Source organism: Streptomyces sp. NPDC014861 (assembly GCF_043081625.1).
Lineage (GTDB): Bacteria > Actinomycetota > Actinomycetes > Streptomycetales > Streptomycetaceae > Streptomyces.
Window position 1 is genome coordinate 1 of sequence record NZ_JBIBWV010000027.1, and the last position, 56,288, is coordinate 56,288.

The 56,288-nt window shown below is 74.1% G+C and carries 52 protein-coding genes and 1 rRNA gene (1 of these 53 running past the window's edge); 39 read left to right on the plus strand and 14 right to left on the minus strand.

All coding sequences use genetic code 11. The features are described from left to right. The 3 genes from rrf to ACF1BN_RS32860 all read left to right on the plus strand — a co-directional run. Positions 1 to 91 (plus strand): 5S ribosomal RNA (gene rrf / locus ACF1BN_RS32850); the annotation flags it as partial. Between the two features lie 220 nt (positions 92 to 311). Continuing rightward, positions 312 to 1,565 (plus strand): hypothetical protein, encoded by a 1,254-nt coding sequence (locus ACF1BN_RS32855; protein WP_392335237.1) that lies wholly within the window; start codon positions 312 to 314, stop codon positions 1,563 to 1,565. Continuing rightward, complete coding sequence (locus tag ACF1BN_RS32860) at positions 1,550 to 2,317, plus strand: hypothetical protein (RefSeq protein WP_392335238.1); 768 nt, start codon at positions 1,550 to 1,552, stop codon at positions 2,315 to 2,317. Before ACF1BN_RS32855 ends, ACF1BN_RS32860 begins: the two co-directional genes overlap by 16 nt. Positions 2,318 to 2,378: 61 nt before the next feature. On the opposite strand, the gene ACF1BN_RS32865 is transcribed toward ACF1BN_RS32860, so the two are convergent. Then, a complete protein-coding gene (locus ACF1BN_RS32865; RefSeq protein ID WP_392335239.1) occupies positions 2,379 to 3,671 on the minus strand; it encodes a DUF1015 family protein in 1,293 nt (430 codons plus the stop codon). A 75-nt stretch (positions 3,672 to 3,746) separates the two neighbouring features. On the opposite strand from ACF1BN_RS32865, the gene ACF1BN_RS32870 reads away from it, so the two are divergent. From ACF1BN_RS32870 to ACF1BN_RS32885, 4 genes are all read left to right on the plus strand, one after another. Further along, positions 3,747 to 4,811: an HAD hydrolase-like protein gene (locus ACF1BN_RS32870; RefSeq protein WP_392335240.1), complete on the plus strand. Its 1,065-nt coding sequence runs from the start codon at positions 3,747 to 3,749 to the stop codon at positions 4,809 to 4,811. 180 nt (positions 4,812 to 4,991) lie between these two features. Continuing rightward, positions 4,992 to 5,951, plus strand: a complete 960-nt coding sequence (locus tag ACF1BN_RS32875) for a FecCD family ABC transporter permease (protein ID WP_392335327.1) — start codon at positions 4,992 to 4,994, stop codon at positions 5,949 to 5,951. Beyond that, positions 5,948 to 6,982 (plus strand): FecCD family ABC transporter permease, encoded by a 1,035-nt coding sequence (locus ACF1BN_RS32880; protein WP_392335241.1) that lies wholly within the window; start codon positions 5,948 to 5,950, stop codon positions 6,980 to 6,982. The genes ACF1BN_RS32875 and ACF1BN_RS32880 overlap by 4 nt, the downstream gene beginning before the upstream one ends. Before the next feature lie 164 nt (positions 6,983 to 7,146). Further along, entirely contained in the window at positions 7,147 to 8,004 is an 858-nt protein-coding gene (locus tag ACF1BN_RS32885) for an ABC transporter ATP-binding protein (protein WP_392335242.1), read from the plus strand. On the opposite strand, the gene ACF1BN_RS32890 is transcribed toward ACF1BN_RS32885, so the two are convergent. Next, the gene (locus ACF1BN_RS32890) at positions 7,993 to 8,340 is read right to left on the minus strand and encodes an SCP2 sterol-binding domain-containing protein (protein ID WP_392335243.1); all 348 of its coding nucleotides are present in this window, start codon (positions 8,338 to 8,340) and stop codon (positions 7,993 to 7,995) included. The two genes, ACF1BN_RS32885 and ACF1BN_RS32890, sit on opposite strands and share 12 nt — an antisense overlap. 42 nt (positions 8,341 to 8,382) lie before the next feature. Here ACF1BN_RS32890 and ACF1BN_RS32895 point away from each other — a divergent pair, with 42 nt between their 5' ends. The 5 genes from ACF1BN_RS32895 to ACF1BN_RS32915 all read left to right on the plus strand — a co-directional run bounded on the left by ACF1BN_RS32895 (position 8,383) and on the right by ACF1BN_RS32915 (position 13,481). Continuing rightward, complete coding sequence (locus ACF1BN_RS32895) at positions 8,383 to 8,670, plus strand: hypothetical protein (protein WP_392335244.1); 288 nt, start codon at positions 8,383 to 8,385, stop codon at positions 8,668 to 8,670. 7 nt (positions 8,671 to 8,677) lie between these two features. Further along, complete coding sequence (locus ACF1BN_RS32900; protein WP_392335245.1) at positions 8,678 to 9,493, plus strand: TlyA family RNA methyltransferase; 816 nt, start codon at positions 8,678 to 8,680, stop codon at positions 9,491 to 9,493. Further along, a complete protein-coding gene (locus ACF1BN_RS32905) occupies positions 9,490 to 10,407 on the plus strand; it encodes an NAD kinase (protein WP_392335246.1) in 918 nt (305 codons plus the stop codon). Before ACF1BN_RS32900 ends, ACF1BN_RS32905 begins: the two co-directional genes overlap by 4 nt. A gap of 46 nt (positions 10,408 to 10,453) precedes the next feature. Continuing rightward, positions 10,454 to 12,205, plus strand: a complete 1,752-nt coding sequence (gene recN / locus ACF1BN_RS32910) for a DNA repair protein RecN (RefSeq protein WP_392335247.1) — start codon at positions 10,454 to 10,456, stop codon at positions 12,203 to 12,205. 187 nt (positions 12,206 to 12,392) lie between these two features. After that, positions 12,393 to 13,481: a glycosyltransferase family 4 protein gene (locus ACF1BN_RS32915; RefSeq protein WP_392335248.1), complete on the plus strand. Its 1,089-nt coding sequence runs from the start codon at positions 12,393 to 12,395 to the stop codon at positions 13,479 to 13,481. Between the two features lie 36 nt (positions 13,482 to 13,517). Here ACF1BN_RS32915 and ACF1BN_RS32920 read toward each other — a convergent pair whose 3' ends face one another. The 3 genes from ACF1BN_RS32920 to ACF1BN_RS32930 form a co-directional block, all read right to left on the minus strand. Continuing rightward, entirely contained in the window at positions 13,518 to 15,167 is a 1,650-nt protein-coding gene (locus ACF1BN_RS32920; RefSeq protein ID WP_392335249.1) for a PucR family transcriptional regulator, read from the minus strand. Between the two features lie 154 nt (positions 15,168 to 15,321). Beyond that, the gene (locus tag ACF1BN_RS32925; RefSeq protein WP_392335250.1) at positions 15,322 to 16,716 is read right to left on the minus strand and encodes an FAD-binding oxidoreductase; all 1,395 of its coding nucleotides are present in this window, start codon (positions 16,714 to 16,716) and stop codon (positions 15,322 to 15,324) included. A 75-nt stretch (positions 16,717 to 16,791) separates the two neighbouring features. Then, positions 16,792 to 18,594 carry a glycoside hydrolase family 15 protein gene (locus ACF1BN_RS32930; RefSeq protein WP_392335251.1) on the minus strand — a complete coding sequence of 601 codons (1,803 nt, stop codon included), beginning with the start codon at positions 18,592 to 18,594 and terminating at the stop codon, positions 16,792 to 16,794. Between the two features lie 757 nt (positions 18,595 to 19,351). Here ACF1BN_RS32930 and ACF1BN_RS32935 point away from each other — a divergent pair. From ACF1BN_RS32935 to ACF1BN_RS33000, 14 genes are all read left to right on the plus strand, one after another. Then, positions 19,352 to 21,001, plus strand: a complete 1,650-nt coding sequence (locus tag ACF1BN_RS32935; RefSeq protein ID WP_392335328.1) for a CTP synthase — start codon at positions 19,352 to 19,354, stop codon at positions 20,999 to 21,001. 80 nt (positions 21,002 to 21,081) lie between these two features. After that, entirely contained in the window at positions 21,082 to 21,708 is a 627-nt protein-coding gene (locus ACF1BN_RS32940) for an NUDIX domain-containing protein (protein WP_392335252.1), read from the plus strand. Positions 21,709 to 22,040: 332 nt separating this feature from the next. After that, complete coding sequence (locus ACF1BN_RS32945; RefSeq protein ID WP_392335253.1) at positions 22,041 to 24,026, plus strand: tetratricopeptide repeat protein; 1,986 nt, start codon at positions 22,041 to 22,043, stop codon at positions 24,024 to 24,026. A gap of 147 nt (positions 24,027 to 24,173) precedes the next feature. Then, a complete protein-coding gene (gene ald / locus ACF1BN_RS32950) occupies positions 24,174 to 25,289 on the plus strand; it encodes an alanine dehydrogenase (RefSeq protein WP_392335254.1) in 1,116 nt (371 codons plus the stop codon). Positions 25,290 to 25,741: 452 nt separating this feature from the next. Next, entirely contained in the window at positions 25,742 to 26,785 is a 1,044-nt protein-coding gene (locus ACF1BN_RS32955; RefSeq protein WP_226651714.1) for a ParA family protein, read from the plus strand. Further along, positions 26,782 to 27,285, plus strand: a complete 504-nt coding sequence (locus ACF1BN_RS32960) for a hypothetical protein (RefSeq protein ID WP_392335329.1) — start codon at positions 26,782 to 26,784, stop codon at positions 27,283 to 27,285. Before ACF1BN_RS32955 ends, ACF1BN_RS32960 begins: the two co-directional genes overlap by 4 nt. Before the next feature lie 48 nt (positions 27,286 to 27,333). After that, on the plus strand, positions 27,334 to 28,482 hold the full coding sequence (locus ACF1BN_RS32965) for a segregation and condensation protein A (protein WP_392335255.1): 1,149 nt from the start codon (positions 27,334 to 27,336) through the stop codon (positions 28,480 to 28,482). Beyond that, positions 28,479 to 29,081 (plus strand): SMC-Scp complex subunit ScpB, encoded by a 603-nt coding sequence (gene scpB / locus ACF1BN_RS32970; RefSeq protein ID WP_392335256.1) that lies wholly within the window; start codon positions 28,479 to 28,481, stop codon positions 29,079 to 29,081. Before ACF1BN_RS32965 ends, scpB begins: the two co-directional genes overlap by 4 nt. Beyond that, on the plus strand, positions 29,081 to 30,211 hold the full coding sequence (locus ACF1BN_RS32975; protein ID WP_392335257.1) for a pseudouridine synthase: 1,131 nt from the start codon (positions 29,081 to 29,083) through the stop codon (positions 30,209 to 30,211). Before scpB ends, ACF1BN_RS32975 begins: the two co-directional genes overlap by 1 nt. Positions 30,212 to 30,334: 123 nt before the next feature. Next, positions 30,335 to 30,988 (plus strand): nicotinamide riboside transporter PnuC, encoded by a 654-nt coding sequence (gene pnuC, locus ACF1BN_RS32980; protein ID WP_392335258.1) that lies wholly within the window; start codon positions 30,335 to 30,337, stop codon positions 30,986 to 30,988. Next, positions 30,985 to 32,067 (plus strand): AAA family ATPase, encoded by a 1,083-nt coding sequence (locus ACF1BN_RS32985; RefSeq protein WP_392335259.1) that lies wholly within the window; start codon positions 30,985 to 30,987, stop codon positions 32,065 to 32,067. The genes pnuC and ACF1BN_RS32985 overlap by 4 nt, the downstream gene beginning before the upstream one ends. Next, positions 32,064 to 32,792: an NUDIX domain-containing protein gene (locus tag ACF1BN_RS32990; RefSeq protein ID WP_392335260.1), complete on the plus strand. Its 729-nt coding sequence runs from the start codon at positions 32,064 to 32,066 to the stop codon at positions 32,790 to 32,792. The genes ACF1BN_RS32985 and ACF1BN_RS32990 overlap by 4 nt, the downstream gene beginning before the upstream one ends. Continuing rightward, a complete protein-coding gene (locus tag ACF1BN_RS32995) occupies positions 32,789 to 33,814 on the plus strand; it encodes an ADP-ribosylglycohydrolase family protein (RefSeq protein WP_392335261.1) in 1,026 nt (341 codons plus the stop codon). Before ACF1BN_RS32990 ends, ACF1BN_RS32995 begins: the two co-directional genes overlap by 4 nt. A gap of 25 nt (positions 33,815 to 33,839) precedes the next feature. Next, complete coding sequence (locus ACF1BN_RS33000) at positions 33,840 to 34,604, plus strand: DNA polymerase beta superfamily protein (RefSeq protein ID WP_392335262.1); 765 nt, start codon at positions 33,840 to 33,842, stop codon at positions 34,602 to 34,604. Here ACF1BN_RS33000 and ACF1BN_RS33005 read toward each other — a convergent pair. From ACF1BN_RS33005 to ACF1BN_RS33015, 3 genes are read right to left on the minus strand one after another with little or no spacing between them, the layout of a single operon-like run. Then, positions 34,601 to 35,290, minus strand: a complete 690-nt coding sequence (locus ACF1BN_RS33005) for a DNA polymerase beta superfamily protein (protein ID WP_392335330.1) — start codon at positions 35,288 to 35,290, stop codon at positions 34,601 to 34,603. The genes ACF1BN_RS33000 and ACF1BN_RS33005 overlap by 4 nt on opposite strands. 16 nt (positions 35,291 to 35,306) lie before the next feature. Continuing rightward, entirely contained in the window at positions 35,307 to 35,771 is a 465-nt protein-coding gene (locus ACF1BN_RS33010) for a Rieske (2Fe-2S) protein (RefSeq protein ID WP_392335263.1), read from the minus strand. A gap of 55 nt (positions 35,772 to 35,826) precedes the next feature. Further along, positions 35,827 to 36,171, minus strand: a complete 345-nt coding sequence (locus ACF1BN_RS33015) for a DUF952 domain-containing protein (RefSeq protein WP_392335264.1) — start codon at positions 36,169 to 36,171, stop codon at positions 35,827 to 35,829. 117 nt (positions 36,172 to 36,288) lie between these two features. Here ACF1BN_RS33015 and ACF1BN_RS33020 point away from each other — a divergent pair, with 117 nt between their 5' ends. From ACF1BN_RS33020 to der, 5 genes are all read left to right on the plus strand, one after another. Continuing rightward, positions 36,289 to 36,732, plus strand: coding sequence for a YidB family protein (locus ACF1BN_RS33020; RefSeq protein WP_392335265.1), 444 nt, complete (start codon positions 36,289 to 36,291; stop codon positions 36,730 to 36,732). A gap of 292 nt (positions 36,733 to 37,024) precedes the next feature. Next, positions 37,025 to 38,113, plus strand: a complete 1,089-nt coding sequence (locus ACF1BN_RS33025; RefSeq protein WP_392335266.1) for a prephenate dehydrogenase — start codon at positions 37,025 to 37,027, stop codon at positions 38,111 to 38,113. Between the two features lie 128 nt (positions 38,114 to 38,241). Then, on the plus strand, positions 38,242 to 38,916 hold the full coding sequence (gene cmk / locus ACF1BN_RS33030) for a (d)CMP kinase (protein ID WP_376604880.1): 675 nt from the start codon (positions 38,242 to 38,244) through the stop codon (positions 38,914 to 38,916). Between the two features lie 53 nt (positions 38,917 to 38,969). Then, entirely contained in the window at positions 38,970 to 39,557 is a 588-nt protein-coding gene (locus ACF1BN_RS33035) for a lysophospholipid acyltransferase family protein (protein WP_392335331.1), read from the plus strand. 76 nt (positions 39,558 to 39,633) lie between these two features. Next, complete coding sequence (der, locus tag ACF1BN_RS33040; protein ID WP_392335267.1) at positions 39,634 to 41,082, plus strand: ribosome biogenesis GTPase Der; 1,449 nt, start codon at positions 39,634 to 39,636, stop codon at positions 41,080 to 41,082. An 83-nt stretch (positions 41,083 to 41,165) separates the two neighbouring features. Here the strand turns inward: der and ACF1BN_RS33045 are convergent, their stop codons facing one another. Together ACF1BN_RS33045 and ACF1BN_RS33050 are read right to left on the minus strand one after the other, a co-directional pair. Next, the gene (locus ACF1BN_RS33045; RefSeq protein WP_392335268.1) at positions 41,166 to 41,453 is read right to left on the minus strand and encodes a hypothetical protein; all 288 of its coding nucleotides are present in this window, start codon (positions 41,451 to 41,453) and stop codon (positions 41,166 to 41,168) included. Between the two features lie 179 nt (positions 41,454 to 41,632). Next, the gene (locus tag ACF1BN_RS33050) at positions 41,633 to 42,415 is read right to left on the minus strand and encodes a hypothetical protein (RefSeq protein ID WP_392335269.1); all 783 of its coding nucleotides are present in this window, start codon (positions 42,413 to 42,415) and stop codon (positions 41,633 to 41,635) included. 234 nt (positions 42,416 to 42,649) lie between these two features. Here ACF1BN_RS33050 and ACF1BN_RS33055 point away from each other — a divergent pair, with 234 nt between their 5' ends. From ACF1BN_RS33055 to ACF1BN_RS33065, 3 genes are all read left to right on the plus strand, one after another. Further along, on the plus strand, positions 42,650 to 43,378 hold the full coding sequence (locus ACF1BN_RS33055) for a transglycosylase family protein (protein ID WP_392335270.1): 729 nt from the start codon (positions 42,650 to 42,652) through the stop codon (positions 43,376 to 43,378). A gap of 302 nt (positions 43,379 to 43,680) precedes the next feature. Further along, positions 43,681 to 44,964, plus strand: coding sequence for a glycosyltransferase (locus ACF1BN_RS33060; protein ID WP_392335271.1), 1,284 nt, complete (start codon positions 43,681 to 43,683; stop codon positions 44,962 to 44,964). Between the two features lie 528 nt (positions 44,965 to 45,492). Beyond that, positions 45,493 to 45,708, plus strand: a complete 216-nt coding sequence (locus ACF1BN_RS33065) for an I78 family peptidase inhibitor (RefSeq protein ID WP_392335272.1) — start codon at positions 45,493 to 45,495, stop codon at positions 45,706 to 45,708. A gap of 82 nt (positions 45,709 to 45,790) precedes the next feature. On the opposite strand, the gene ACF1BN_RS33070 is transcribed toward ACF1BN_RS33065, so the two are convergent. Beyond that, complete coding sequence (locus ACF1BN_RS33070) at positions 45,791 to 46,624, minus strand: phosphatase PAP2 family protein (RefSeq protein WP_392335273.1); 834 nt, start codon at positions 46,622 to 46,624, stop codon at positions 45,791 to 45,793. Positions 46,625 to 47,099: 475 nt separating this feature from the next. On the opposite strand from ACF1BN_RS33070, the gene ACF1BN_RS33075 reads away from it, so the two are divergent. Beyond that, positions 47,100 to 48,968, plus strand: coding sequence for an MFS transporter (locus ACF1BN_RS33075; protein WP_392335274.1), 1,869 nt, complete (start codon positions 47,100 to 47,102; stop codon positions 48,966 to 48,968). 166 nt (positions 48,969 to 49,134) lie between these two features. Here ACF1BN_RS33075 and ACF1BN_RS33080 read toward each other — a convergent pair whose 3' ends face one another. Further along, positions 49,135 to 49,569, minus strand: coding sequence for a cell division protein SepF (locus ACF1BN_RS33080; protein WP_392335275.1), 435 nt, complete (start codon positions 49,567 to 49,569; stop codon positions 49,135 to 49,137). Positions 49,570 to 49,892: 323 nt separating this feature from the next. Between ACF1BN_RS33080 and ACF1BN_RS33085 the strand changes: the two genes are divergently transcribed. Next, entirely contained in the window at positions 49,893 to 51,167 is a 1,275-nt protein-coding gene (locus tag ACF1BN_RS33085; RefSeq protein WP_392335276.1) for a DUF5685 family protein, read from the plus strand. A gap of 72 nt (positions 51,168 to 51,239) precedes the next feature. Here ACF1BN_RS33085 and ACF1BN_RS33090 read toward each other — a convergent pair whose 3' ends face one another. Next, entirely contained in the window at positions 51,240 to 52,193 is a 954-nt protein-coding gene (locus tag ACF1BN_RS33090) for an ABC transporter substrate-binding protein (protein ID WP_392335277.1), read from the minus strand. Continuing rightward, positions 52,190 to 52,687, minus strand: coding sequence for a GNAT family N-acetyltransferase (locus ACF1BN_RS33095; RefSeq protein ID WP_392335278.1), 498 nt, complete (start codon positions 52,685 to 52,687; stop codon positions 52,190 to 52,192). Before ACF1BN_RS33095 ends, ACF1BN_RS33090 begins: the two co-directional genes overlap by 4 nt. 503 nt (positions 52,688 to 53,190) lie before the next feature. Between ACF1BN_RS33095 and ACF1BN_RS33100 the strand changes: the two genes are divergently transcribed. The 3 genes in view from ACF1BN_RS33100 to ACF1BN_RS33110 are tightly spaced (each overlapping or abutting the next) and all read left to right on the plus strand, a layout consistent with a single transcriptional unit that may run on beyond the window. Then, the gene (locus ACF1BN_RS33100; RefSeq protein ID WP_392335279.1) at positions 53,191 to 54,069 is read left to right on the plus strand and encodes an amino acid ABC transporter permease; all 879 of its coding nucleotides are present in this window, start codon (positions 53,191 to 53,193) and stop codon (positions 54,067 to 54,069) included. Further along, complete coding sequence (locus ACF1BN_RS33105; protein ID WP_392335280.1) at positions 54,066 to 55,928, plus strand: FAD/NAD(P)-binding protein; 1,863 nt, start codon at positions 54,066 to 54,068, stop codon at positions 55,926 to 55,928. Before ACF1BN_RS33100 ends, ACF1BN_RS33105 begins: the two co-directional genes overlap by 4 nt. Next, a protein-coding gene (locus tag ACF1BN_RS33110) for an amino acid ABC transporter permease (protein ID WP_392335281.1) crosses the window boundary here: on the plus strand, positions 55,912 to 56,288 show its 5' end (the start). The gene runs 529 nt beyond the window's last position; 377 of the gene's 906 nt are visible here — the first part of the coding sequence; the start codon lies at positions 55,912 to 55,914; its stop codon lies beyond the right edge, outside the window. Before ACF1BN_RS33105 ends, ACF1BN_RS33110 begins: the two co-directional genes overlap by 17 nt.

The window sequence follows — 56,288 nt, forward strand, 5'->3', positions numbered from 1 at the left end:
GCCCGGTTACATTCCGAACCCGGAAGCTAAGCCTTTCAGCGCCGATGGTACTGCAGGGGGGACCCTGTGGGAGAGTAGGACACCGCCGAACAATTCTTCAGGACCCCTGGTCCCAGCGTTCACGCTGGGACCAGGGGTCCTTTTGTTTTTTGCTCGACTTTTTCCGAAGCGCGGCCGGGTGCCGGCTGCGCGAGAATGACTGCAGTACCCGAAGACAGGAGTCACACCGATGTCCACCAACTCTCCCGACGACCGTCCGGAGCGCGAGCCGCGTCGCCGGGACGGTGCCGGTGGCGACCGGGGCGGCTTCCGTGGGCCCCGTCGCGACGACAACCGTGGTGGCGGCTTCCGTCGCGACGACAACCGCGGCGGTGGCGCCGGCGGTTACCGCCGCGACGACCGCGGTGGCGACCAGCGCGGTGGCGGTGGTGGCGGTGGGTTCCGTCGTGACGACCGTGGTGGAGACCAGCGCGGTGGCGGCTTCCGCCGCGACGACCGGCGTGACGACAACCGTGGTGGTGGCGGCGGGTTCCGTCGCGACGACCGCGGCGGGGACCAGCGCGGCGGCGGTTACCGTCGGGACGACCGTCCCTCCTTCCCGCGCGATGACCGCCGTGACGACCGTCGCGACGACAACCGTGGTGGCGGCTTCCGTCGGGACGACCGCGGCGGCGACCAGCGCGGCGGCGGCTTCCGTCGGGACGACAACCGTGGTGGTGGCGGGTTCCGTCGTGACGACCGTGGTGGAGACCAGCGCGGTGGCGGCTTCCGCCGCGACGACCGTGGCGGGGACCAGCGTCCCTCGTCCTTCCGCCGTGATGACCGTCCTTCCTTCCCGCGCGACGACCGGCGTGACGGGTTCCGTCGTGACGACCGTGGTGGAGACCAGCGCGGTGGCGGCTTCCGCCGTGACGACCGTCCCTCCTTCCCGCGCGATGACCGCCGTGACGACCGTCGCGACGACCGCCGTGACGACAACCGTGGTGGCGGCTTCCGTCGGGACGACCGCGGCGGCGACCAGCGCGGCGGCGGCTTCCGCCGGGACGACAACCGTGGTGGTGGTGGGTTCCGTCGTGACGACCGTGGTGGAGACCAGCGCGGTGGCGGCTTCCGCCGCGACGACCGGCGTGACGACAACCGTGGTGGTGGCGGCGGGTTCCGTCGCGACGACCGTGGTGGCGACCAGCGTCCCTCGTCCTTCCGCCGTGATGACCGTCCTTCCTTCCCGCGCGACGACCGGCGCGACGACCGCCCCTCGTTCGACCGTCGTGACGACAACCGCGGTGGTGGCTTCCGGCGGGACGACCGGCGTGACGAGCGTCCCTCGTCGTTCCGTCGGGACGACAGCCGGGGCGGTGGCGGCTTCCGCCGTGACGACAACCGCGGTGGCGGCGGCTTCCGGGGCCGGGACGACCGTGGTGGGTACCGCGGGCGGGACGACCGGGGTGGCTTCGGGCGCCGTGACGACCGGGGCGAGCGGAGCGACCGCCCGCCCATCAAGCGCCTGCCGATCCCGCCGGAGGTCACCGGTGAGGAGATCGACCCCGATGTGCGCCAGGAGCTGATGAGCCTGCCCAAGGGGCTCGCCGACGACGTCGCCCGCAACCTCGTCATGGTCGCGCAGCTGATTGACGAGGACCCGGAGAAGGCGTACGGCTACTCCCGTGTCGCGCTGCGGCTCGCCTCGCGCGTCGCCGCCGTCCGCGAGGCCGCCGGCTTCGCCGCGTACGCCAACCAGAAGTACTCCGAGGCACTGGCCGAGTTCCGGGCCGCCCGCCGGATGAGCGGTGGCGTGGACCTGTGGCCCGTCATGGCCGACTGCGAGCGCGGTCTCGGCCGGCCCGAGCGGGCGCTCGCCATGGCCGGCGAGCCCGAGGTGCAGAAGCTCGACAAGGCCGGCCAGGTCGAGATGCGGCTCGTCGCCGCCGGCGCCCGCCGGGACATGGGGCAGCTTGAGGCCGCCATCGTGACCCTGCAGAGCCCCGAGCTCGCGTCCAGCGCCAACCACCCGTGGACCGCGCGGCTGCGCTACGCCTACGCCGACGCCCTGCTCGCCGCCGGGCGGGAGCAGGAGGCGCGGGAGTGGTTCGCGAAGGCCCTGGAGGCCGACAAGGACGGCGCCACGGACGCCTCCGACCGGCTCGCCGAGCTGGACGGGGTCGAGTTCGTCGACGCCTTCGACGAGTCCGACGACGAGGCCGAGGACCGGGACGACGCCGAGGCCGGTGTCGACGGTGACGAGGCGGACGAGGCGGACGACGCCGAGGACGACGGTGACGCCCACGCCGACGCCGACGAGGACGACGAGCGGCGCTGAGGCTCCGTGACATGAGGAAGGGCGGCACCCGGTGGGTGCCGCCCTTCGTCGTTTCTCCCCGTCAGTCCAGGGCCAGGCTGCGCAGGACCAGGCCCGTCGCCGGCTTGGGGCCGAACGACGTCGACTTGCGGGGCATCGTGACGCCCTGGCGGGCCAGGTCGCGGACGACCTCCTCGCGTACCGGGTGCATCAGGACCGCCGTGCCGCCCCGGCGCTCGGCCTGGTCGACGGCCGCCGCCGTGTCGTGGATGTAGGCGATGTCGTCCGGAGCGTCCGGTACGCGCCAGACGTGCTCCAGAAGCGTGGCGTGGAGGACCGTCGCGTCCAGGGTGCGCCATGCCTCCGGGCGGTCGGCGCGGACCGTGCGGGCCAGCAGGGCCGGGTCCGGGCGGTCCAGGAGGTGGAAGGCGCCGTCGCCCGCCAGCAGGAAGGCGTTCCCCTCGGCGGCGGCCCCGGCCAGGGCCTCCAGGGCCTCCGGCAGGGGGCGTTCGAGACGCCGGACCCGGAAGGCGTCCCCGACGGCCTCCAGCGCGTCCGCCACCGGCAGCCGGCTCAGGAGGCGGTGGATCGCGCGGACCCGCAGCGGATAGCGGACGGTGTCGATGAGCAGCACCAGGCCCTGGTTCCACGGGCCCGGCGCCGGGTGCTCGTCACGGAGCCGCAGATACGTCGCCCAGCGGTGGTGCCCGTCGGCGATCAGCGCCTGGTGGCGGGCGAGTTCGGAGGTGGCCGCCGCCAGCTCGGCCGGGTCCGTGACCGCCCACAGGCGGTGGTGGAAGCCGTCCTCCGTCGTCGTCGCCAGGAGCGGCTCGCGCAGGATCGCGCGCTCCACGACCGCGTCCGCGCCGTCGCCGGTGCCCGGGTAGGTGAGGAGCAGCGGCTCCAGGTTCGCGGCCGTGGTGCGCATCAGGGCGGCGCGGTCCTCGACGACGTGCGGCATGACGTCCTCGTGCGGGAGGACGACTCCCTCGTCGGGCGTGGTCAGTTCGAGGGCGCCGATGATGCCGCGCTGGAGGATGCCGTCGCCCTGCTGCTCGTACACGTACAGCGCGGGGCTCGGGTCGGGGGCGAGGACGCCGTCGGCCAGCCAGCGGTCCAGCGTCACCGCCGCCTTGCGGTGGCGGGTGCCCGCCGTGACGGCCTGCGGGAGGATCAGCCGGACGATGTTGTGGGGGTCGGCGGACTCCAGGTGGAGCAGTCCGTCAGGTCGTACGACGACGTCGTAGGGCGGGGACGTGACGGCCGCGAGGCTGCCGACCCGCTCGGGGACGTACCGGATCCCGCGGAACGGATGCAGACGCAGTCCCGCGGTGTCGTCGCGGACGTCGATGGCCGCGTGACCTGAGGAGTTCATCTCGTCATGGTAGGCGCGCGGGGACGATGAGCGATGATCGGGGGAGTAGCGGCGGTGAGTGAGGAGCGGGTGGTCATGGCGCGAGACGGCCAGGAGCGGCGGACGGGACGGAGCAGGCCCGGCGGCAGCGCGGTCGCGCTGAGCACGGCGTACGACACGGCACTGCTGGATCTCGACGGGGTCGTGTACTTCGCGGGCGGAGCGGCGATCCCGTACGCCGTGGACGCGCTCGTCGCGGCGCGGGACGGGGGGATGCGGCTCGCGTACGTGACGAACAACGCGCTGCGGACACCGGACACGGTGGCCGCGCACCTCACCGAGCTGGGGGTGCCGGCCGCCGCCGAGGACGTCGTCACCTCGGCGCAGGCGGTGGCGCGGCTGATCGCCGAGGACGTGCCCGCGGGTTCCCGGGTGCTCGTCGTCGGCGGCGAGGGGCTGCGGGTGGCGCTGCGTGAGCGGGGGCTCGTGCCCGTCGAGTCGGCGGACGACGAGCCGGTGGCCGTCGTGCAGGGGTACGGCGGCCCGGAGCTGGGCTGGGGCCGGTTCGCGGAGGCGGCGTACGCGATCGGGCGGGGCGTGCCCTGGTACGCGTCCAACACCGACCTGACGATCCCGGGCGTGCGCGGGATCGCGCCGGGGAACGGGGCCGCCGTCGAGGTCGTCCGGATCGCGACCGGCGGGCGGGCCGAGCCGAAGGTCGCCGGGAAGCCGCAGCCGCCGATGCACCGGGAGACGGTGCTGCGGACCGGGGCGCGGCGTCCGCTGGTCGTCGGGGACCGGCTGGACACCGACATCGAGGGCGCGTTCGGCGGAGGTGTCGACTCGCTGCTGGTGCTGACCGGGGTCACCGACGCGGCGACGCTGCTCGCGGCGGTGCCGGAGCACCGGCCGACGTATGTGGCGGCCGATCTGCGGGGGCTGCTCGTCGGGCAGCCGGAGGTGGAGGCCGACGGCGACGGCGGGTTCCGGTGCGGCGGGTGGCGGGCCTCGGTGAGCGGGGACGCGCTCGTGCTGGAGGGCGCGGACGGGTCCGACGCGCTCGACGGGTTGCGGGCGCTGTGCGGGGCGGCGTGGACGCGGGCCGATTCCGGGGCGTGCGGGCTGGACGCGGGGAAGGCTCTGGCCCGGCTCGGGCTGTAGGTCCCGCGCGCGGTGTCGGTGGTCTCCCCGCGGGGGGTCCACCGACCCCTGCTGGTCGAATATTGGGTAGGCTAACCTAACCGGGTGTTGGTCGAGAGTCCCTCCCGTGCGAGCGCGGAGCCGGCGAAGTCAGCGCAGTCCCCGAGGCACCGCAACTCCGTGCGCGCCGTCGGACTGCTGATCGCCGTCGGTGTCCTGCTGCTTGTCTGTGTCCTCAGCATCATGATCGGTGCCAAGCCGGTGCCGATGGGTGATGTGTGGCACGGGCTGTTCCACAACAGCGGCGTCGGCAACGACGTCGTGATCCATGACGTGCGGGTGCCGCGCACGCTGCTCGGGCTGCTGGTCGGCCTGGCGCTCGGTCTGGCCGGCGCGGTGATGCAGGGGCTGACCCGCAATCCGCTGGCGGAGCCCGGACTGCTCGGCGTCAACGCGGGCGCGTCCGCCGCCGTGGTCTCGGCCATCGCCTTCCTCGGCGTCACCGACGTCCGGGACTACGTGTGGTTCGCCTTCGTCGGCGCCGCCGTCGTCTCCGTCGCCGTGTACGTGCTCGGCGGCAGTCGCGGTGCCACCCCGGTGCGGCTCGCGCTCGCCGGCACGGCCGCCACCGCCGCCCTGTACGGCTTCGTCAACGCCGTCCAGCTCCTCAACTCGGCCGCCCTCGACCGGCTCCGGTTCTGGACCGTCGGCTCGCTGGCCTCGGCCGACATGGACACCGTCGGCCGGGTCGCGCCGTTCATCCTCGTCGGCGCCGTGCTGGCGCTGGGCATCGCCCGGCCGCTCAACGCCATGGAGATGGGCGACGACTCCGCGCGCGCGCTCGGCGTCAGCATCAACCGGACCCGGGTCGTCGCGATGCTCGCCGTCACCCTGCTGTGCGGGGCCGCGACCGCCGCCTGCGGGCCGATCGTCTTCCTCGGCCTGATGGTGCCGTACATGGTCCGCGCGATCACCGGGCCCGACATGCGCTGGATCCTGCCGTACGCGGCGGTCCTCGCGCCCGTGCTGCTGCTCGGCTCCGACGTCCTCGGTCGGGTCATCGTGCGGCCCGCCGAGCTCCAGGTCGGCATCGTGACGGCCCTCGTCGGCGGGCCCGTCTTCATCCGACTCGTACGCCGCAAGAGGATGGCCCAGCTGTGACCACGAAGACCCTGCGGACCGGCGGCGGAGTCTCCGTGCGGTACGCGCCGCGGGCCGCGCTCTGCGGCCTCGGGCTGATCCTGCTCGCCCTCGGGCTCGGCGTCGTCCTCGTCGGCACCGGAGACTTCCCGATGACGCCGGGCGAGGTGTTCGACACCCTCCTCGGCCGGGGGACGGCCGTCCAGGAGTTCGCCGTGATGGAGCTGCGGCTCCCGCGGGTCCTGGTCGCGATCCTCGTCGGCGCCGCGCTCGCCCTCGGCGGGGCCGTCTTCCAGTCGGTCTCCCGCAACCCGCTCGGCAGCCCCGACGTCATCGGCTTCGGCCAGGGCGCCACCGTCGGCGCGCTCGTCGTCATCGTGCTCTTCCAGGGCGACGCCGTCACCACCGCGCTCGGCGCCGTCGTCGGCGGTGTCGTCACCGGCGCCGCGATCTACCTGCTCGCCTGGAAGCGGGGGGTGCACGGCTACCGGCTGGTGCTCGTCGGCATCGGCGCCGCCGCCATGCTGACCTCCGTCATCCACTACCTCATCACCAAGGCCGATCTGGTGGACGCCACCCGCGCCACCGTGTGGATGACCGGCTCCCTCGAAGGGCGCGACTGGACCCAGTTCTGGCCGCTGCTCGCCGTCTGCTGCGTCCTGGTGCCGCTGATCCTCGGCCACGGCCGGGCGCTGCGGATGCTGGAGATGGGCGACGACGCCGCGTACGCGCTCGGCGTGAAGGTCGAGCGGACCCGGATCGTCCTCATGGCCTCGGCGGTGCTGCTGGTCGCCGTCGCCACCTCGGCGGCCGGGCCGATCGTCTTCGTCTCCCTGAGCGCCCCGCAGCTGGCCCGCGGGCTCACCCGCGCGCCCGGCCCCAACCTGGCGGTCTCCGCCGCCATGGGCTCCGTGCTGCTGCTCGGGGCCGACTGGATCGCCGGCAACGCCTTCGGCGACCGGACGCTGCCCGTGGGTGTCATCACCGGCATCCTCGGCGGCTGCTACCTGCTGTGGCTGCTCGTCGGCGAACGCAAGGCGGGCCGGCTGTGACCACGCGCAGGAGCACCACGGACACGAGCGCCACGGACCGGAGCACCACGGACCGGAGCGCCCCTCACGGCAGCGCCACGGACCGGGGCGCCACGCACGACAGCACCACGCCCGACAGTGCCACGAACGACAGCACCACGGACCAGGACAACAGGAGCACGCCCATGAGCGAACGGCAGCGGCAGCGCCTCGGGGCCGAGTCGGTCACCCTCGCGTACGAGCAGCGGGTCATCGCCCGCGATCTGTCCGTCGAGATCCCCGACAACTCCTTCACCGTCATCGTCGGGCCCAACGCCTGCGGCAAGTCGACCCTGCTGCGCGCCCTCTCCCGGATGCTCAAGCCGACGCAGGGCCGGGTGCTGCTCGACGGGCAGTCGATCCACTCGCTGCCGGCGAAGAAGGTCGCCAAGGCCCTCGGCCTGCTGCCGCAGTCGTCCATCGCGCCCGACGGCATCACCGTCGCCGACCTCGTCGCCCGCGGCCGCTACCCGCACCAGGGGCTGCTGCGCCAGTGGTCGCCCGAGGACGAGCGGGTCGTCCGGGAGTCCATGGAGTCCACCGGCGTCGCCGAACTGGCCGACCGGTTCGTCGACGAGCTCTCCGGCGGCCAGCGCCAGCGCGTGTGGATCGCCATGGCCCTGGCCCAGCAGACGCCGCTGCTGCTGCTCGACGAGCCGACCACGTACCTCGACATCCAGCACCAGATCGACGTCCTCGACCTCTGCGCCGAGCTCCACGAGGAGCAGGGGCGGACGCTCGTGGCCGTCCTGCACGACCTCAACCACGCGGCCCGGTACGCCACCCACCTGATCGCGGTGCGCGGCGGTGAGGTCGTCGCGGAGGGCCCGCCGTCCGAGGTGGTCACCGCCGAGCTGGTCGAGCGGGTCTTCGGGCTGCGCTGCCAGGTCATCGACGACCCGGAGACGGGCACCCCGCTCGTCGTACCGGCCGGGCGGCAGGCGCGGGCCCGGCGCAAGGCCTCGGGGCGGGAGCCCGCCCCGCGGCCGGCGCTACAGAAGTGAGCGCAGCCGCAGCAGATCGCGGAAGCCGGCCTCCAGCCTGACCCGGCCGGAGGCCCACGCCTTCGCGAAGTTCAGCCCGCCGCCCACCATCGCGACCAGATCGTCGCCGGTCATCGCCAGCCGGATCTGGGCCTTCTCCGGCGGCGGGCCGGTCACCGTCGACTCCACGACCATCCGGCCGCCGGTGAGCCGGCCGGTGAAGGTCGTGTCGAGGTCCGTGAGGTGGCAGCTCAGGGTGCGGTCGAGCGCGGCCGCGCCCCGGACCGAGCCGTCCGCCCCCGCGAGGTTGTCCGCCAGCTTGTCGAGTGCGTCGCGGCACTCCGTGATCGTCGCCATCGCCGTCGACCGTACCCCAGGGCTTCGCGATAGCGTCGTGGCATGAGCGAAGCGATGACGGAGGCGGAGGCCGGTACGGGCCCGGTGGACGGCGGCGGGCCGGTGGAGGCGGACGAGCCCGCCGCGGCCGCCCCGCTGGGGCTCCCCCGGGAGCCCACCGGGGTGCCCGCCGTCGACGCGCTCGTCGAGCGTCTCGGCGAGGCCGACCACCTCCCGGCGGACGGACACCTCGCCGTGTACGAGGATGTACACCGGGGCCTGCGCGCCGAGCTGACCTCGCTCGACGCGCGTCCCGCCCCCGCGTCCCGTCCGCACGACCCCAGGAGCTGAACCCACCGTGGCAGGAGTGGCACGCCGCCGTCTCGACGCCGAGCTGGTCCGGCGCAAACTCGCCCGCTCGCGCGAGCACGCCGGCCAGCTGATCGCCGCGGGCCGGGTGACCGTCGGCAAGACGGTCGCCACCAAGCCCGCCACCCAGGTCGAGACCGCCGCGGCGATCGTCGTCGCCCAGGACGACTCCGACCCCGACTACGTCTCGCGCGGCGGCCACAAGCTCGCCGGCGCCCTCGACGCCTTCGTCCCCCTCGGGCTGAAGGTGGAGGGCCGGCGGGCGCTCGACGCCGGGGCCTCCACCGGCGGCTTCACCGACGTGCTGCTGCGCGCGGGCGTCGGGCACGTGGTCGCGGTCGATGTCGGCTACGGGCAGCTCGCCTGGTCGCTCCGGAGCGACGAGCGGGTCACCGTCAAGGACCGCACGAACGTGCGCGAGCTGACCCTCGACGCGATCGGCGGCGTCCCCGCCGACCTGGTCGTCGGCGACCTCTCCTTCATCCCGCTGGGGCTCGTGCTGCCCGCCCTGGTGGCCTGCACCGCGCCGGACGCGGACCTCGTCCTCATGGTCAAGCCGCAGTTCGAGGTGGGCAAGGACCGGCTCGGCTCCGGCGGGGTCGTGCGCGGCACCGAGCTGCGCGCCGACGCCGTGAAGAACGTGGCCCGGCAGGCGGCCGAGCTGGGGCTCGGGGTGGCGGGCGTCACCGCCAGCCCGCTGCCCGGGCCGTCGGGGAACGTCGAGTACTTTCTGTGGCTGCGGGCCGGGGCGCCCGCACTCGATCCGGCGGACGTCGACCGCGCCGTGGCGGAGGGACCTCGTTGACAGCGACAGCGGCACCACAGGCACCACGCACCGTCTTCCTGCTCGCGCACACCGGCCGGCCGGCCGCCGTGCGCAGCGCCGAACTCGTCGTCCTGGGGCTGCTGCGCAGCGGCATCGGCGTCCGCGTCCTGGAGGCGGAGGCGGAGGACCTGCCGCTGCCGCCGTCCGTGGAGAAGATCCCCGACCACTGCCCGGAGGCGCTCGACGGCTGCGAGCTGATCATCGTCCTCGGCGGTGACGGGACGCTGCTGCGCGGCGCCGAGTTCTCCCGCGCCTCCGGCGTGCCGATGCTCGGCGTCAACCTGGGGCGGGTCGGCTTCCTCGCCGAGGCCGAGCGCGACGACCTCGACAAGGTCGTCGACCGGGTCGTCACCAAGGCGTACGAGGTCGAGGAGCGGATGACCCTCGACGTCGCCGTCTACCAGAACGGCGACGCCCTGCACCGCGACTGGGCGCTCAACGAGGCGGCCGTGCAGAAGGTGTCCCCGGAGCGGATGCTGGAGGTGGTCCTCGCCATCGACGGGCGGCCCGTCACCGGTTTCGGCTGCGACGGCGTGATCTGCGCGACGCCGACCGGCTCCACCGCGTACGCCTTCTCGGCTGGCGGCCCGGTCGTCTGGCCCGAGGTGGAGGCGCTGCTCATGGTGCCGATCGGGGCGCACGCGCTCTTCGCCAAGCCGCTCGTCACCACGCCCGACTCGGTGCTCGCCGTCGAGGTCGAGCCGCACACCCCGCACGGCGTGCTGTGGTGCGACGGGCGGCGGACCGTGGAGCTGCCCGCCGGCGCGCGCGTCGAGGTGCGGCGCGGCGCCGTCCCCGTGCGGCTCGCCCGGCTCCACCACGCGTCCTTCACCGACCGGCTCGTCGCCAAGTTCGCCCTGCCGGTCTCGGGGTGGCGGGGCGCGCCCCACTGACCGCCCGAGTCGGGGGCGATGTCGCATCACGGCACGGAAACCTCGTATGGTCTGGGGCGTGCTGGAGGAGATGCGGATACGGTCGCTCGGGGTCATCGACGACGCGGTGGTCGAGCTGTCGCCCGGCTTCACCGCGGTGACGGGTGAGACCGGCGCGGGCAAGACCATGGTCGTCACGAGCCTGGGGCTGCTGCTGGGCGGACGGGCCGATCCGGCCCTGGTGCGGATCGGGGCCGGGTCGGCGGTCGTCGAGGGGCGGATCAGTCTGCCGCCCGGCGCGCCCGCCGCGCTGCGGGCCCGGGAGGCCGGGGCGGAGCTCGACGAGGGCGCGCTGCTGGTGACCCGTACGGTCTCCGCCGAGGGCCGCTCGCGGGCGCACCTGGGCGGGCGGTCCGTGCCCGTCGGGCTGCTCGCCGAACTCGCCGACGAACTCGTCGCCGTCCACGGCCAGACCGACCAGCAGGGCCTGCTGAAGCCCGCCCGGCAGCGCGGTGCGCTCGACCGGTACGCGGGCGAGGCGGTGTCCGGGCCGCTCGCCGCCTACGGCGAGGTGTACCGGAGGCTGCGGGCCGTCGCCGCGGAGCTGGACGAGATCACCACCCGGGCACGTGAGCGAGCCCAGGAGGCCGATCTGCTGCGGTTCGGGCTCTCCGAGATCGAGGCGGTCGCGCCGCGGGCCGGGGAGGACACCGAACTGGCCGCGGAGGCGGAGCGGCTCGGGCACGCGGAGGCGCTGGCCTCGGCCGCCGCGCTCGCGCACGGCGCGCTGGCCGGGAATCCGGAGGACCCCGAGTCCGTCGACGCGACGACCCTGGTCGCCGGGGCGGGACGGGCGCTGGAGGGCGTGCGGGCGCACGATCCGGCGCTGGCGGGGCTCGCGGACCGGATGGGGGAGATCTCCATCCTCCTCGCCGACGTGGCGCAGGAGCTGGCGGGATACGCCGACGACCTGGACGCCGATCCGCTGCGGCTCGCCGCGGTCGAGGAGCGGCGGGCCGCGCTCACCCAGCTGACCCGGAAGTACGGCGAGTCCGTCGGGGCCGTCCTGGCCTGGGCGGAGGAGAGCGCCGAGCGGCTCGGGGAGCTCGACGGGGACGACGACCGGGTGGGGGAGCTGACCGCGGAGCGGGACCGGCTCCGCGACGAGCTGTCCGTCCTCGCGCAGCGGCTCACCGACGCGCGGGTGGAGGCGGCGGCCCGGTTCGCCGGGGCCGTCACCGCCGAGCTGGCCTCGCTCGCCATGCCGCACGCGCGCGTGTCCTTCGACATCCGGCAGACCGAGGCCGCCGACGAGGCGTCGGGCGTCGAGGTCGGCGGGCGTCGGGTGGCGTACGGGCCGGCGGGCGCCGACGAGGTCGAGCTGCTGCTCGCCCCGCACCCCGGTGCCCCGCCGCGGCCGATCGCCAAGGGCGCGTCCGGTGGTGAGCTGTCCCGCGTGATGCTCGCCGTCGAGGTCGTCTTCGCCGGGGTCGACCCGGTGCCGACGTACCTCTTCGACGAGGTCGACGCGGGTGTCGGCGGCAAGGCGGCCGTGGAGATCGGCCGCCGCCTCGCCAAGCTCGCGCGCACCGCGCAGGTCGTCGTCGTCACCCACCTGCCCCAGGTGGCCGCCTTCGCCGATCGCCAGCTGCTGGTGGAGAAGACCAACGACGGCTCGGTCACCCGCTCGGGCGTCACCGTCCTGGAGGGCGAGGAGCGCGTCCGCGAGCTGTCCCGCATGCTCGCGGGGCAGGAGGACTCCGAGACGGCCCGCGCCCACGCGGAGGAGCTCCTGGCCACGGCCAGGGCGGACGCCTGAACCGGCGCCCCCGCCCGGCGGGGGCACCGGCCCCAGGGGGGCGCGCGGAGCAGAGACGCGCGCTCGCTCGGACGGGTGAAGTCGGGGGCGGGGCGACGCGGCACGGGCCCGGGTGCCACGGGCACGAAGCGGTATCGGTGACGGAACGCGCGTACGGGTGGCGGCCGGGGCTGGCATCCTTGGGCACGTGACACAGCTCCGTACGGTCCAGGTGCTGGGCGGCGGCAGCGCGGGCAGCAGCGCTCACGTCAGATCACTCGCCTCGGGGCTGGTGGCGAGGGGTGTTCGGGTGACCGTGTGCGCTCCGGCCGAACTCGACCGCCTCTACGACTACTCCGGCGTCGGCGCGCACGTCGTGCCGCTGCCCCGCCGCAACGACCCGGCGACCGTCGGCGTGCTCCGCAACGCCTGCATCGGCGCCGACGTCGTCCACGCCCACGGGCTGCACGCCTCCGTGCGCGCCGCGCTCGCCGTCTCCGGCGGCGGCGGGCTCGCCCGCACCCCGCTCGTCACCACCTGGCACGGCCGGCCGCACACCGACGGGGCCATGGGAGGGCTCGTACGGCTCCTGGAGCGCCGCACCGCGCGCGCCGCCGCCGTCGTCCTCGGGACCTCGTCCGAACTCGTCGACCGGGCCCGGCGGCGCGGGGCCAGGGACGCGCGGCTCGCCCCCGTCACCGTGCCCGCCGCGCGCGGGCCCGTCTGCCTCCACGACGGCAAGGCCCGGGCCGAGCTCGGAGCCGTCGACCGGCCGCTGCTCATGGCCGTCGGCGCGCTCGAACCGGGACGGGGGTACGGGACGCTGCTCGACGCGGCCCGGGAGTGGCGGAAACTCGACCCCAGGCCGCTGCTCGTCATCGCCGGCGAGGGGCGGGAACGGGCCGCGCTCCAGCGGCGGATCACCGCCGAGGGGCTCGACGCCCGGATCGTCGGGCGCCGCGACGACGTCGCCGAGCTGCTGGCCGCCGCCGACATCGCCGTCCTGCCGTCCCGCTGGGAGGCCCGCTCCCTGCTCGCCCAGGAGGCGCTCCGGCTCGGTGTCCCGCTCGTCGCCACCGCCGTCGGCGGCGTGCCGGAACTCGTCGGCGACGCGGCCGAGCTGGTGCCGTACGGCGACGCGGCCGCCCTCGCGGCGGCCGTCCGGGGACTCCTGGAGGACGCGGAGCGGCGGATGGACCTGGCGGCGGCGGGCCGCGTCCAGGCCGGGACGTGGCCGACGGAGGACGACACCGTCGCCCACGTCCTGAGCGTCTACGACGAGCTGTCCGCCCGCTGACTCACGGGGTGCGCAGACGGGTCCGCGCCCGCTGACTCACGGGGTGTGGCGGCGGGCCCGCAGGGCCAGGGAGAGCGCCAGGACCGTCTGCGGGTCGTCCAGGTCCGTGCCGAGGAGTTCGGAGATGCGGGCCAGGCGGTTGTAGAGGGTCTGGCGGTTGAGGTGGAGCTCGCGGGCCGTCTCCGCCTTGCGGCCCGCGTGCGCCAGGTACGTCTCCAGGGTGGGGAGCAGCGGCGGGCGCGAGGCGCGGTCGTGGTCGCGGAGCGGGCCGATCGCCCGGTCGACGAACGCCGCCAGGTCCGGGTGGTCGCGCAGCCGCCACAGCAGCAGGTCGATGTCGAGGCGCCGGGCGTCGTACCAGGGGCGGTCCGTCAGGCCCTGCGCCGCGGTGGCCGTCTCGGCCGCGTGCCGCAGTCCGGCCGACGCCGCCGCCCAGCCGCCGGCCATGCCGACCACCACGACCGGCGGGTGCGTCCCGGCGCCCTCCAGGCCGGCCCGTTCCACCCCGGCCCGCAGCGCCGCCGCGACCCGGTCGGCCACCGCGTTCCGCTCCGACTCGGAGCGCAGGCCCAGCAGGAGCGGGACCCGGCCCTCGAAGGGGCGGACGCCGAGGAGCGCCGGGACGCCGACGGAGGCGAGCTCCTCGTGGACGGCGCGGGCGAGCAGCGCCCAGCCGCCGGAGGGGGAGAGCTCGGGGGCGAGCCGCATGACGACGGGCAGGAGCGGGCCGTCGCCCGGCCGGAAGCCGAGGACGCGGGCCTGCGCCGGGGCGGCCTCCGCGGTGATCCGGCCCTCCGCGAGGTCGGTGAGGAAGTCGCCGCGGCCGCGGGCCGCCAGCTCCTCCTCCTGCCGGGCCTGCATGAGGACGACCGCGAGCAGGCCCGCGGCACGCTCGGCGGCCATCCGGTGCACGGGGGAGAGGGCGCCGGAGACCGCGAGCAGCACCAGCCGGGCCCGCACCGAGCCCGTGGCGGTGCCGCCGCCCGCCTTCGGCCGGGGGGAGCCCCCACCGGGGACGTCGACGAGGACCGTGCCGGTCGGCGGGCCGGACTCGCGGGCCGCGCGCCGGCCGCGGAGCCCGTCCCAGACCTGGAGCGGGTCGGCGGGCCCCGACTCGGTGCCCGCCGCGTACAGCAGCTGTCCGTCGGCGGTCTCCAGGAAGACCGGGTTCGCGGCGAAGTCGGAGAGGATCCGGAGGACCTGGGGCACTCCGCCGCCGCCGAGCAGCGCCTCGGTGCACTGCCGGTGGACCTCCTCGGCCTGCCGCTGGAGCGCGTAGTGGCCGTTGACGATCTCGGTGTGGATCTCCTCCGTGACCGCGACGAACGGCACCTCGCGGTGGAGCTGGACCAGCGGCAGCCCTGCGGAGCGGGCGGTCTCCACTATCGTCGCCGGGAGGCGGGCGAAGCGCGGGCCGAGCTCGACGACCAGGGCCGCGATGCCCCGGTCGGCCAGGCGCCGTACGAAGGCCCGCTGCTCCGCCGGGCGGGTGCCCAGGCCGAGACCGGTGGTCAGCAGCAGCTCGCCGCCCTTCAGCAGCGACGCGATGTTGGGCACCTCGCCCGCGTGCACCCACCGCACGTTCCGCTGGAGCCGGTCGGCGCCGGCGACGACCTCCGGGAGACCACTGCGGAGCCCCGGCAGTTCGAGTGCCCGTTGTACGGTGATGCCGCCCTGCGTGTCCATGGGCGGACGGTATCGCCCGTGGTGTTCCCCCGGTATCACCTGATGGTCACGGGACCGGACCCTTCGTACAGGGCGGCGACAACTCGTCGTGTCGTGACAGGAATTGCGTGACCGGCTGTCAGTTGTGTCCTGCGTCACCCCGTCTCGGGGGGATTCAGGCCGCGGCGGCCGGGGTGATGTTGTGGTTGAGGCGGAAGACGTTGTCCGGGTCGTAGGCGGCCTTCACGGCGGCGAGCCGGGCGTAGTTGTCGGCGCCGAACCCGGCGACCACGCGCTGCTCGCCCTCCGCGCCGATGAAGTTGAGGTACACCGCCTCCGTCGTCCACGGCCGCATGTCGGTCCGCACGTCGTGCACCCACTGGATCGCGGCCCCGTCGAGCGCCGGGTCCTCCCAGGTGGCGAAGGGGTGGACGACCCAGGGGGCGGTACGCCAGGGGAGCGGGTGGTCGGAGGCTCCCCTGGCCGCGGCGCCGCCCAGCGGGAAGAGCACGTGCTGGGTGGCCGTCCCGGCCGGGATCCGTTCCCCGCGGGCGCAGAAGACGTCCACGGCCTCGTCGGGGAGCGACCCCAGATACTCCGCCGACCAGTAGTTCCGCAGCCCTGGCGGGTCGTCCAGCATGCACTGGAGGTCCGCGTAGGGGATCTCCTGCACGAGCTCCACCACCGGCCGCAGCGCGGACAGCGGGGCCGCCAGGTGCCGGACGCCCGCCACCGGCCCGGCGAAGGTGACCAGCGCGGCCACCACGAGCTCGCCGACCAGGTGCGGCGGCACGAAGGGCTCGGGCGGGGCCGGGAAGTACAGCACGCCGCCGCTCGCCTCGTCCGGAAGGGTCTCCAGCATCGTCCGGTAGGCGTCGACCACGTCGGGCCCGGAGCGCGGCGGGAAGAGCATCAGCGCGAAGCTCATCGTGGGCAGCTCGTGCAGCCGCAGCGTCAGCGAGGTCGCCACGCCGAAGTTGCCGCCGCCGCCGTGCAGCGCCCAGAACAGCTCCGGGTTCTCCTCGGCGTTCGCGACGACGTGCTTGCCCTCGGCCGTGACCAGCTCGGCGGCGAGCAGGTTGTCGCAGGCCAGCCCGAACTTCCGCTCCAGCCAGCCGGAGCCGCCGCCCAGTGTGAAGCCGGCGACGCCGGTCGTGGAGACCCTGCCGCCGGTGGTGGCCAGGTGGAAGGGCTGGGTGGCCCGGTCGAGGTGGCTCATCAGGGCGCCGCCCCCGACCCGTACGGTCATGTGCTCGGGGTCCGCGACCACGGCGTGCATCGGGCGCAGGTCGATCACCAGGCCGTCGTCGACGGCGGAGGTGCCGGCGACGCTGTGTCCGCCGCCGCGCACCGCGACGGTCAGCCCCGTCTCCCGCCCGAAGAGGATCGCGTTGGCCACGTCGGCCCGGTTCGTGCACCGGGCGATGACCGCCGGCCGGCGGTCGATCATGCCGTTGTGGATGAGCCTGGCCTCGTCGTAGCCGGGATCGCCGGGGACGAGGACCTCACCCGCCAGGTCCTCGCGGAGGCCGGCGAGGGCGGTGTCCGGAACGTGGAAGCGGGGAGCCATCGGGCGCCCCCTTTCGTACGGGGGCCGGGACACTCTCATGGTAGGTCCGGCCCCCGGGGCCTGCCGCTCGGCCGCTCAGCCGCCGTAGGCGCCGCTCGCGGTCAGCCGCAGGGCGGTGTCGATCAGCGGCACGTGGCTGAACGCCTGCGGGAAGTTGCCCACCTGCCGCTGGAGCCGCGGGTCCCACTCCTCGGCGAGCAGCCCCAGGTCGTTGCGGAGCGAGAGCAGCTTCTCGAAGAGGGTGCGGGCCTCGTCGACCCGGCCGATCATCGCCAGGTCGTCGGCGAGCCAGAAGGAGCAGGCGAGGAACGCGCCCTCGTCGCCCTCCAGGCCGTCCACGCCCGCCTCCTCGCCGGCCGTCGGGTAGCGCAGCACGAAGCCGTCCTCGGTGGACAGCTCCCGCTGGATCGCCTCGATGGTGCCGATCACCCGCTTGTCGTCCGGCGGGAGGAAGCCCATCTGCGGGATGAGCAGCAGCGAGGCGTCCAGCTCCTTGGAGCCGTACGACTGGGTGAAGGTGTTCCGCTCCTTGTCGTAGCCCTTCTCGCAGACGTCCCGGTGGATCTCGTCGCGCAGCTCGCGCCAGCGCTCGAGGGGCCCGTCCGCGTCGCCGGACTCGATCAGCTTGATGGTGCGGTCCACCGCCACCCAGGCCATCACCTTGGAGTGGGTGAAGTGCCGGCGCGGGCCGCGGACCTCCCAGATGCCCTCGTCGGGCTGGTTCCAGTTCTTCTCCAGGTAGTTGATCAGCTTGATCTGGAGCAGGGCCGCGTAGTCGTTGCGGGACAGGCCGGTCATGTGGGCCAGGTGGAGGGCCTCGGTGACCTCGCCGTACACGTCGAGCTGGAGCTGGTTCGCGGCGCCGTTGCCGACCCGGACCGGGCCGGAGTTCTCGTACCCCGGCAGCCAGTCCAGCTCCGCCTCGCCGAGCTCCCGCTCGCCGGCGATGCCGTACATGATCTGGAGGTTCTCCGGGTCGCCGGCGACCGCCCTGAGCAGCCAGTCCCGCCAGGCGCGGGCCTCCTCGCGGTAGCCGGTGCGCAGCATCGAGGACAGGGTGATGGCCGCGTCCCGGAGCCAGGTGTAGCGGTAGTCCCAGTTGCGCACGCCGCCGATCTCCTCCGGCAGCGAGGTGGTCGGCGCGGCGACGATCCCGCCGGTCGGCGCGTACGTGAGCGCCTTCAGGGTGATCAGCGAGCGGACCACGGCCTCCCGGTAGGGGCCGTGGTACGTGCAGTGCGCCACCCAGTCGCGCCAGAAGTCGGTGGTCGCCGTGAGCGAGCCCTCCGGGTCCGGCAGCGCGGGCGGCTCCTTGTGCGAGGGCTGCCAGGAGAGGGTGAAGGCGATCCGCTCGCCGGCGGTGACGGTGAACTCGGAGTACGTGGTGAGGTCCTCGCCGTGGGTCTCGGCCTCGGTGTCGAACCAGACGGAGTCGGGTCCGGCCACCGCGACCGTGCGGTCACCGACCTTGTGGACCCAGGGCACGATCCGGCCGTAGCTGAACCGCATCCGCAGGGCGGAGCGCATCGGCACCCGGCCGCTGATCCCCTCCACGATCCGGATCAGCTGGGGCGCGCCGTCGCGCGGCGGCATGAAGTCGGTCACCCGGACCGTGCCGCGCGGGGTGTCCCACTCGGACTCCAGGACCAGCGAGTCGCCCCGGTAGCGGCGGCGGTCGGCGGGGGCGGGTTCGGCCTCGGCGGGGCCGGCCGGGCCGACTCTCCAGAAGCCGTGTTCCTCGGTGCCGAGCAGCCCCGCGAAGACCGCGTGCGAGTCGAAGCGGGGGAGGCAGAGCCAGTCGACACTGCCGTCCCGGCAGACCAGCGCCGCGGTCTGCATGTCTCCGATGAGTGCGTAATCCTCGATACGCCCGGCCACGTGCTTCACTCCAGTCGTACGGCCTGTCCGCCCCTCGGGGCGCGTGCAGCAATGCTTGCGAGTTGCGAGAGGTGCCCGCGGTGCCAGTGTGCGGGATGGCCGGCTCCGACAGCGGGTCGAGGGGAGGCGACACGGCTCCCGGTCCGGATCCACGGGCGGGGGTGGTGCCGTCGGCCGGCCGCCCGGAACGTGGCCGGGCGGGATGGTCCGCACCCTAGTGATCGTGATGATCGCCAGGGTAACGCGCTGCTCCACTCGGGTGAACAGGGTGTTCCCCGGACGTTTGCCCGAACGTTTCCCCTCGGCCTCCTCCCTGCCCCTGGCCCGGCCGCGTCCCCGGCGGCGACCCGGTCCGGAAGGCGCTTCCGGTCCCGTGCGCCGGGCGCTTCCGGTCCCGTGCGCCGGGGTGCTTCCGATCCCGTGCGCCGGGGCGGTTGCGGCCCCGTGCGCGTGGCGCTTCCGGTCCGTGCGGCGGGCGGGTCCGCGCCCGGCCCGTCGGCCCGCCCGGGCGGAATCCCGCCGTCCGCGCGATCCCCCGGACGGCCCCGCCGGGGGCCGGTCCGCGCGGTCCACCGGTGTGCCGACCGTGTGGCCGGAAGCGGTCTCCTGATGTCACTGATACCCTGGTACCCCGTGGACCGGTGGGAAACGGCGCCAGCCGAAACCCCCGAAACCGCAGCGACGGCACCCCCGATTCTCCCGGAGGACCAGCCGCTTCGCACCTCCAGAACGCGACCACGGGAGCCCCCTCTTGGCGATGCCGCCCAACACCACGACGACCAAGCACATCTTCGTCACCGGGGGTGTCGCCTCCTCCCTCGGCAAGGGCCTGACCGCCTCCAGCCTGGGTGCGCTCCTCAAGGCCCGTGGCCTGCGGGTCACGATGCAGAAGCTCGACCCGTACCTCAACGTCGACCCGGGCACGATGAACCCCTTCCAGCACGGTGAGGTGTTCGTCACCAACGACGGCGCCGAGACCGACCTGGACATCGGCCACTACGAGCGCTTCCTCGACGTCGACCTCGACGGCTCGGCCAACGTCACCACCGGCCAGGTCTACTCGCAGGTCATCGCCAAGGAGCGGCGCGGCGAGTACCTCGGCGACACCGTGCAGGTCATCCCGCACATCACCAACGAGATCAAGTCGCGGATCCGCCGCATGGCGACCGACGACGTCGACGTGGTCATCACCGAGGTCGGCGGCACCGTCGGCGACATCGAGTCGCTGCCCTTCCTGGAGACCGTCCGCCAGGTCCGCCACGAGGTCGGCCGCGACAACGTCTTCGTCGTGCACATCTCGCTGCTGCCCTACATCGGCCCCTCGGGCGAGCTGAAGACCAAGCCGACCCAGCACTCGGTCGCCGCCCTGCGCAACATCGGCATCCAGCCCGACGCGATCGTGCTGCGCGCCGACCGCGAGGTCCCGACCGCCATCAAGCGCAAGATCTCGCTGATGTGCGACGTCGACGAGGCCGCCGTGGTCGCCGCCATCGACGCCAAGTCGATCTACGACATCCCGAAGGTGCTGCACTCCGAGGGCCTCGACGCCTACGTGGTGCGCAAGCTCGACCTGCCCTTCCGCGACGTGGACTGGACCGTCTGGGAGGACCTCCTGGACCGCGTCCACAACCCCGACCACGAGGTCACCGTCGCGCTCGTCGGCAAGTACATCGACCTGCCCGACGCCTACCTGTCGGTCACTGAGGCCATGCGCGCCGGCGGCTTCGCCAACAAGGCGCGGGTCAAGGTCAAGTGGGTCGCCTCCGACGACTGCAAGACCCAGGCCGGAGCCGAGAAGCAGCTCGGCGACTGCGACGCGATCCTGATCCCCGGCGGCTTCGGCGACCGCGGTGTGTCCGGAAAGGTCGGCGCCATCCAGTACGCCCGCGAGAACAAGGTGCCGCTGCTCGGCATCTGCCTCGGCCTCCAGTGCATCGTCATCGAGGCGGCCCGGAACCTGGCGGGCATCCCCGAGGCGAACTCCACCGAGTTCGACCCGGCCACCGCGCACCCCGTCGTCTCCACGATGGAGGAGCAGCTCGCCTACGTGGAGGGCGCCGGCGACCTGGGCGGCACGATGCGCCTGGGCCTCTACCCGGCGAAGCTCGCCGAGGGCTCGGTCGTCCGCGCGGCCTACGCCGACGAGCCGTACGTCGACGAGCGCCACCGTCACCGCTACGAGGTGAACAACGCCTACCGCGCCGAGCTGGAGAAGAAGGCCGGCCTGGTCTTCTCCGGCACCTCCCCGGACAACAAGCTCGTCGAGTTCGTCGAGTACCCGAAGGAGATCCACCCCTACCTGGTCGCCACCCAGGCGCACCCGGAGCTGAAGTCCCGCCCGACCCGCCCGCACCCGCTCTTCGCGGGCCTGGTCAAGGCGGCCGTCGAGCGCAAGACGGCCAAGTAGTACGGAGCGTTAACGTAGCCGGGGTACGGGTTCTCGCACGAGGACCCGTACCCCGGCTTTCGTATGTGGGAGGACTACCGATGCAGGTGCAGGACACCCCGGAGGAGTGGCGGGTCGCCGCGACCACGACCCCCTTCACGGGCAAGAAGACGAGTGTCCGCACGGACGACGTGGTGATGCCGGACGGCTCGGTCGTCCGGCGCGACTACCAGGTCCACCCGGGCTCCGTGGCCGTGCTGGCCGTGGACGACCAGGACCGGGTGCTGGTGCTGCGTCAGTACCGCCACCCGGTGCGGCAGAAGCTGTGGGAGATCCCGGCGGGCCTCCTCGACGTGCCCGGCGAGAACCCGCTGCACGCCGCCCAGCGCGAGCTGTACGAGGAGGCGCACGCCAAGGCGGGCGAGTGGCGGGTCCTCACGGACGTCTACACCACCCCGGGCGGCTGCGACGAGGCCGTGCGGATCTTCCTGGCGCGCGACCTCGCCGAGGCGGAGGGGGAGCGGTACGAGGTCTCCGAGGAGGAGGCCGACATGGAGGTCGCGCGGGTCCCGCTGGACGAGCTGGTACGCGGGGTCCTCGCCGGCGAGCTGCACAACAACTGCCTGGTCGTGGGCGTGCTGTCGCTGGTCGCCGCACGGGCGGGCGACGGCCTCGACGCGCTGCGCCCGGCGGACGCGCCCTGGCCGGCCCGCCCCTTCGAGGCGTAGCGCCCCTCGCGGTCCGCCGGGGCATGGGCCACCCGCCCGCGCCCCTCGCGGTCCGCCGGGGCGTGGGCCACCCGTCCGCGCCCCTCGCGGTCCGCCGGGGGATGGGCCACCCGCCCGCGTCCCTCGCGGTCCGCCGGGCATGGGTCACCCGCCCCGGCGGACCGCGTCCCCGACCGAGACGGCAGGCCGGTGTGACTGTCTGCTGATCCGATCGGGGGATGTGCCCGCCGCGCTCCGCCGGGTCCGCGGCAGGGGCTGAACTACGCTCGTACACGCCCGTGCGGAGTCCCCCGCGGGATCGGCTCGTGCGCAGGTGGACGGGAGTGTGGCCCGTGACGGATCAGGCGGTGGCAGCGGCCGGCAGCCGGCAGTTCTACGGCCGGCAGCGGGAGTTGAAGGCCCTCCGCGCCGACATCGAGCGGACCGGCCTGGACACCCTCACCGGCCGCAAGGAGCCCCGCGCCCGCGTCCTCCTCGTCGCGGGCCGACCCGGCTCCGGCCGCACCGCGCTCGCCGAGGAACTGATCGCCTCGGTCGCCGGCCGCTACCCCGACGGGATCCACCGCGTCCGGCTCACCGAGCCCGGCGGCGAGCCCGTCCCCACCGCCCGGGCCGCCCGCGAACTCCTCCGCGGCCTCGGGGTCGCCGAACCGCCCGGCGCGGCCGAGGACGAGCTGACCGAACTGGTCCGCGAGGCGCTCCGCGGGCGCCGGGCGGTGCTGCTCCTCGACGACGCCGTCGACGCCGAACAGGCCGACCCGCTCCTTCCGGACAACCCCGACGCCCTCGTCGTCGCGGTGGCCCGGGGGCCGCTCACCGGGATCCCGGACGTACGGCCCTGCACCCTCGGCGGGCTCGACCCGAAGTCGGCCATCGAGCTGCTGACCTCCGCCACCGGCTCGGTCCGCATCACGGTCGACCCGCAGGCCGCGGAGGCACTGGTCGAGGAGTGCGGCGGGCTGCCCGGCGCGGTGGTGCTGGCCGGCGGCTGGCTGGCCGGCCGGCCCGAGACCTCCGTCGCCGACCTCGCCAAACGCCTCCGCGGCCTGAACGGCGACCCCCTCACCCGTACCTTCCTCCTCGCCCACCAGGCGCTGCCCCAGCCGGCCGCCCGGATACTGCGCTACCTGGCGCTCGCCCCGCTCGGCCGGGCCGACGCCCACACCGCCTCCGCCCTCGCCGGCTGCTCGGTCTCGGCGGCGGCGGCCACCCTCGCGGACTTCGCCCGCCTGGGCCTGGTCACCGAGACCGGGGACGGGGAGTACGAGGCCCCCGGCCATCTCGTCCCCCTGCTCCGTGCCCAGCTGGAGGAGCACGACCGGCCCGCCGAGGTGCAGCTCGCCCGGGCCCGGATGCTGGAGCGGACCGTGCGGCTCCTCCAGTCCTGCCGCGCGGTCACCGAGGCCGAGGGCTCCCCGGCCCGGCGCAGGCTCGCCGGCCTGCCGCGCGCCCTGCGCTTCCCCGCCCCCGAGGACGCCGCCCGGTGGCTGACCGCGCGCCGGCCGGCGCTGCTCGCCTGCGCCCGGCTGGCCGTCGCCGACGGGGAGCTGGACACCCTCGCCCGCCGGCTCATCGCCTCGCTGGTGCGGGCGCTCACCGCGCACGGCGGCGCCGAGGCCGCCGCACCCGACCTCTACGGGCTGCACGGGCTGGTCCTCGACGTCGCCGAGCGGCGCGGGCTGCACCGCGAGCGGGCGGCCGCCCTCCTGAACCTCGGCGACCTCGATGCCCGGACCGGTCGCGCGAAGGACGCGTTGCTGCGATATCGGTTGGCATGGGAGGCCGGAAGGCAAGCAAATGACCCGTACGCCACCGGTCGCGCAATGGAATCCGTAGGAGGGAGCTATCAGGAGCTGGGTGACTGGCAGCGGGCCGGCGACTGGTACGGCCGCGCTCTCGCCCAGCGCCTCGCCCATGACGAGCGGGCCGACCAGGCACGCCTGTACGCCCGCCTCGGCGCCGTGCAGACCTATGCCGGGCGGTACGGGGAGGCGCTGCGGCACTGGCGGGCGGCCGCGGCCGGATACCGCAGGCTCGGTGATCTCCCGGGCCACGCGCGGGCGTTGAGCGAGGCGGCGCGTGTGCAGGAGTACGCGGGGCGGCCCGAGGAGTCGCTGCGGACCTGTGAGGAGGCGGTCGAGTGGGCCCGTCGGGCCCAGGACACCCGGCTCCAGGCGGCGCTCCAGCTCCGGCTCGCCGACACCCTCGACCGGCTCGGCGACCCCGCCGCGGCCCGGCTGCACCGTGCTGCCGCTGATCGTCTGCTGGAAACGGAAGGCTTTGCCTACGAAATCCGCAGTGGGTCCGCAGAAGATTAGTACTTTGAAAGGCTAGACAGCGGGAACTCCTTCATTAGACTGGTTCCGCCGCGTTCGAACGTGGTCTGCCTCGGTGTGCCGCAGTGCATCCGGGTATGTATGGCAGTGCACCAGTTATCCCCCCTGATTCAAGGACCGTGATCGACGATGAAGGTCGGCATCCCCCGCGAGGTCAAGAACAACGAGTTCCGCGTGGCCATCACCCCCGCCGGTGTCCACGAGCTCGTCCGCAACGGCCACCAGGTCTTCATCGAGCAGAACGCCGGCGTCGGCTCCTCGATCACGGACGAGGAGTACGTCGCCGCGGGCGCCGCGATCCTCCCCACCGCGGACGAGGTCTGGGCCACCGCCGACCTGCTCCTCAAGGTCAAGGAGCCGATCGCGGAGGAGTACCACCGCCTCCGCAAGGACCAGACGCTCTTCACCTACCTGCACCTGGCCGCCTCCAAGGAGTGCACGGACGCCCTCCTGGAGTCCGGCACCACCGCCATCGCGTACGAGACGGTCGAGACCGCGAACCGCGCGCTCCCGCTGCTCGCCCCGATGTCCGAGGTCGCGGGCCGCCTGGCCCCGCAGGTCGGCGCCTACCACCTGATGCGCTCGGCCGGCGGCCGCGGCGTGCTCCCCGGCGGCGTCCCCGGCACCCACGCCGGCAAGGCCGTCGTCATCGGCGGCGGCGTCTCCGGCTGGAACGCCACCCAGATCGCCGTCGGCATGGGCTTCCACGTGACCCTGCTCGACCGCGACATCAACAAGCTCCGCGAGGCCGACAAGGTCTTCGGCACCAAGGTGCAGACGATCGTCTCCAACGCCTACGAGCTGGAGAAGGCCGTCGTCGAGGCCGACCTCGTCATCGGCGCCGTCCTCATCCCGGGCGCCAAGGCCCCGAAGCTGGTCACCAACGAGCTCGTCGCCAAGATGAAGCCCGGAAGTGTCCTTGTCGACATCGCGATCGACCAGGGCGGCTGCTTCGAGGACTCGCACCCGACCACCCACGCCGAGCCGACCTTCCAGGTCCACAACTCGGTCTTCTACTGCGTCGCCAACATGCCCGGCGCGGTCCCGAACACCTCCACCTACGCCCTCACCAACGCCACGCTGCCCTACATCGTGTCGCTGGCGAACAACGGCTGGGTCGAGGCGGTCCGCCGCGACGCCGCCCTCGCCCTGGGCCTCAACACCCATGACGGCAAGGTGGTTTACAAGGAGGTCGCCGAGGCGCACGGCTACGACCACGTCGAGCTGAGCACCCTCGTCGGCTGACCTTCGGGCGCCCCACCGGCGGTCCGACGGGCGGCCCCGTCAACCCCACCGTCAATGTCACACACCCGGCCGGACCTTGTTCGACAAGGTCCGGCCGGCTGTGTCTCCGGCCACGCCAAAACGTTCGGTCAACTCGCGTCGAACGTAACCCTTTAACCGTTTCGCACACCCCTGAAACGTGCGGATGCGTGGCCGCGCGCCCTTGACAGAGGCGTGTTCGGTTGCCGACACAACGGGCCGGGTCCGGGCGATTGTGTTGCTGCGGACCGGTGACACGCCATAGAGTCGCCAACCGTCGGCATGGTGCCACGCTGACAGATCGATAAATGTTCCTGGTCACATCCAAGGAGGTAAGACGACTTGTGAATGAGTCGACATTTACTCCCGGGAGCGGTGCGCCAGGTGCCCCGGTCGGCTCCGTCGCGGTGCGGACCTTCGCGACGCACCAGCCCATGACGACAACCCACACGCTGAAGACGATGGACGGCCTACACGTGAACGCCACGGCCGGCAACGAGATGGGCCGAGAGTCCACCCACTTCGCCGCCTACGACGAGCTGCCCGAGGGGCACTTCTACGACCCCGACGCCGAGTACGAGCCCGACCCGGAGTACGCGGCCACCCTCGCGCCCGACGCTGCCCGCCAGCGCCGCGAGCGGATCGGCCCGACCGGACGGCCGCTGCCGTACTTCCCGATCCCGGGCCCGCTGACCGACCACGGCCCCGCCAAGATCATCGCGATGTGCAACCAGAAGGGCGGCGTCGGCAAGACCACGTCGACCATCAACCTGGGCGCCGCGCTGGCCGAGTACGGACGGCGGGTGCTGCTCGTCGACTTCGACCCGCAGGGCGCCCTGTCGGTCGGCCTCGGCGTGAACCCGATGGAGCTCGACCTCACCGTCTACAACCTGCTCATGGAGCGGGGCATGTCGGCGGACGAGGTGCTGCTCAAGACGGCGGTCCCCAACATGGACCTGCTGCCGAGCAACATCGACCTCTCCGCCGCAGAGGTGCAGCTGGTCTCCGAGGTCGCGCGCGAGTCCACGCTCCAGCGCGCCCTCAAGCCGCTGATGAACGACTACGACTACATCGTGATCGACTGTCAGCCCTCGCTCGGCCTGCTGACCGTGAACGCCCTGACGGCGGCCCACAAGGTCATCGTCCCGCTGGAGTGCGAGTTCTTCGCGCTGCGCGGTGTCGCCCTGCTGACCGAGACCATCGAGAAGGTGCAGGAGCGGCTCAACCCCGAGCTGGAGCTCGACGGCATCCTCGCCACCATGTACGACTCCCGGACCGTGCACTCCCGCGAGGTGCTCGCGCGGGTCGTCGAGGCCTTCGACGACCACGTGTACCACACGGTGATCGGCCGGACGGTGCGCTTCCCGGAGACCACGGTCGCCGGCGAGCCCATCACCACGTACGCCTCCAACTCCGTGGGCGCCGCCGCCTACCGCCAGCTCGCCAGGGAGGTGCTCGCCCGGTGTCACGCCGAGTGAGTCTGCCCGGAGCCGACGAACTCTTCCGTACGACCGGGGGGATGGCGCTGCAGTCGTCCTCGCCCCGCCGAACCGTTCCCGCTCCGGCGGGCGAGAGCGACACGGCGGCCGGCGCGGACGGCGGTGCCGCCGGCTCCGCCGAGCACGCCGCGGCCGAGTCGGAGGCGGACGGGCCGCGCGCCCGGGAGGCCGAGTCGGTCCCCGCCCAGCAGCCCGCCCCCGCCAAGCAGCCCGCCCAGGCGGCGGCGCCCGCACGGCGCCGGGGCCGCGCCACCAACCGGCGCCCCAGCGGGCGGGAGCGCCACGACGAGAAGATCACGGTCTACGTCTCCGCCGAGGAGCTGATGGACCTGGAGCACGCGCGCCTCGTGCTGCGCGGCGAGCACGGTCTCGCCGTCGACCGCGGGCGGATCGTCCGCGAGGCGGTCGCCGTGGTCCTGGCGGACCTGGAGTCCCGCGGCGACGCGAGCATCCTCGTCCGCCGTCTGCGCGGCCGCTGAGGGTAGCCTGCGGGCGGCACCGCCCCCGTACCCCTGGAACCGCCCCCGATGCGTCCGCCCGCCGACGAAACGTCCCGCCCACCGCGCCGCCGCGCGCTGGGACGGGGCGGCGGCCTGCCCGGAGCCGTACCGGCGGAGGTGCCGGAGGCCGGACCGGCCGGAATGCCGGAGGCCGATCGGGCCGAGGCGCCGGAGGCCGGGCCGGTGGCCGGCGCCGCGCCTCGGACCGCCACGGAGCCGGTCACGGACCCCGCCACGGAGCCGGTCGCGGACCCCGCTCCGGAAGCAGCCGCGGACCCCGCTCAGGAAACAGCCCCGGAGCCCGCTCCGGAACCAGCCGCGGAGCCCACCGCAGACCCCGCCGCCGAGTCCGCGGGCGGAGTCGCGCCCGGGAGCGGCGAGGCCGGGGACGGGCGGTTCACGGTGCGCCTCGCGAACTTCGAGGGGCCGTTCGACCTGCTGCTCCAGCTGATCACCAAGCACAAGCTGGACGTCACCGAGGTCGCCCTCTCCCAGGTCACCGACGAGTTCATGGCCCACCTCCGGAACCTGGGGCCGGACGGGGACCTCGACCAGACCACCGAGTTCCTGGTCGTCGCCGCCACCCTGCTCGACCTCAAGGCCGCCCGGCTGCTGCCCGCCGCCGAGGTGGAGGACGAGGCCGACCTCGCCCTCCTGGAGGCCCGCGACCTGCTCTTCGCCCGGCTCCTCCAGTACCGCGCGTACAAGCGCATCGCCGAGCTCCTCGCCGAGCGCTGGGAGACGGAGGGCCGCCGTCACCCCAGGACCGTCGGCCTGGAGCCGCACCACGCCGAGCTGCTGCCCGAGGTCGTCCTCTCGATCGGCGCCGAGGGCTTCGCGAAGCTCGCCGTGAAGGCCATGCAGCCCAAGGCCGCGCCGCAGGTCTACGTGGACCACATCCACGCCCCGCTGGTCAGCGTCCAGGAGCAGGCCGGGATCGTCGCCGCCCTGCTGCGCGAGCGGGGCACCGCCTCCTTCCGGGAGCTGGTCGAGGACGCCGAGGACACCCTCACCGTCGTCGCCCGCTTCCTCGCCCTCCTGGAGCTCTACCGGGAGAAGGCCGTCGCCCTCGACCAGGAGGACCCGCTCGGCGCGCTCACGGTCTCCTGGACCGGCGGTGACGGTGAGACCCGCGTCACGGCCGAGTTCGACCAGGAAGCACCGGAGCCCTCATGAGCGACCTCAAGCCCGCCCTCGAAGCCGTCCTCATGGTCGTCGACGAGCCCGCCGGCGAGGCCCACCTCGCCCAGGTCCTCGACCGCACCCCGCGCGAGGTCGCCGACGCCCTCCACGAGCTGGCCGACGAGTACACCGCCGACGGGCGCGGCTTCGAGCTGCGCCGGGTCGCCGGCGGGTGGCGCTACTACACCCGCCCCGCCCACGCCGCCGCCGTCGAGGCCTTCGTCCTGGACGGCCGGCAGGCCCGGCTGACCCAGGCCGCCCTGGAGACCCTGGCGGTGGTCGCGTACCGCCAGCCGGTCAGCCGCTCCCGGGTCTCCGCCGTCCGCGGGGTCAACTGCGACGGCGTGCTGCGGACCCTCCTCCAGCGCGGTCTGGTGGAGGAGGCGGGCGCGGAACCCGAAACAGGTGCGATCCTGTACAGGACGACGAACTACTTCCTGGAGCGGATGGGCCTGCGCGGCCTGGACGAGCTCCCGGAGCTCGCGCCCTTCCTCCCGGAGGTGGACGCGGTCGAGCCGGACTCCCTGGAAGGCGTTCCGTCGTTCGATCCCGACAGGGACGAAACAGCGGACGAAGAGACGACGGAAGCGTGATGCGAAGCAGCAGCGGCAGGAACAGCGGAAGCAACGGCGGGAGCCGTGGTGCCAAGAGCGGCGGCCGCGGCAACAACTACCGGGGCGCGGGCAACGGCCGCGACGAGCGCGGCCAGAGCGCCGGCCGCCCCCGCAAGGCCCGCCCCGAGGAGCGCAGCTACGACGTGAGCATGCCCTCGGACGGCGCCAAGGGCGGCTCGGCCCCCCGCAAGGGGCGCGGCGACGCCGCCCGCGGCGGTGCCAAGGGTGGTCCCCGGCAGTCCCCGAAGCAGCAGCCGCAGCGGGGCGGCGGCCGCACGGCCCCGGCGCGCTCGCGCGAGTACGAGGCCAGGACCGAGGAGCGCAACCGCGAGCGGTACGCGAACAAGCCCGAGGTCAAGACCCCGAAGACCTTCCCGGGCGCCGAGCAGGAGGGCGAGCGGCTGCAGAAGGTGCTGGCCCGCGCCGGCTACGGCTCGCGCCGCGCCTGCGAGGAGCTGGTCGAGCAGGCCCGCGTGGAGGTCAACGGCGAGATCGTCCTGGAGCAGGGCCTCCGGGTGAACCCGGAGAAGGACGAGATCCGTGTCGACGGCCTGACCGTCGCCACCCAGTCGTACCAGTTCTTCGCGCTGAACAAGCCGGCCGGCGTCGTCTCCACCATGGAGGACCCGGACGGCCGCCAGTGCCTGGGCGACTACGTCACCAACCGCGAGACCCGGCTCTTCCACGTCGGCCGGCTCGACACGGAGACCGAGGGCATCATCCTGCTCACCAACCACGGCGAGCTGGCCCACCGCCTCACCCACCCCAAGTACGGCGTGAAGAAGACGTACCTGGCCGCCATCACCGGCCCGCTGCCCCGCGAGGTCGGCAAGCGGCTCAAGGACGGCATCGAGCTGGAGGACGGCTACGCCCGCGCCGACCACTTCCGGGTGGTCGAGCAGACCGGCAAGAACTACCTGGTCGAGGTCGTGCTCCACGAGGGCCGCAAGCACATCGTCCGCCGGATGCTCGCCGAGGCGGGCTTCCCGGTCGAGAAGCTGGTCCGCACCGCCTTCGGCCCGATCGGCCTGGGCGACCAGAAGTCGGGCTGGCTGCGCCGCCTGTCCAACACCGAGGTCGGCATGCTGATGAAGGAAGTCGGTCTGTAGGACCCGCCTCCTGACCGGAAGGGCCCCGTCTCCGCGCCGCGGAGACGGGGCCCTTCGCGTTCTCCTTCTTGTGCGCGGCCCTCGCCGTCTTTTATAGTCAAGGTGACTCTTAAGGAGGCGGGCGTGAGCCTCGCGGACGTACTCGAACCCCTCCAGCGGCCGCTCTTCACGCTGCTGGACACCCCGGTCTCCTGGACCGAGCTCCTCGGCTTCGGCAGCGGCGCCCTGTGCGTCTGGCTCGTCGCCCGGCAGCACCTCGCCAACTGGCCGGTCGGCATCGCCAACAACCTCTTCTTCGTGCTGCTCTTCACCCAGGCCGGCCTCTACGCCGACGCCGGCCTCCAGATCGTCTTCATCGTCCTCGCCGCCTACGGCTGGTGGACCTGGACCCACGGGGGTGGACCAGGCTCCTCCGAGGCCCTGCCGGTGCGGCGCACGACCCGCACCGAGTGGGCCTGGCTGCTCGCGGCGGGGACGGTGGGGACCCTCGCCCTCACCCTCCTGCTCGACCGGGCCACCGACTCCACCGTCCCCTTCTGGGACGCCCTCACCACCGGCCTCTCCCTCATGGCCACCTACGGCCAGTGCCGCAAGCGCCTGGAGTCCTGGTGGCTGTGGATCGCCGCCGACGTGGTCTACATCCCCCTGTACGCCCACAAGGGCCTCTACCTGACCTCGCTGCTGTACGTCGGCTTCCTGGCCCTCTGCGTGGCCGGGCTGCGCGGCTGGAGCCGCGGCCTCGCCGCCGGACGGCGCCCGCTGGAGGCGACCGCGTGAGCACCCGCCACGGCCACGGCCTCGTCCTCGGCAAGTTCTACCCGCCGCACGCGGGACACCACCATCTCGTCCGCCGCGCCCTCGCGGACTGCGCGCGCGTCACCGTCCTCGTCTGCGCCTCCTCCGCCGAGTCCGTGCCGCTGGAGGAGCGGGTCGCCTGGATGCGGGAGGTCCACCCCGGCGCCCTCGTCGTCGGCACCGTCGACGACATCCCCGTCGACCTCACCGACCCCGCCGTCTGGGACGCCCACATGGCCGTCTTCCGGGCCGCCGTCCCCGAGGCCGTCGACGCCGTCTTCACCTCGGAGCCGTACGGCGAGGAGCTCGCCCGCCGCTTCGGCGCCGTGTCCGTCCTCGTCGACCCCGACCGGGCCGCCTTCCCCGTCTCCGGCACCGCCGTCCGCGCCGACCTCGCGGGCTGCTGGGACTTCCTCGCCGCGCCCGTCCGGGCCGCGCTCACCCGTCGCGTCGTCGTCCTCGGCGCCGAGTCCACCGGCACCACCACCATGGCGCTCGCCCTCGCCGACCACTACCGGCGGCGCGGCGGGGTCTGGGCACGCACCCGGTACGTCCCGGAGTACGGCCGCGAGTACAGCGAACTCAAGCTCGCCGAACTGCGGGCGACGCGCCCCGGCGCCGACTGGTCCGAGGTCGCCTTCCACACCTCCGACTTCCCCGTCATCGCCCAGCGCCAGGCCGAGCTGGAGGAGGAGGCCGCCCGCGACGGCTCGCCCGTCCTCCTCTGCGACACCGACGCCTTCGCCACCACCATCTGGCACGAGCGCTACCTGGGTACCACCAGCGCCGCCACCGGCGAGATCGCCGCCCGGGGCCGGCAGCACCTGTGGCTGCTCACCGACCACCGGGGCGTCGACTTCGAGGACGACGGGCTCCGCGACGGCGAACACCTCCGGCCCTGGATGACCGCCCGCTTCCTCACCCAGCTCACCCACAGCGGCCGCCGCACCGTCGTCCTCACCGGACCCCACGAGGAGCGCCTCGCCACCGCGGTCGCCGCCGTCGACGCGCTGCTCGCCGAGGGCCGGCACTTCACCGACCCCCTCCCGGAGCGCCGATGAACCTCCCCGAGGGGTACGACCCCCGGGCCTTCGAGCCCTTCGCCGTCACCGTCGACCTGGCCGTCCTCACCGTCCGCGCCGGCCGGCTCCACGTCCTCCTCGTCCAGCGCGGCCAGGAGCCCTACGCGGGCGCCTGGGCGCTCCCCGGCGGCTTCGTGCTGCCCCGCGAGTCCGCCGGGACCGCCGCCCGCCGCGAACTCGCCGAGGAGACCGGACTGTCCGGCGCCACCGTCGCCGGGCTCCACCTCGAACAGCTCCGCACCTACACCGAACCCGACCGCGACCCCAGGATGCGGGTCGTCTCGGTCGCGTACACGGCGCTCGTCCCCGACCTGCCCGAGCCGCGCGGCGGCGGCGACGCCGCCGAGGCCCGCTGGCTTCCCTACGACGAGGTCCCGGCGCTCGCCTTCGACCACGACCGCATCCTCGCCGACGCCCGCACGCGCGTCGGCGCCAAGCTGGAGTACACCTGCCTCGCCACCGCCTTCTGCCCGCCCGAGTTCACCCTCGGCGAGCTCCGGCAGGTGTACGAGACGGTCTGGGGCGTCCCGCTGGACCGCCCCAACTTCCGGCGCAAGGTCCTCACCACGCCCGGCTTCGTCGAGGCCGTGGAGGGACCGCCGCGCCGCACCGGCGGACGGGGGAAACCGGCCGCGCTCTACCGGGCGGGAGAGGCCACGGCCCTCCACCCGCCACTGCTCCGACCGGAAGGACGATCCGCATGACCATCCGCACGACCGCTCGCACGACCAAGCAGGCCGCCACCGGGACGCTGATGGGGCTGGCGCTGGGGGACGCGCTGGGCCGCCGCACGGAGTTCTCCGAGGTACCGATGATCATCAGCCTGTACGGGCCCTGGCGCGAGCTGGCACTCCCCGAGGACGGCAGGATCACCGACGACACCCAGATGACCCTCGCCGTCGCCCGCGCCCTCCGCGAGGTCCAGGATCGGGGGGTGGCGGGCCCCGAACGGTTCGCCGACACGCTCCGCCGCGAGTTCGTCGCCTGGTACCACTCGCCCGACAACAACCGCGCCCCCGGCAACACCTGCCTGCGCGCCTGCGGCCTGCTCGACGGGGACCGCCGCTGGCAGGACGCCAGCCAGATCCACTCCAAGGGCTGCGGGGCCAACATGCGGGTCGCGCCGCTCGGGCTGCTGGGCGAGTACGGCGAGGCCGCCGCCGGCGCCGCCCAGCTCCAGGCCGCGCTGACCCACGGGCACCCCACCGGGCTCGCCGCCTCCGACCTCACCGCGCGGGCCGTGTGGCTGCTCGCCCGGGGCGCGGACCCGACCGGGCTCGTCGGGCAGCTGCGCTCGTACGCCTACGAGAACCGCGACCGGTACCACGAGCGGTGGCTCGGCGACCTGTGGACCCGCTCCCAGGACCCCGACGCCGCGCACTTCGTCCGGCGCGGCTGGGACGAGTGCCTGGCCGTGCTCGAACGCCTCGACGCCGTGCAGCGCACCGCCGACCCGGAGCTCGACCCCTGTACGTACACGGGCGACGGCTGGATCGCGGAGGAGGCGCTGGCCACCGGGCTGCTCTGCTTCCTGCTCTTCCCCGACGAGCCGCTGACCGCCCTGCGCCGGGCCGCCTGCACCCGCGGCGACTCCGACTCGATCGCCGCCCTCGCCGGCGCGTTCGCCGGGGCCCACCTCGGCGCCGCCGCCTGGCCCGAGGCGTGGACCGCGCGGATCGAGCACCGGGACGAGCTGCTGGCCCTCGGGGCCCTCTGGGACGCGTGAGCGGATTCTGGGAGGCTGTGGGCCCATGACGCTCACCCTCGCGGCCCACAAGGCCGACCTGACCTCCGTGGTGGCCGGGGAACCGGACCCCCTCCTCTTCGCCACGGTCTCCGGGGCCCACCTGTACGGGTTCCCCTCCCGCGACTCCGACGTGGACCTGCGCGGCGTCCACCTGCTCCCCGCGGAGGCGCTGGTCGGGCTCCGCGAGCCCGAGGAGACCCGGGACCGGATGTGGGACCGGGACGGCGTCGAGATGGACCTCGTCACGCACGACCTGCGCAAGTTCGCCCGGCTGATGCTGCGCCGCAACGGCTACGTCCTGGAGCAGCTCACCTCCCCGCTGGTCGTGCACACCACCCCGGTCCACGCCGAGCTGACCGCCCTCGTGCCCGGCGTGCTCACCAGCCACCACGCCCACCACTACCGGGGCTTCGCCGCCACCCAGTGGCGGCTCTTCGAGAAGAGCGGCGAGCTGAAGCCGCTGCTCTACACCTACCGGGCGCTGCTCACCGGCATCCACCTGATGCGCTCCGGCGAGATCCAGGCCCATCTGCCGACCCTCGTCGGGGAGGTGCCGGAGGCCCCGGCGCGGATCCCCGGCCTGGTCACCGCGAAGACCGCGGCCGAGCACGGCGCCGCCGACGTGCCGTCGGAGGAGGTACGGGCAGAGGTGGAGGCCCTGCACGGCGTCCTCGACGCCGCCCGGGCCGCCTCGGGGCTGCCGGACGCGGTCCGGGCCTCCGACGCCCTGCACGACCTCGTCGTCCGGGCCCGGCTGGACGCGCTCTAGAGCTCCAGGAGGGCCGAGGAGCGGCGGGCGCGGACCAGGAAGTCCTGCACGCGCGCGTGGTCGGGGGCGGACGGGAGCGGGGAGGCGGCGAGCGAGCCGTCGGCCTCGTCCTGGAGGCGGTTCATCCAGGACTCGACCTCCGGCCACGTGTGTTCGCCGCGCTTGACCGCGAGCAGCCGCTCCCGGTCCTCGCCCACGTCGATCCGCAGCTCGCCGGTACGCAGCAGGTCGCGGCAGCTGGTCAGCAGCCGCAGCAGGTGCATGGCGTGCTTCCAGCGAGGGTGCCCGTACTGGCGGACGTCCGCCTCCAGCTTGCGCCGCTGGCCCCCGGCGTACCGGACGAAGGTGCCGTGGGACTGCCGGGAGAGGAAGGCGCCGCGCAGGGCGAGGAGTTCGTCGCCCCACGCGGTGGTGCGGGTGACGAGCGGGGAGTGGAGGCACTCCAGGACGTTGGGGTTGTTGCGGAGGGCCAGTTCGCAGAAGCGTTCCAGCTCCCAGCTGAACTGCTCCGGCTCGGGGCCCTCCACATGCGCGGGGGGCTTGTCGAACCGCCAGAAGAGCGGGGTCGGGGCGAGGTAGACGCCCCGCGCGTCGGTGTCGCTCTCCTCGGTCGCCAGACCGAAGGCGCGCGAGCCCATCACACAGGCGTAGACGGTGTGCTCGCGCACCAGCGCCTCGGGGGACATGTCCATGGCGGCCAGGCTACGCGAGGCTGATCGTCTCCCCGGAGACGGTGATCTCCTCGGCGGGCAGCGGACGCGGTGCGGGACCGGCCTCGACCGCCCCGTCGGTGATGGCGAACCTCGAACCGTGGCAGGGGCAGTCGATCGTGCCGTTCGCCACCTTGTTCACCAGGCAGTTCTGGTGGGTGCAGACCGCCGAGAAGGCCTTGAACTCGCCCTCCACCGGCTGGGTCACCACCACCTTGCGGTCCTTGAAGACCGTGCCGCCGCCCACCGGGATCTCCGAGGTGCTCGCCAGCGGGGTGCCGGCCGGACCGGAGGTCGCGCCGCCCGTGGGCTCCCCGGTGGCGGGGGCGCCCGACTCCGTGCCGCCGTCACCCCCGTCGCCGCCGGAGCCGCAGCCGGTGGTCGTCGCCGCGGTCGCCGTCGTGAGCGCCGCCGCGGCCAGCAGGACCGTCCGGCGGGGTGTCGTCCGTGAAGTCATACGGCCCAGCTTCACCCCGTACGCCGCGCCGCCCCCGCAACACGCCGGACCCGCCCTACGTCCAGGGCGCCAACTCCCTCGCACGGCCGTCCGCGTCCCGCAGCACCTCCAGGACGGCGGTCACCGCGGACCGCTCGACCGGCCCGTACACGTGGGGGAAGAGCCGGTCCTCCGACCCCTCCCAGCGGACCTCCCCGGACAGCAGGGTCTCGTCGACCACCAGCACCAGGAGCGGGCCCGGCACGTCCCGGTAGCGGGCGTCCGCGATCTCCAGCGCCGCCCGCTCGTCCGGCGAGCAGTGCACGAAGCCCTCCGCGGCGAGCGACGGCGGGGCGTAGGGGAGACCGGGGTGCGCGGACCACTCGGCCCACGCGCCGAAGGGAATGACATGGAGCAGCATCCGCCCTTTCTACCGCCCGGCTGCGCCCGCCCGGTGCCCCGCGCCTCCCCCGGGTGGCGGAATGCCCCGGTCTGGGTGAGATTGAGGCTGTTCCTCAACCGGACGAAAGGCAGAACCATGGCGGGCAACGATCTCGGCAGTCTCCTCGGCTCCCTGCTCGGCGGGGGCGACGGCCAGGGCGGCGGCGCCGGCGGCATCCTGGGCTCCCTCCTCGGCGCCCTCGCGGGAGGCCAGGGCGGCGGGGCGGGGGGCGCCGGAGCGGCCGGCGGACAGAACCCGCTCGGCGGGCTCCTCGACATGCTCACCAGATCCGGCCTCGCCGACCAGGCCCAGTCCTGGATCGGCACCGGCGAGAACAAGCCCGTCGACGGCGCCCAGATCGCCCAGGCGCTGCCCGACGAGACCCTCCAGAAGGTCGCCCAGGACGCCGGGGTCACCCCGCAGCAGGCCGCCGACGAGATCGCGCAGTCGCTGCCGCAGGCCGTCGACAAGCTGACGCCGGGCGGATCGCTCCCGCAGGGCGGCTCGCTGGAGGACATCATCCGCTCGCAGAAGCTCTGAGGCGCGGCCGCTCCGGAGCCCCGCGCCCCGCACGCGCATGCGCCCGGATGTCGCCCCGCGCGCGTGTGCGCCCGGATGTCCCCGGGGGACCCCACCCCGAAGCCGGCCCCCGAACCACGCACGCGCGTGCGCCCGGTCCCAATCCGTCGCGGACGGTGGTGCGGACCGCCCCCGAGCCACCACGCACGCGCGTGCGCCCGTCCCGCGTCTCGCAGGACGGGCGCACGCGCGCGTGCCCGCGGCGGCTGACTAGGCTGGGTCCTTACCGCCCCGCGCCCCAAGGACATCCCCCGTGAGAACAGCGCTCGTCATCGGAACCGGACTGATCGGCACCTCCGCCGCACTCGCCCTCGCCGGCCGGGGCGTCACGGTCCACCTGCGCGACCACGACCCGGCGAGCGCCCGGACCGCGGCCTCGCTCGGCGCGGGCACCGACACCGAGCCCGAGGGCCGGGTGGACCTCGCGATCGTCGCCGTACCGCCGGCGCACGTCGCCGCCACCCTCGCCGAGGCCATGCGCGCCGGGGCCGCCCGCGGCTACCTCGACGTGGCCAGCGTCAAGGGCGGACCGCAGCGGGAGCTGGAGGAGCTGGGCCTCGACCTCACCCCGTACATCGGCAGCCACCCGATGTCGGGCAAGGAGCGCTCCGGCCCGCTCGCCGCGACCGCCGACCTCTTCGAGGGCCGGCCCTGGGTGCTCACCCCCACCCGCTCCACCGACACCGAGGTCCTCAACCTCGCGCTGGAGCTCGTCGCGCTCTGCCGGGCCGTGCCCGTCGTGATGGACGCCGACGCCCACGACCGCGCGGTCGCGCTCGTCTCCCACACCCCCCAGCTGGTCTCCTCGATGGTCGCGGCGCGTCTGGAGGAGGCCGAGGAGTCGGCCGTACGGCTCTGCGGACAGGGCATCCGGGACGTGACGCGGATCGCCGCGTCCGATCCGCGCATGTGGATCGACATCCTCTCCGCCAACCCCGGGCCGGTCGCCGACGTCCTCTCCGGTGTCGCCGCCGACCTGGACGAGACCGTCCGCGCGCTGCGGTCGCTCCAGTCCGCCGACGAGGCGAAGCGGCGGGACGGCGCCTCCGGGGTCGAGGACGTGCTGCGGCGCGGCAACGCGGGCCGGGCGCGGGTGCCGGGCAAGCACGGCGCCGCCCCCACCGCGTACGAGACCGTCGCCGTCCTCATCAGCGACCGGCCCGGCGAGCTGGCCCGCATCTTCGCGGACGCGGGCCGCGCGGGGGTCAACATCGAGGACGTCCGCATCGAGCACGCGACCGGGCAGCAGGCGGGCCTCGTCCAGCTGATGGTCGACCCCAAGGCGGCCCCCGCCCTCTCCCAGGCCCTCCAGTCCCAGGGCTGGTCCCTCCGCACCCCCTGACCCCCGGGTACGCGGGGCCGGCGAGGGCCGGAAGGCGTTGGGCCGGATGGGGGTGGGGGACTCGGTAACCTTGTAGGGGTCCCGGACTGCCGCCGGGGCCGCCGCCCACCCAGGAAGGTCCCCCCACCGTGGAATCCGTGATCGTCGCCATCGACGGCCCCTCCGGCACGGGCAAGTCGAGCACCTCGAAGGCGGTCGCCGCCAAGCTGGGGCTGAGCTACCTGGACACCGGCGCCCAGTACCGGGCCATCACCTGGTGGATGATCTCCAACGGCGTCGACGTCCACGACGCCGACGCCGTGGCCGCCGCCGCGGGGAAGCCCTCCCTCGTCTCCGGCACCGACCCGTCCCGTCCGACCATCACGGTCGACGGCGCCGACGCCGCCGGCCCGATCCGGACCGAGGAGGTCACCTCCAAGGTCAGCGCGGTCAGCGCCGTCCCGGAGGTCCGCGCGCTCATCACCGAGCTCCAGCGGACGATCGCCCGCGAGGCCGAGTACGGCATCGTCGTCGAGGGCCGGGACATCGGCACCACCGTCCTGCCCGACGCCGACCTCAAGATCTTTCTCACCGCCTCGCCGGAGGCCCGCGCCGCCCGCCGCTCCGGCGAGCTGAAGGGCGCCGACGTGCGGGCCACCCAGGAGGCCCTGGTCAAGCGGGACGCGGCGGACTCCAGCCGCAAGACCTCCCCGCTCGCCAAGGCCGGCGACGCCGTCGAGGTGGACACCACCGAGCTCACCCTCGACCAGGTCATCGAGTGCGTCGTCACCCTGGTGGAGGAGAAGAGGGCGGGCGCCAAGTGACCCAGCCCTCCGCGAAGGGGGCCGCCGTCGGCCGTCGGATCGGCATCGGGCTGATGTACGGCTTCTGGAAGCCGCGCGTGCTCGGCGCCTGGCGGGTCCCGGCCTCCGGGCCGGCGATCCTCGCCGTGAACCACGCGCACAACATCGACGGCCCCATGCTCATGGGCACCGCCCCGCGCCCCGTGCACTTCCTGATCAAGAAGGAAGCGTTCGTCGGGCCGCTGGGCGGCTTCCTGGAGGGCATCGGGCAGCTCAAGGTCGACCGCGACTCCACCGACCGCACGGCGATCGGGAACGCGCTCGGTGTCCTGGAGCAGGGCGGGCTCCTCGGGATCTTCCCGGAGGGGACCCGCGGCGAGGGCGACTTCGCCTCGCTCCGCGCCGGTCTCGCCTACTTCGCCGTCCGCAGCGGCGCCCCGATCGTGCCGGTCGCGGTGCTGGGCAGCACCGACCGCCCCGGACGCCTCGTGAAGGGGCTGCCGGCCCTCCGCAGCCGGGTGGACGTCGTCTTCGGGGACGCCTTCGAGGCCGGTGACGGCAGCGGACGGCGGACCCGCAAGGCGCTGGACGAGGCCACGCTCCGGATCCAGGAGCACCTCACCGACCACCTGAAAAACGCCAGGCGCCTCACCGGGCGCTGAGCGACACTCTCAGTAGTGGGCCCTCGGCTCCGGCCGGCCGGGACCACCGACCACGAATGATCAAGGAACGGACTTCATGAACGACCAGCACGACCACGGGGCACTTGGCGACGCCGAGTACGCGGAGTTCATGGAGCTCGCCGCGGAAGAGGGCTTCGACATCGAGGCCGTCGGGGAGGCGATCGAGGAGGCCGGGCACGGCCCGCTCCCCGTCCTCGCCGTCGTCGGCCGTCCGAACGTCGGCAAGTCGACCCTGGTGAACCGCATCATCGGGCGCCGCGAGGCGGTCGTCGAGGACAAGCCGGGCGTCACCCGCGACCGCGTCACCTACGAGGCCGAATGGGCCGGCCGCCGCTTCAAGGTCGTCGACACCGGCGGATGGGAGCAGGACGTCCTCGGCATCGACGCCTCCGTCGCCACCCAGGCCGAGTACGCCATCGAGGCCGCCGACGCCTGCCTCTTCGTCGTGGACGCCACCGTCGGCGCCACCGACACCGACGAGGCCGTCGTCAAGCTGCTCCGCCGCGCCGGCAAGCCGGTCGTCCTCGCCGCCAACAAGGTGGACGGCCAGTCCGGCGAGGCCGACGCGGCCACGCTCTGGTCGCTGGGCCTCGGCGAGCCGTTCCCCGTCTCCTCGCTGCACGGCCGCGGCACCGGCGACCTCCTCGACGAGGTCCTGCGGAAGCTGCCCGAGGCCCCCGAGCAGACCTTCGGCAAGGCCGTCGGCGGCCCCCGCCGCATCGCCCTCATCGGCCGCCCCAACGTCGGCAAGTCCTCCCTGCTCAACAAGGTCGCCAACGAGGACCGCGTGGTCGTCAACGAGCTGGCCGGCACCACCCGCGACCCGGTCGACGAGCTGATCGAGCTCGGCGGCGTGACCTGGAAGTTCGTCGACACGGCGGGCATCCGCAAGAAGGTCCACCTCCAGGCCGGCGCCGACTACTACGCCTCCCTCCGCACGGCCGCCGCCGTCGAGAAGGCCGAGGTCGCCGTCATCCTCATCGACACCACCGACAACATCTCGGTCCAGGACCAGCGGATCATCACGATGGCCGTCGAGTCCGGCCGCGCCATCGTCATCGCCTACAACAAGTGGGACGAGCTCGACGAGGAGCGCCGCTACTACCTCGAGCGCGAGATCGAGACCGAGATGCAGCAGGTCGCCTGGGCGCCCCGGGTCAACGTCTCCGCGAAGACCGGCCGCCACATGGAGAAGCTGGTCCCGGCGATCGAGACCGCCCTCGCCGGCTGGGAGACCCGCATCCCCACCGGCCGGCTCAACGCCTTCCTCGGCGAGCTGGTCGCCGCCCACCCGCACCCGATCCGCGGCGGCAAGCAGCCCCGCATCCTCTTCGGCACCCAGGCCGGCACCAAGCCCCCGCGCTTCGTGCTCTTCGCCTCGGGCTTCCTGGAGGCCGGCTACCGCCGCTTCATCGAGCGCCGGCTGCGCGAGGAGTTCGGCTTCGAGGGCACCCCGATCCACATCTCGGTCCGGGTCCGCGAGAAGCGCGGCAGGAAGAAGTAACCCGCTCCACGCGGACGGCCGGGGGCCGGAGTCGTACCGTACGACTCCGGCCCCCGGCCGTTCTCCGCCCTGCCCGGACGGGCTCAGACGCCTCTGCGCGGCCCCGGCGGCAGGGCCGCCTGCGGGGGATGGTGCTGCCCCGTCCAGACCGGCGGGTACGCCGCGTGCTGGTGGCCGCCCGGGAACCCCGAGAAGCCCGAGAGGCCCGAGAGGCCCGTGCTGAACGCCGTGCCGAAGGCCCGGAACGCCAGCTCCTCCTCGCCGCTGCGGTCACCGGGGAGCGTGCGGAACGACCGGCGGTACTCCGAGTACAGGGCATCGAAGATCGGCGTCGTCGAGTACCCGGCCGGAAGGTCCTGCGCCGGGCGCATGGCGGGGATCGGACTCGGATACGGCTGCGGGAAAGGGTCGTATGGGTGCACGTAGGTGCCAACGACCCCGCCGACCGTCGGATGCGGGCGGCTCTCCGAAAGAGGGGCCTGCCGGGGGCGCGGCACGGTCGGGACCCCCGGCCGGCGCACCGGCCCTATCCCCGGGCGCCCGTCGTCCATCAGGTACCGGCCAGCGGCATCGCGGCGGCGACCAGGCGCCCGTTCGCCGCGGCCTTCTCCAGTGCGTCGCGGAGCAGGTCCTCGCGCGGCTGCTGGCCGATGGAGCCGACCGGCGCCGCGAAGACCAGCACGGTGTGCGACTTGTTGGCCGCCGCACGCCAGCCCTCGGTGACCTGGAGCGGCTGGTGCGCCTGCCACCAGGCGGTCTGGCCCGCGCCGCCGAGGCCCGGCTGGAGCACCGAGTGCAGCTGGCCCATGGCGACCAGGACCGACCAGCCGGGCAGCGTGGCCGGCTTGGTGTCGAGGTCGGCGACCGGGTGGAAGCCCTGCTCGGCGAGGAGCGGCAGGAACTCGTCGGTGAGTCCGCCGGAACCGGGCCGGGCCACCGGAGCGGTCGGCTCCACGACCAGCGCCGGGTGCAGCTCGCCGTCGATCAGGACGAGACCGCTGGTGACGCCGAGCACCGCCTGCTCGGGGTGGGCGGCCGAGAGCGCGTCGGCGGCGTCGGCGGCCGTGATGGAGGCGACGGCGCCCTGGAGCTGGTCCTCGGCGACCCGGACCACCTGGGACGGGATGCAGCTGGCATGGGCGAACGCGAGGACCGCGGTCTCGTCGCCGACGAAGAGCACCGTGCTGGTGCGCTCCTGCTCGGAGTCGCCCGGCGTGCGGCAGGAGGTGCAGTCGTAGCTGCCCGGGGCGTTGTCGCCGATGAGCAGCCGGTCGGCTTCTTCGTCGCCGATCTCGGCGCGTACGTCCTCGCTGACGTCGAGCATGCGCGGCACGGAGGGCTCCCTGGATTCGGTACGGACGGACCCCGGGCCTTTCCCGGACGTCTCATGCCGAGTTCAACGGGTCAGGCGCGGGCGGGGTCACGCGCGGAAGGGGGGCAAGTTGCCTCTGGCGCGTGCGGAGGCGGGCCGGAAGGGGCGGAGCCGGTGACTCCGACCGGGTGGGAAGTGAACAGCGTTCCGCGCGGCACGGAGCCGGGCCGAGGGGAGCCGACCTAGCCTGCGGCGATGTCGATGATCCGATTTTGGACAGCCGGCTCGCTCGCGGCGGCCTCCGCGGCGGCCCTGCTCGCCCTCCATCAGGCGCCCGCCGCCTCCGCCGCGCCCGGCGACGACGGGCCCGGCACCGCCGGAGTGCCCGGAGCCCCGGGAGCCCCCGGCCTACCGGGGCCGCCGGACGTGGCCGGGACCGCCGCCGACGCGCTCGCCGCCGCCGCGGCGGCCGTGGAGGCGGCTCAGGGTGCCGCGCCCGGCGGCACGGGCGGGGCCGTCCCCCCGCCGCCGTCGCCGGGACCGGGGGGCGTGCCCGCCCACCCCTGCGCCGAGGACCAGTGGCCGTGGGGATGCGTCGCCGAGTGCGAGAGCAGCGGGCGCTGGGACGTCAACACCGGCAACGGCTACTACGGCGGGCTCCAGTTCTGGCAGCCGACCTGGATCGACTACGGCGGCCTGAAGTACGCCCGCCGCGCCGACCTGGCCACCCGGCAGCAGCAGATCACCGTCGCCGAGGACGTCCTGCGGGTGCAGGGCTGGGGCGCCTGGCCCGTCTGCTCCAAGCGGTACGGGCTGAGCGGACGCGTCCACACCGTGCAGGCCGGCGACACCCTCGGCTCCATCGCCCGCCGCTTCGCGGTCAAGGGCGGCTGGCAGCGCCTGTACGAGGCGAACAAGGCGGTCATCGGTCCGGACCCGAACCGGCTGTACGTCGGGACGATGCTGCGGATCGCGCCGCTCTGACCCGTCGGCCGCCCGCCGCTCGGCAGCCTCGCCGCCGAGCACGCGGGCGCCGGTGCCGGAGCCCGAACCCAGGGTGCCGGCGGCAGGCCGTCCGGCATCCGCCGCTCGGCCGGCACCCCCGCCGCGCCTTCCCGTACGGCGAGCGCGGGCGCCATGCCCGGCACCGGCTCGTCCACCAGCACCGGCCGGGGCGGGAACCGCGCGACCGCCCCCCGGCCCGGTCACCGGCCGTGAGGGCGGGCTCCGCCGGAGCAGTACAGTCGCCGGGACCGACCGACCGACCGATCGGGGGGAACCGGCAGATGCGCATCTCCTTCCTGCTCCACAACGGCTACCACTGGGGCGGAACGATCCGGACCACCTTCACCCTCGCCGCGCAGCTGGCGGAGCGTCACGAGGTCGAGATCGTCTCGGTCTTCCGCCACTGCGACCGTCCCCGCCTCGGCCTGCCCTCGGGAGTGACCCTCCGTCATCTCGTGGACCTGCGCGAGGACGGCCCGGAGTACGACGGCGACCACCCCGATTTCCACCGCCCCGCCCGGGTCTTCCCGCGGGGCGACGGACGCTGGAAGCAGTACAGCGCGCTGACCGACGCGCGGATCGGCGACCATCTGCGCGGGGTGGAGGCCGACGTCCTCGTCGGCACCCGGCCGGGGCTCAACGTGCACCTGGCCCGGCAGGCGGGACCGGGGCCCGTGCGCGTCGCCCAGGAGCACCTGATCCTCGACGGGCACAGCCGGCGGCTGCGCCGGGACATCGCCCACGAGTACGCGCTGCTCGACCTCGTCACCACCGTCACCGAGGCCGACGCCCGCGCCTACCGTCGGCTCCGCCTGCCGGCCGGGGTCCGCGTCGAGTCCGTCCCGAACAGCGTGCCGGCCGCCACCGTCCCGCCCGCCGACCCGTCCGCCAAGGTGGTCGTCGCGGCCGGCCGGCTCACCCGCGTCAAGCGGTTCGACGTCCTCGTCGACGCCTTCGCCGAGGTCGCCGCCGACCACCCGGACTGGAGCCTGCGGATCTACGGCAGCGGGGACGCCGTGCAGGACCTGAGGGGCTCGCTGGCCCGGCGGATCGAGGAGCGCGGACTCGGGGCGCGGGTGAGTCTGATGGGCCAGGTCCATCCCATGGAGCCGGAGTGGGCGAAGGGCTCCATCGCGGCGGTCACCTCCGAGCGGGAGGCCTTCGGCATGACGATCGTGGAGGCGATGCGGTGCGGCCTCCCGGTGGTCGCCACGGACTGTCCGCACGGGCCGCGCGAGATCGTCGAGGACGGGGTGGACGGGCGGCTCGTCCCCGTCGGCGACGCCGGGGCGCTCGCGCGGGCGCTGCGCGAGCTGATGGACGACGAGGAGCTGCGGGGCAAGGCCGGCCGGGCGGCGCTCGCGGCGGCGGAGCGCTTCGACCCGGCGGTCGTCGCCGCGCGCCACGAGGAGCTGTGGACCGGACTCCTCGACCGCCCCGCGAGCCGCCGCGCCCACTCCCCGGCCGCCGCCGCGTGGTACGCCTGGACGGGCCGGGGCGTCGACGCGCTCTACACGGCCAGGTCCGCCGGGGGCCGCACCCTGCGCCGCCTCGGGCTGCGCTGACGACAGGCCCTGGGGTCTGTCGTCACACTCCCGTAGTCGCCCGGAGGGCGGCCCCGCGGCGTCAGGTGCGTGTTCTCGGCGTGCCGGGCACGCACCCTCGTACCGGGCGTACTCGGGCTTGTGTCCGGTGCGGCGAGAGCGCGTGCACGGTGGTGGTCAGCCGCTCGATCAGGATCCGGCCATGTCTCTGCCGGGTGGATTCGGCCGTGCCGGCCGCCGTCTCGGTGATCATCCGTGCCTCCGCCCCGTGTTCCGGTTCTCCGGCATCCGGTCGGCGTAAGCATTGTGTAAGGGAACGGTGAGGGAGCCGCGCGCGGACCCGGGAACATTTCGCCGGCCGGCCCCTCCTGTCCGGAATTCGGGCCAGCCGTGAAAACATTCCGAACAGTTCGTGCGAACCTCCGTCCTTCTTTTCGAATTACAGGAGAAAAGGCCGGTGGCGGTCCTTCCGGTGTGCACTCCGTGACCGCGCCGGCCGTCGAGAAGTTGTGACGCAAGCGTGACCGCCGGGGTACTAACGTGAACCCCATGGCACCCGAACCGCGCATCCCCGAACCGCCCCGAGACGCGCCCGAGTCCTATCTGGGCCTCGCCGCGGACGGCGCCGCCCAGCTGGCCAGGACACGAGGCTGGCGCGTCGTCAGGACCCTCCCGCCCGGCGCGATCGTCACCATGGAGTACCTCGACGGACGCCTCAACCTCGAAGTCGAGGACGACACCGTCACCCGCTGCTGGATCGGCTGACGCCGGACGCGCGAAGGGCCCCGGCCGTGCGGCCGGGGCCCTTCGCGCGCGGAGCGCGCCGAGCGTACGGAGGGGGCGGGGGTCAGGCGGTGAGCCGGTCCGAGGACGGCCTGCTCCGGGCCGGCCGGGCGTGGCTCGCGGCCGCGCCCACGGCCTCCCGCGACGGCTCCTCCTGGCCGGTCGGGGCGGGGAAGAGACGCGGACCGCCGGACGCCACCGGCAGCGAGGGCACCAGGCGCCGCCGGGCCCGCAGCCGCTCCCTGACCCGGTCCCGCCGGTCCAGGATCCAGGCCTCCACCACGGCGATCACCGGCTCGCACCAGGGCAGCGCCAGCAGGATCAGCAGGCCGGCGGCCCAGCCGAGCAGCACGTCGCTCAGCCAGTGCGTCCCGAGGTAGACCGTCGTGAGCCCGACCCCGAGGGCGACCACGGCGGAGAGCGCCGACAGATAGCGCCGGGCCCGCGGGGTGGTGGCGAGGTAGGCCAGGATGCCCCAGGTCACGACCGCGTTCGCGGTGTGACCCGAGGGGAATATGTCGCCGCCCGCGAACAGCTCGGCCGAGCCGACCTGCGTCGCGTAGTGGGGGCCGAGCCGGCCGAGTCCGAGCTTCACCGAGCCGACCGTGACATTGAGGATCAGCAGTGCCGCGCCGAGCGAGAGCAGCGGCCGCAGGGTGTGCTGGCGCCAGGAGCGCCAGCCCAGCCAGGCCGCCACCATCACCGCCGTCGGGCCGCGCTGGCCGAGGACGACGTAGTAGTCGAGGAAGGCGTGCAGCTCCGGCCACTGCTGGTAGGGACGGAAGAGCATGATCTTCCAGTCGAGGGTCACCAGCCAGGTGGACAGCAGCACCGCCACCACGACGATGAGATAGAACGCCGACGTCCCGCCGAAGAGGGCGAGACGCGTGCGGGTCATCCGCGGGACCTCTATCTTCGGCGGGACCGGCTCCCGGTCCAGCCGGGCAAAGATGTCGGTACGCACCCAATCGACGTTACAGGGGGTGAGCAGACGACCCGCGCGATCCGCTCCCTTCGTGATGACGATGTGATGTGGAGTGGGTCTCAGTGGCCCTGTTATCGCGGACTCCCGTCGGAAAATCCGATGACCTTCAGCCCTATTGCCGCCGGGGGTGATTCCGGAAGCCTGTTTGTGTGGCACGGAATTACTTCAAACACCCGTCCGTGCGGAATTCCATGCGACGCGCGGGCCGTCCGGAGTGGCGTACGCCACACGGGGAGCCTCGTCGGGGTGAGAGGTGCGCCACCCTCCCGGGGCTCGTCCTCGCGTACGCTGACGGCTCACTCGCCCCTCATCGCCGCGCCGCCGCACGCACATCAGCCCTGGTCGGCGGCGCCTGCCGAGGGTGAGAGCGTCACTTGGAGGTACGTACATGTCGCGGACGACCACGGCCCGAGCCGGACGGCGTGCCGCCGGCGGCGACGCGAACCGCTGGGCCGTCCTCGTCGTGCTCTGCGTCAGCCTTCTGCTGGTCGCCCTCGACGCGACCATCCTTCATGTGGCCGTCCCCTCGCTGACCGAGAACCTGAACCCCGGCTCGACCGAACTGCTCTGGATCGTCGACGCCTACCCGCTGGTCTGCGCCTCACTCCTGATCCTCTTCGGCACGCTCGGTGACCGGATCGGCCGCCGCCGGGTGCTCCTCCTCGGCTACGGGATCTTCGGCCTCGCCTCGGCCGTCGCCGCCCTGGCCACCGAGCCCTGGGTCCTCATCGCCGCCCGAGCCCTGCTCGGCGTCGGCGGCGCCATGATCATGCCGGCGACCCTCTCCATCATCCGGACGGTCTTCCCCGACCGGCGCGAGCGCGCCACCGCGATCGGCATCTGGACGGCCGTGGCCGCGATCGGCGCCGCCGCGGGACCGGTGCTCGGCGGCTTCCTCGTCGAGCACTACTGGTGGGGCTCGGTCTTCCTCATCAACATCCCGCTGATGGTGCTGATCCTGCCGCTCGCCCGCCGGCTCCTGCCCGAGTCCCGAGGCGGCGGCGAAGGCCCCTGGGACGTCCTCGGCGCGCTGATGGCCGCCGCCGGCGTCCTCGGCTGCGTGCTCGGCGTGAAGCGCGCGGGCTCCGGCGAGCCGCTGCTCGCCCCGGCCACCGCCGCGCCGCTGATCGCCGGAGCGCTGCTGCTCGTCCTCTTCGTCCGGCGCCAGCGGCGCAGGCCGCACCCACTGATCGACACCCGGCTCTTCTCCCGGCCCGCCTTCACCACCTCCGTCGGCTGCATCGTCCTCGCCATGCTGGCCCTCGTCGGCCTGGAACTCATCGCCGTCCAGTACCTCCAGCTCGTCCTCGGACTGAGCCCCCTGGAGACCGGGCTGCGGCTCCTCCCGCTCACCTTCGCCGCCATGGCGGCCGGCGCCACCGGCTCCTACACCCTGCGCAGGATCGGACCCCGGCGGATGGTCGGCTGGGGCTTCCTGCTCACCGCGGGCGCGGTGCTGCTGCTCACGCTGATGGGCCAGAACGACCGCCCGCTGCTGCTCACCGCCGGCTTCGTGCTGCTCGGTTTCGGTCTCCAGACCACCCTCTTCTCGGCGTACGAGTCGATGCTCAGCGAAGCGCCGGCACGGAGCGCGGGCGGGGCGGCGGCGATCGGCGAGACCTCGTACCAGCTCGGCGCCGGCATGGGCATCGCGCTGCTCGGCAGCGTCATGAACGCGGCGTACGCCCCCGGCCTGGCGGGCGTCCCCGGTGTACCGGCGGCGGCGAGCGATGCCGCGGCCAACTCGCTCGGCGAGGCCTACCAGGTCGCCGACCGGCTCGGCGGCACGGCCGGCGAGGCCCTGCACACGGCCGCCCGTCACGCCTTCGTCGACGGACTGCACCTCACCCTCTTCACGAGCGCGGGCCTGCTGCTCGCCGGCGCGGCCATGGCCGTGCGGCTGCCCCGGGTGATGGAGTGCCCGGTGGACGTCGAGGCGGCGGTCGAGGAGGCGGCGGCGGAAGCGGCGGCCGAGGCCGAGGCGGCGAGGGCCGGTGCCGCGAAGGCGGCGGCCGGCGGGTCCGGTGAGGCCGGGCCCGAGGCGACGGAGAAGGCGCCCGGACGCGTGGCGGACGGTGCCGGGCGGACCGCGGGCGAACGGTCGGCGGGGGAGCGGACCGGCCTCGTCGGGCCGGGCATGGTGCCCGGCCAGCCGGCCGGGTCCCCAGGAGATGCGGGGGCCCCGTCCGTCCCCCGGCGGCGTCCGGACGCCGGCCAGGCGGGGACGATGAGCGGTGCGGTGACCCGGGGACGATGAGCGGCGCGGCCGCCGGGGGCGGGAGCGGTGCGGCGACCCGGGGCCGGTGGGAGCGGAGCGATGTGCCCTGACGCGGCCGGCCCGGATCCGCGGGGCGGGTCCGGGCCGGGGTGGCGTCGGTGTGGATCGGTTCGCGATCCGGGGGGCGCGGTACGGCGCCGGAGGGTCAGCTCTGGTTGAAGAAGCCGTCCTGCCGACGGCGGCCGGACTCGCCGCTGACGATCTCGGTGTCCGCGGGGGTGAGCAGGAAGACCCGGGTGGCGACGCGCTCGATCGAGCCGCGCAGGCCGAAGGCGAGACCGGCGGCGAAGTCGACGACCCGCTTGGCGTCGTTCGGCTCCATGGCGGTCAGGTTCACGATCACCGGCACGCCGTCCCGGAAGAGCTCGCCGATGGCCCGGGCGTCCCGGAAGCTGTCGGGCGAGACGGTCGCGATCCGGCGGCCCCGGTCCTCGGCGGTGTCCGTGGCGACCCGGACCCGGGGGTCCGTCACCCAGGCGTCGCCGCTCTCGGCACCGTCGGCGTACTCGTCGTCGTAGTAACGATCGTCGTTGTCCTCGACGAGTCCCAGCCAGGCGCTCGCCTTGCGCACCGATCCCATGGACGCCTCCTTTCACGCGGTCACTGCGGTCACTTGTGGTTCCGCATATCCCTATCGTCGTCCATGATGCGGATCGCGCGCCAAGTGGATACGCGTCGCGTCGGGGATTCGTGACGGTACTGGTGCAGAACGTGAGGCCCTGTTTCTGGCGAATCGTCAGGAAACGTGGGGTATGCCGGGCCTGACGGAGGGCCAAGTTGCTGAAAATATGAAAGTCGGTCCAGAAGGGTGACGTCGGGCGCGTACGGGTGAAGGCCCCCCTCGCTACGATGCCGCGAGGCCGTCGGACGGCCTGTTCTCGTACCGCACCACGGGGGATGGAATTGTTCGGAATAGTGAGGCCCTGTACCCACCGGCTCACCGATCACCTGAAGACCCAGTGGATGGCCCACCTCTGCGGACTGTGTCTGGCCCTCCGTGCCGACCACGGCCAGTTCGCCCGGGTCGTCACCAACTACGACGGCCTCATCGTCTCGGTCCTGACGGAGGCTCAGACCGGTGTCACCGACGCCGGCCGGCGCACCGCGGGACCCTGCCCGCTGCGCGCCATGCGGACCGCGCCGGTCGCCCGCGGCGAGGGCGCCCGGCTCGCCGGAGCGGTCTCGCTCGTCCTCGCCTCGGCCAAGGTGCGCGACCACGTCGCCGACCGGGACGGCCTGCTGGCCCGCCGGCCCGTCGCCGCCGCGGCGCGCCGGGTCGCCCGCTCCTGGGACAAGGCCGGCGCCCGCGCGGGCCGGGCCGTCGGCTTCGACACCGCCGTCCTCGTCGACGCCGTGGACCGGCAGACCGGGATCGAGTCCCTCGCCGGCCCCGGCACCTCGCTCCTCGTCGTCACCGAACCCACCGAGACCGCCACCGCCGCCGCCTTCGCGCACACCGCGATCCTCGCCGGCCGGCCGGGGAACGCCGAGCCGCTGGCCGAGGCGGGCCGGCTCTTCGGCCGGCTCGCCCACCTCCTCGACGCCGTGGAGGACCAGGCCGCCGACGCGGCGAGCGGAGCCTGGAACCCGCTCACCGCCACCGGCACCTCCCGCGAGGAGGCCCGCAGGCTCGCCGACGACGCCCTGCACGGCATCCGGCTGGCGCTGGGGGACGCCGAGTTCACCGACGCCAAGCTCGCCCACCGGCTCCTCGCCCACGAGCTGCGCGTCTCGGTCGACCGCGCCTTCGGCACCACCACCTGCTCGCACGGGGCGCCCGGCACGGGTCAGGGACCGGTGCCGGGGAACCCGTACGCCCCCGGCGGACCGGGGCACGGCACCCCGTACGCCCCCGGCCCCGGCGGGCCCGCCGGCCCGGGCGGACCCTGGGTCCCCGGTCCCGGCGGCCCCGGCGGCCCGTTCCCGCCCGGCCCGCCGCACCGCAACCGGCGCAACCTGATCGCCGGTTGCGCGGTCTGGGCCGGTCTCGCCTGCACTTGCCAGATGTGCTGCGGCACCTACGAGGACCCGTGGAGCCGCGAGCGCAAGGACGGCCTCTGCCAGCAGTGCGACTGCGGCAGCTGCTGCGACGGTTGCGAGTGCTGCTCCAACTGCTGCTCCTGCGGTGGCGAGGACGGCGGCTGCTGCGACGGGTGCGGCTGCGACTGCAACTGCTGACCCGGGGCGGCGGGGGCGGCACGGGTCCCGGGCGGTACGGGTCGCGCAGCGGTGCGCGCGGGGCCCGTACCGCTACTTCACCGGGGCGGGGATCTCCCGCGGGGAGATCTCCGAGCGGTCGATGCCCGAGGCCGTCACTCCCCACTTGCGCAGGATCCGGTCGTACGTCCCGTCCGCCTTCAGGCCGTTCACCGCGGCCTGGAAGGCCGGGGCGAGCGGGGTGCCCTTGCGGAAGGCGAAGCCGACGTCGAGGCGGCGGTACTCGTTGAGGAACTTGGTGCCGGGCTGGCGGCCCACCGCGTACCGGATGCCGTTGATCGTGCTCATCACCACGTCGCTGCGGCCCTGCCGGAGCGACAGCCAGGGCGCCCCGCTCTCGTTGAAGACGTTCACCTCGTACGGCTCCTTGCCCGCCCGGGCGCAGCGCTCCTTGTTCTTCTCCAGGGTCTGCTCGAAGGTGGTGCCGGCGCCCGTCGCCACCTTCAGGCCGCAGAGCTGGGTGAGGTCGGTGACCGCCTTCAGCGGGCTGTCGGCGCGGGCCGCGAAGCCCTGCCCGTCGTTGATGTAGGTCACGAAGTCGATCGCCTTGCGGCGTTCCTCGGTGACCCCGAAGTTGCCGGTGCCGACGTCGTACCTGCCACTGCCGAGCGCCGGCAGGATCACCTCGAACCCGGCGGCCTCGCGCTTCAGCTCCAGACCGAGCGCCTTTGCGACGGCGGCCGCGAAGTCGGCGTCGAGACCCACCACCGTCCTCCCGTCGGGCAGGTACGCCGAGCTGGGCGGGGTGCCGACCGAGGCGGCGAGCGTCAGCGTGCCCCGCTCCCGCACCTCCGCGGGCAGCAGCTTCGCCGCCGCCTCGTTCCTGCCGACCCCCGCCACCACGTCCTCGGTCGGCAGGGCGTCCTCCGCCGCGCCGGCCGGGGCGGTCGCGGCGGGGTCGGCGCCGGAGCAGGCGGTGAGTGTCAGGGACGCGACGGCGGCGGTCAGGGCGAGGGCGGCGGCGCGGGTGCGTCGGGGGATGCTCATGGCTCCGGGGTCTCCAGGTGTTTCTCGAACGGCAGCGGGCCGATCGACTCGGGATCGGCGGTGACGTCGAAGAGCGGGCGGTATCCGGTCGCCAGGTAGAGGCCCCTGGCCTCCGGCTGGCGCGGACCGGTGGTGAGGTACACGCGGGTGTAGCCGCGGGCGGCGGCGTCCCGTTCGAGCGCGGCCAGCACCCGGCGGGCGAGACCGCGCCTGCGGTGCGCCGAGTGGGTCCAGATCCGCTTGAGTTCGGCGGTGTCGGGGGAGTGGCGGCGGTACGCGCCGCCGGCGACGGGGGCGCCGCCCTCCAGGAGGAGCAGGAAGGTGCCGTACGGAGGGGCGAACTCCGTCGCGGGGAATCGGGACAGGTCGGAGGAGTCGCCGTAGCGGGTCAGGTACTCGTGGGCCAGCTCGTCGAGGAGCGGGCGTGCCAGTGGGTCGTCGGGCGTGGTCGCGCGCAGCGAGAGCGCGGGAACCCGACCGGGCGGGAAGGACATGCGTCGGCCTCGGGCGTGAGGAGGACAGAGCGGGGCAGGGCGGGGCGAGGGGAGGGGTGCGTGAAGGCGCGGGTGGCCGGCGTCAGCGGGGACGCCGCAGGACAGGTGCGATGACCTGGGAAAACGCAGAGGGTCGGCTCAACAGGAAGAGGACCACACACGACCGAGGTCGATGTGGGAGCGCGTGACCAGCTGCTGCGGATGCATGGCCACAGTGGAACAGGCATCCGTTTCCCAGTCAACTGGTAGGAGACGCACGCCTCACCCTGAGCCCGTCCCCGGCCCCCTCCTCGGTCTCTCCCCGGGCTCGTTCTCGGCCTCTTTCCGGGCTCGTCCCCAACGGCTCACATTCCGGACGGACTTGACAGCTGGTCGCCGTCGCCCCTTAGCCTCACAGGGCGGACACCGGGCTGAGGGGCCCGGCCCGCGTTCGTCACCACCGTGCGTGTGAAGGCGCACTCCCGTGTTCGACCCGCCGTCTCTGGCAGTCACGGAGCCTTCGCATGTCTTCCGTACCCCTCGACACCCTCGAACCCCCCGGCGCCCGCCCGAGGGCCGCCGGCCCGGTGAGGACCGACCCGGCCGCGCCGGTCGTCGTCCCCGCCCGCAGCACCGGCCAGTGGACCGCCGCCGTCGTCGTCCTCGTCCTGCTCGGCCTCGGCCTCGTCTCGGTGGTCCGCAACGACGCCTTCCAGTGGGACGTCGTCGCCCGCTACTTCACCTCGGCGTCCGTCCTCCGCGGCCTCGGCCTCACGCTGTGGCTGACCGCCGCCGTCATGGTCCTCGGCTTCGCCCTCGGCACCCTGCTCGCGGTCCTCCGGCTCTCCGCCAACCCGGTGCTGCGCGCGGTCTCCTGGGGGTACGTGTGGTTCTTCCGCTCCACGCCGATCCTGGTCCAGCTGCTCTTCTGGTTCAACATCGGCATGCTCTACCCGCGGATCCTCGGCGTCTCCACCGTGGACCTCCTCGGCCCGGTCGCCGTCGCCGTGATCGGCCTCACCCTCCACGAGGCCGCCTACGCCGCCGAGGTGGTGCGCGGCGGCGTCCTCTCCGTCGACCGCGGCCAGATCGAGGCCGCCCAGGCGCTGGGCCTCGGCCGTCGCCGGCGCTTCACCCGGATCGTGCTCCCGCAGGCCATGCGCTCCATCGTCCCGCCCGCGGGGAACATGCTCATCGGCACCCTCAAGGGCACCTCGATCGTCTCCGTCATCGCCGTCCAGGACCTGCTCTACTCCACCCAGCTCGTCTACCACCGCACCTACGAGGTCATCCCGCTCCTCCTCGTCGCCACCCTCTGGTACGTCGCCGTCACCTCCGTCCTCGGAGTCGGCCAGCACTACGTGGAGAAGCGGTACGCGCGCGGCACCGGAGCCGGCCGGTGAGCCGCGCCGCCTCGCTGGTGATCGTCGGCGCGGGACCGCGCGGCACCGGCTTCCTGGAACGGCTCGCCGCCGCCCTGCCCGAGCTGTACGGCGACCGGCCGCTCGACGTCCACCTCGTCGACCCGTACCCGCCGGGACCCGGCCGGATCTGGCGCACCGCCCAGTCCCCGCTGCTCTGGATGAACTCGATGGCCGAGGACGTCACCGTCTTCACCGACGAGACCGTCCGCCTCGAAGGGCCGGTCCGCCCCGGACCCACGCTCGCCGAATGGGCCGGCACCGACGGCCGCCGCTTCACCCCCCGCCCCGAACAGGGCGCCTACCTGCGCTGGGCGTACGAGCGGGCCCGGGACGCGCTGCCCGCCACCGCCACCCTCCACGAGCACCGCACCACCGCCCTGCGGGTGGACGGCCCCCGCGACGGCCGGCAGCGCGTCCGCCTCGCCGGACGCGCCGAACCGCTCCTCGCCGACCTCGTCGTCCTCACCCTCGGCCACCTCGACGCCGAACCCGACGCCGAACAGCGGGAACTGGCCGGCTTCGCCGCCCGCCACGGCCTCGTCCACGTGCCGCCCGGCCACACCGCCGACCTCGACCTCTCCGCCCTCCCGGCCGGCGAGCCCGTCCTCGTCCGGGGCTTCGGACTCGCCTTCGTCGACCTGATGGTCCTCCTCACCGAAGGCCGCGGCGGGCGCTGGGAGGGCCCCGAGGACGCGCCCGTCTACGTGCCCTCGGGGAAGGAACCGGTGCTGTACGTCGGCTCGCGCCGGGGCGTCCCGTACCACTCCAAGCTCGGCTACGTCCTCGACGGCGAACGGCCGCCGCTGCCCCGCTTCTTCGGACCCGACCGGATCGAGGCCCTGCTCCGCCGCGACGGCCCGCTCGACTTCCGCCGCGACGTGTGGCCGCACGTCTCCCGGGAGCTCGGCTGGGCCCACTACCACCGCCTCTTCACCGCCCACCCGGAGCGCACCACCGGCGGCTGGGACGCCTTCGCCGCCGCCTGGGCCGCTGCCGCCCCCGGCGACCCCGCCCTCGCCGCGCTGGTCGCCGCCGCGGTCCCGGACCCCGCCGACCGCTTCGACCCCGACGCCCTCGACCACCCGCTCGGAGGACTCCGCGTCCCGGACGCCGACGCGCTCCAGGACGAGCTGCGGGCCTACGTCACCGCCGACCTGGAGCGCCGTCACGACCCCGCCCACAGCGCCGACGCCGCCGTCTTCGCCGCCGTCCTCTCCGTCTACGGCCAGCTCGTGCGGCTCGGCGACCGGATCGACACCGACAGCTGGTGGCACGGCTTCTTCAGCTTCCTCGCCTCAGGACCCCCCGGGCCCAGGCTCCACCGGCTGCTCGCCCTCTCCCGGGCCGGCGCGGTCCGCTTCCTCGGCCCCCGTCTCACCGTCACGGCCGACGAACGGCACGGCGTCTTCCGCGCCTCCTCGCCCGCCGTGCCCGGCGCGGTCACCGAGGCCCGCGCCCTCGTCGAGGCCCGGCTGCCCGCCCCCACCGTCACCGGCACCGCCAGCCCGCTGCTGCGCGGCCTGTACGAGGACGGCGCCCGGGCCACCGCCGGCGGGCTGCTCGCCGTCGACCCCGCCGACGGGCGGATCGCCCAGCGGGACGGCCGCCCGCACCCCCGCCGGATCGCCCTCGGTCCGCACACGACCGCCCGTGCGGGCGGCGGCTTCACCCGGCCCCGGACCGGCGGGGTCGCCTTCGCGCAGAACGACGCCGCCGCCCGCGCCGCGCTCGCCTTCCTCCGGGACGGCGGCCACCGGCCGGCCGCGCCCGCCCGCACGCCCGTCCCCGTACCCGCCCCTCAGCGAAGGACCGAGGAACACCATGGCCCTGACCAGTGACCCGCCGGTCGACACGACCGCGCACCGGCCGCCCGGCGACGACGGCACCGTCCCGGCCGCCCCGACCGCCCTCACCGTCGTGCCCGTCCGACGCCCCTGGCGGTGGGTCGCCGTCGCCGCCACCGCCGTGGTGCTCGTCCAGTTCGGCCACGGCCTCGTCACCAACCCCGGCTGGGAATGGGACGTCTTCGCCCGCTACTTCGCCACCGAGGCGATCCTCCACGCCGTCTGGGTCACCCTCCAGCTGACCCTCTACGGCACCGTCATCGGCTTCGCCCTCGGTGTGGTGCTCGCCTTCATGCGCCTGTCGTCCAGCCCCTTCCTGCGGGCCGTCGCCTTCGGCTACGTCTGGGCCTTCCG

Bases quoted from the DNA above. Each gene is read 5' to 3' on its own strand.
- ACF1BN_RS33090 (WP_392335277.1), bottom strand. From the start codon at position 52,193: ATGAGCATCCCCCGACGCACCCGCGCCGCCGCCCTCGCCCTGACCGCC.
- ACF1BN_RS32990 (WP_392335260.1), top strand. From the start codon at position 32,064: ATGAACCTCCCCGAGGGGTACGACCCCCGGGCCTTCGAGCCCTTCGCC.
- ACF1BN_RS33060 (WP_392335271.1), top strand. From the start codon at position 43,681: ATGCGCATCTCCTTCCTGCTCCACAACGGCTACCACTGGGGCGGAACG.
- ACF1BN_RS33015 (WP_392335264.1), bottom strand. From the start codon at position 36,171: ATGCTGCTCCATGTCATTCCCTTCGGCGCGTGGGCCGAGTGGTCCGCG.
- scpB (WP_392335256.1), top strand. From the start codon at position 28,479: ATGAGCGACCTCAAGCCCGCCCTCGAAGCCGTCCTCATGGTCGTCGAC.
- ACF1BN_RS33100 (WP_392335279.1), top strand. From the start codon at position 53,191: ATGTCTTCCGTACCCCTCGACACCCTCGAACCCCCCGGCGCCCGCCCG.
- ACF1BN_RS33045 (WP_392335268.1), bottom strand. From the start codon at position 41,453: ATGCGCCCGGCGCAGGACCTTCCGGCCGGGTACTCGACGACGCCGATC.
- ACF1BN_RS33070 (WP_392335273.1), bottom strand. From the start codon at position 46,624: ATGACCCGCACGCGTCTCGCCCTCTTCGGCGGGACGTCGGCGTTCTAT.
- ACF1BN_RS32925 (WP_392335250.1), bottom strand. From the start codon at position 16,716: ATGGCTCCCCGCTTCCACGTTCCGGACACCGCCCTCGCCGGCCTCCGC.
- ACF1BN_RS32890 (WP_392335243.1), bottom strand. From the start codon at position 8,340: ATGGCGACGATCACGGAGTGCCGCGACGCACTCGACAAGCTGGCGGAC.
- recN (WP_392335247.1), top strand. From the start codon at position 10,454: ATGGTCTGGGGCGTGCTGGAGGAGATGCGGATACGGTCGCTCGGGGTC.
- ACF1BN_RS33075 (WP_392335274.1), top strand. From the start codon at position 47,100: ATGTCGCGGACGACCACGGCCCGAGCCGGACGGCGTGCCGCCGGCGGC.
- ACF1BN_RS32955 (WP_226651714.1), top strand. From the start codon at position 25,742: ATGACGACAACCCACACGCTGAAGACGATGGACGGCCTACACGTGAAC.
- ACF1BN_RS32865 (WP_392335239.1), bottom strand. From the start codon at position 3,671: ATGAACTCCTCAGGTCACGCGGCCATCGACGTCCGCGACGACACCGCG.
- ACF1BN_RS33000 (WP_392335262.1), top strand. From the start codon at position 33,840: ATGACGCTCACCCTCGCGGCCCACAAGGCCGACCTGACCTCCGTGGTG.
- ACF1BN_RS32940 (WP_392335252.1), top strand. From the start codon at position 21,082: ATGCAGGTGCAGGACACCCCGGAGGAGTGGCGGGTCGCCGCGACCACG.
- ACF1BN_RS33035 (WP_392335331.1), top strand. From the start codon at position 38,970: ATGTACGGCTTCTGGAAGCCGCGCGTGCTCGGCGCCTGGCGGGTCCCG.
- ACF1BN_RS33005 (WP_392335330.1), bottom strand. From the start codon at position 35,290: ATGTCCCCCGAGGCGCTGGTGCGCGAGCACACCGTCTACGCCTGTGTG.
- ACF1BN_RS32920 (WP_392335249.1), bottom strand. From the start codon at position 15,167: ATGGACACGCAGGGCGGCATCACCGTACAACGGGCACTCGAACTGCCG.
- ACF1BN_RS32935 (WP_392335328.1), top strand. From the start codon at position 19,352: ATGCCGCCCAACACCACGACGACCAAGCACATCTTCGTCACCGGGGGT.
- ACF1BN_RS32965 (WP_392335255.1), top strand. From the start codon at position 27,334: ATGCGTCCGCCCGCCGACGAAACGTCCCGCCCACCGCGCCGCCGCGCG.
- ACF1BN_RS33065 (WP_392335272.1), top strand. From the start codon at position 45,493: ATGGCACCCGAACCGCGCATCCCCGAACCGCCCCGAGACGCGCCCGAG.
- ACF1BN_RS32975 (WP_392335257.1), top strand. From the start codon at position 29,081: ATGCGAAGCAGCAGCGGCAGGAACAGCGGAAGCAACGGCGGGAGCCGT.
- ACF1BN_RS33010 (WP_392335263.1), bottom strand. From the start codon at position 35,771: ATGACTTCACGGACGACACCCCGCCGGACGGTCCTGCTGGCCGCGGCG.
- ACF1BN_RS32870 (WP_392335240.1), top strand. From the start codon at position 3,747: ATGGCGCGAGACGGCCAGGAGCGGCGGACGGGACGGAGCAGGCCCGGC.
- der (WP_392335267.1), top strand. From the start codon at position 39,634: ATGAACGACCAGCACGACCACGGGGCACTTGGCGACGCCGAGTACGCG.
- ACF1BN_RS33080 (WP_392335275.1), bottom strand. From the start codon at position 49,569: ATGGGATCGGTGCGCAAGGCGAGCGCCTGGCTGGGACTCGTCGAGGAC.
- ACF1BN_RS32885 (WP_392335242.1), top strand. From the start codon at position 7,147: ATGAGCGAACGGCAGCGGCAGCGCCTCGGGGCCGAGTCGGTCACCCTC.
- ACF1BN_RS32895 (WP_392335244.1), top strand. From the start codon at position 8,383: ATGAGCGAAGCGATGACGGAGGCGGAGGCCGGTACGGGCCCGGTGGAC.
- ACF1BN_RS33020 (WP_392335265.1), top strand. From the start codon at position 36,289: ATGGCGGGCAACGATCTCGGCAGTCTCCTCGGCTCCCTGCTCGGCGGG.
- ald (WP_392335254.1), top strand. From the start codon at position 24,174: ATGAAGGTCGGCATCCCCCGCGAGGTCAAGAACAACGAGTTCCGCGTG.
- ACF1BN_RS33055 (WP_392335270.1), top strand. From the start codon at position 42,650: ATGTCGATGATCCGATTTTGGACAGCCGGCTCGCTCGCGGCGGCCTCC.
- ACF1BN_RS32995 (WP_392335261.1), top strand. From the start codon at position 32,789: ATGACCATCCGCACGACCGCTCGCACGACCAAGCAGGCCGCCACCGGG.
- ACF1BN_RS33095 (WP_392335278.1), bottom strand. From the start codon at position 52,687: ATGTCCTTCCCGCCCGGTCGGGTTCCCGCGCTCTCGCTGCGCGCGACC.